This window comes from Shewanella sp. Arc9-LZ (assembly GCF_010092445.1).
Lineage (GTDB): Bacteria > Pseudomonadota > Gammaproteobacteria > Enterobacterales > Shewanellaceae > Shewanella.
In genome coordinates this window covers 2,018,500-2,076,170 of sequence record NZ_CP048031.1, presented here as the reverse complement: position 1 = coordinate 2,076,170, position 57,671 = coordinate 2,018,500, and the positions used below count along the sequence as shown (strand labels likewise).

Sequence of the window (57,671 nt, the reverse complement as noted above, 5' to 3'; positions counted from 1 at the left end):
GCGCCGCGCCCAAACCCACCCCAATGATGACCCATTTCCACACTCGGCCGAATATATCTAGCATCTCAGTTTTGGCAAATTGATGCCTTTGTAGCAATGACATAGTTTGCACTTTGCCACTATCATCAGCAGTATTGCCAACCCCCTTCTGCTGACCACGTTTTAAGGCTTCGGCCGCAAACGACTGTAGCCAACGTTCAGCCTTAATACTGTCAAGAAACAGGCCGCCTAACATTCCCACGCTCATTCCAACGGCAATATACAATAAGGTAAATTTGAGCCCCAATAAGCTCATAAGCAGTAATATTGCGACTTCGTTGATTAAAGGCGAGGTAATCAAAAAGCTCATGGTGATCCCTAATGGGATCCCGGCAGAGGTAAAACCTAAAAAAACAGGAATGCTCGAACAAGAACAGAATGGCGTTATGACACCAAAACCTGATCCCATTAAATAACCTAATCCTCGGTGTTTACCTGCTAAATAATCTCTGACACGCTCAACATTTAACGAAGCCCGGATGAGGGCAATGAAATAAATCATCACCAGCAGTAAAGCAAAAATTTTAGTGACGTCTTCAACAAAAAAATGCAGCGCATCTCCGAGTTTGGTCTCTGGCGACAACCCCAATAAACTGTATATAAGCCAAGATGCAAAATCAGAAAAAATCTGAAACATAAGTTATTGCTCTATAAAAACACTACTGTAAAGATAGCCTTATTTTTAGTCGCAATATAAGATCCAGGTCTCGATTTTGTTGATGATAAAAATAAACATAGATTATCCGAAATAATATCGGGTTAATTTTTTTCTAAGTGGAATGTCTCGTTTTTGTCAGTTTTACCTATGATGACTTATTCAAACTCAAAATTTAAATGTCGATGATAAATTAATATAAAAATTAGTCAGTTAAACTCGTTTTTATTAAATCTATTACTGAATAATTCGTTGCAATGTTAACGGCATCATAATAACGTAGCCCTAGAGATATTTGAACACAGTCAATAAGCTTAAGGAAAAGCAATAATGAAATGGTTAATTGTAGTGGTTATAAGTTGGTGTATCGGGTTTATCAGTTATCCGCTGATATGGCCTAGTGACACCCCAGACACTACCGAACATGCCGATTTATTGTCCAAAACACCACAAGGCAACACTTCAAAATTTGTCTCTGTAGGTCAAGCTAATCTTACTTCGGTAAATGATGTAACCCAGAACACTCACGACCGAGAAGCATTTAAGGCATCGTTAGGCAATGATGAAACGCCTTACATGTCGATTTTTCGCATCATGCAATTGGCCGAGCAAGACCCTCTAGAAGCATTACTCGTTGCCGAAGAAACGCAACATGAAGACTTATATGGATTAATTTTAGAAATAGCGGGGAAAATGCAATTTTCAAATGTCATTTCATGGCTAGAACAGCAAAAGTCGACTGAACAATATGAATCATTACTCGACGGTTATTTACGTGGTTTAGCGTCTGTAAATCCGCAACAAGCATTAAGCGATGTAGAGTTATTAGCAGTAGAACCAATGAAGTCGTCGATCATCATGTCGATTGTCGACTCATGGGCCAACACCGATGCAATAGCCGCATTTGAATGGTTAAAATTGCAAACAGAAACTCAATCAACGTTAAAAATGTACTTAAATACCATGTATTACTACATTGAACAGTCACCTAACGAAGCCGCCAATCTCATTTCATCACTGCCATTAAATGAGTCGACTAATTATCTTATTACATCGATGGTATATCAGTTGGTTGAAAAGAATACTCAAGATGCTGTCGATTGGTTAGATACTATTGCCGTAGAGCAACGTGCCAGCGGGATATATATTGTCTCTCGAAAAATGGCAGAAACAGATCCTGAAGCTGCTTTAGTATTTTTAAACAATCAAAAACAAGCTTACGATTTAAATCAAGATTATTTCAACAGTGCCTTAGCTGAAATAGCCAGTGTGGAACCCAATATGATGCTAGCGCGAATAGATAATTATGAAGCGAATGTTCAGCGGGATATTATCATTAACGCTAGCTACGCCCTCGCAGAAAATTCGGAAGTCGATTTTTTGCAGGTAATTAACTCGCTGTCCGATGACAACAAAGATATTGCTTTTCGTCAACGATCAGCCCAGTTGAGCCAAACAGATCCACAACAAGCGTTTAATGTAGCCGAACGCATTAATGATGCCACGACTCGATTAGAATCTATTGCCAGTACCGTCAATGTCTGGAGTGGGTTTGACAAACGAGCAGCGATGACAGCAATTGATAACTCAACCCTCTTAACAGCCAGTCAAAAAGCCGAAATAAGCAGTCAAATACAATTGCAGCTGACATCATCGAATATTATTTACCCTTGAGTAGCCATTTGATTATTTGGCTAACGAGCTTGTTCTATTGATTGCCACGGCAATTAACATCTTGTTATAGAAATAAGCAATCCACACAGATGCACACAGTCGTTAAGTTGATTATGATGATGACATTAAATAGTAAGTTAATGCCTACCAAAAAGGCCACATAATGCAACGCAGACAGTTTTTAAAAGTGGGAATGTTAGGCGCTGCGGTAGGATTAACTGGTGCCAGTGCATTATGGTTAAGCCAAGGCAATGATCCAACACAACTGAACATTGCTGTACTATTAGCCAAGTTGAATAAGTTAACGATGTTATCAACCGAACAACTTGCAGGTTTAAGCACTGGCAAGTGGAACAGTGCTGAAGTGTTTACACATTGCGCGCAAAGTGTTGAATTTTCAATGAGCGGGTTTCCAGAGCATAAATCAGCACTCTTTAAACAAACTGTCGGAGCCCTGGCATTCACCGCATTTGTCACTAAAGGTGCAATGTCTCATAACTTAGCCGAACCAATCCCTGCTGCGCCAGAGTTAGACCGCAGTGTTGATGTTAATCAAGCACTCGCTAGGCTGATACAATCTTTAAAAGATTTTCAACAATATAAAACTGATTTGGCACCACATTTTGCTTATGGTGAATTAAACAAAGCAGATTACGAGCTTGCCCATGTACTGCATTTTTATAATCACCAACAGAACTTTAATCTAATGAGTTAACGGTTAAAAAATTAACATTAAATATCAAGAGCTTAAACAAAATCCCAATACAACGTTAGTGCAGCTTAGATAGCCCGTTTTTATCGATACTACTGGCATTATGTAATCGCGACGCCCAATTACCATGATGTTGCTGATCACAAGCAGTTTCAGTATCAAAGCTAACATGTTGATTAATATCTTTGAGATCAATCTGGTATTGAGCAAGGGTGCGTTGAATTAGTGTTAACAGTAGCGCTTTATGACCACTTTGATTAAATTGCGTTAGTTGTGTTTCAGTATCAAATATACAAATAATTCGTAAGCTCTTGGGGAATGTCGTGTAATCAACGACGTGCGTAATCCATGCAAAACCAGGATAGCTATCCAGTGCATGTTCGCATACGACGGTTAACCCCTCTCTTAATTTATTATCGATTTTTTTATCGGTTTTTCGCATACTAAAATGTTCTTCCTAATCTGTACAACTAGATGAATACATCATCATATTAAAAGCTATCGAGTACATTATGTTTTTATGCGCAGAACATATCGTTAACCATAGTTCTGGTTACCATTAATGATGAACGGCTATTTCGTTACATAACTCTTGTTACAGTTTGAGCTAATGTCTAAGGCCTGTTGATCTTTGCAAAAACAGCCTTGAAAGATCAACAGGCCCTAAACCGTAACCCTACTTAAGATGGTCTACACCAGTATCGATCCGGTTCCCTCCAGCATTTTTTGCTCTATACATAGCTTGATCTGCATATTGAATTAATTGCTGCTCATCAGCACCATTATCGGGATAACGAGCGACACCAATACTCGGTGAAAGTTGCAAATTAAGGCTATCAAATTGATAAGTTTTCTCCAGTTCAAGTCGAATATTCTCTGCAATAAACAACACACTATCAACTGAATCAATACCGTTTAGTACAACGACAAATTCATCGCCACCAAAACGTCCAACCGTATCTGATTTACGAACGCAATCACGCAAACGCTGAGCGATATTCTTAAGTAGCTTGTCACCAACAAGATGCCCATAGCTGTCATTAACATGTTTAAACCCATCAATGTCGATAAATAACAAAGAAAGATGAGAGCCTTCGCGACGCGCCAGTCCAAGCGATGTTTGTAAACGCCCAAACAACAATGCTCTATTAGGTAATTCTGTTAATGGATCATGTCCTGCAATGTAATGAAGTTGCTGCTCCATTAATTTTCGTTCAGTAATATCATGAGCAACTGCAATTCTAAACTGGTGATCTTCAGACCATCGTGCCGACCAAAGAATATCAATTATTTTGCCATCTTTACGAACCCAACGATTTTCAAAACGAGGTAGTTTTTTGCCACTCAGCAATGATTCAACGACTTTAAGTGTCTTTATACCGTCTTCAGGATAAACATGGTCAAGCATAGGTTTGCCTATCACTTCGTCAGGAGAGTATCCAAAAATATCTTCAAATGCAGCACTAACAAACACAAAATTTCCTGCTTTATCAACCACACATACTGCATCGAGCATTAAGTCCATAACATCTCTAAGCGCCACTACATCAATGGTCTTCATACTGTGCGTACCTCGAGAAGTTAGCTAAATTAATAAAGCGTAATACACGCCAGCTTATAAGTAGCGTCCAATAAACTCAATGGCTTATAACGATATGATTTAAACATTGCGATTCATAAAGACTAAAGGAACAAGTTTCATCACACTAAAACATCGTTTGTCCCTTGAATAATCGACTAGCACACGGCTCTTGTTGCATAAGAATCAAGCCATTAAACGGTATCATTAACCTAAGCGATGTAGAGTGCCAAATGGGAGGCGTCATTACGCTAACGGTCTACCCTTTGTATTTATTGAGTTCTCAAAGTCATTTATCGACAAACAACAAGTAGAGGTTAATCCCCAAGGGCATCGATAGCTAAAATATTAAGCAGTTGTGTTGTTAACGCTTTACTTAATCGGCTCTAATGATCACAAACAGACAAGAAAGCATATCTTATGCAAAAAATATGGTAATTAAATAACATTAATGCTTTATCCGCTCTTGCAAACAAGCATAAATGCGGTTAAGTTAACTGCAAGTCGATATACACGACATCAGATGAGTGCATAATCCCTCATTTGAACTGATTTACTAATAGCAAATAAAGAGTACTGAAATGAACATCCAAGTGACTACAATCCACCATCATCACCATATGCGGTAGCCTTCGGATGCTAACTGCCGAAGGACGATATCCTTCTGGTGGTGAACAATTATTCACATAAACCCCTGGAAGGAATTTCAGGGGCTTTTTGTTTTCTAAATTTTTATTTTTATTTAAGCAGTTAAATTTACACATTTTATATTTAATACATAAGGAATTATCACATGAGTGAGTCAAAGCGTTTACGTATAGCCATCCAGAAATCAGGCCGTTTATCTAAAGAATCTCAACAATTGCTGAAAAGCTGTGGCGTTAAATTTAACGTTAATGAGCAACGCTTGATTGCACACGCAGACAACATGCCAATCGACTTATTACGCGTTCGTGATGATGATATTCCAGGCTTAGTAATGGATGGAGTTGTCGACCTAGGTATTATCGGTGAAAACGTTCTAGAAGAAGAACAAATAGAGCGCCAACTAGCAGGTAAACCGGCTGAATGCACTAAATTACGTGAATTAGATTTTGGTTCATGTCGTTTATCACTCGCGGTACCTAATGAGTTTGAATATAAAGATGCCAACTCACTAGAAGGTCTGCGCATCGCGACATCTTACCCGAACTTACTGCGTCGTTTTATGCTAGAAAAAGGCATTAACTACAGCGACTGTATGCTTAAAGGTTCTGTTGAAGTCGCGCCACGGGCAGGATTGTCAGATGGCATTTGTGATTTAGTCTCGACCGGTGCAACCCTTGAAGCGAACGGCTTGTATGAAACCGAAGTCATTTACCGCTCAATGGCTTGCATTATTCAATCAAACAAAACTCAATCTACTGAAAAACAAGCTCTAATCAACAAAATCTTATCGCGTATTAATGGCGTTATCCGTGCCCGTGAAAGTAAGTACATCTTATTGCACGCTCCAATTGAAACGTTAGATCAAATTGTTGCCCTACTCCCAGGCGCTGAAAACCCAACCGTATTACCACTTAATGACGACACTAATCGTGTGGCAATTCACGTAGTAAGCACAGAAGATTTATTCTGGGACACTATGGAAGAATTAACCGCACTAGGTGCAAGCTCAATTCTGGTCATGCCTATTGAAAAAATGATGGGGTAACACAAATGCAAATTCTCGATTGGGCTTCTTTATCTACTGAACAACAACGACAAACGTTAGCGCGTTCGCCATTAATTGGTGATGCAAGTGTAGAGCAACGTGTTCGTGACATTATTGAGCAAGTCAACGCTCAAGGTGATAGCGCATTACGGGCTTATAACAAGCAATTTGACGGTGTTGAACTGACTGAGCTCGCATTATCAACTGACGCCATTGCGGCAGCATGTGCACGTGTAGGTGACGACGTCAAACAAGCTGTTGCGCAAGCGGTGAACAACATTGAAACCTTTCACAAGGCGCAGGTGTTTCAGGGTGTTGATATAGAAACTCAAGCGGGAATTCGTTGTGAATTGCGCAGTGAACCCATCGAGCGAGTCGGCTTATATATTCCCGGTGGTACAGCTCCATTAATATCCACAGTAATGATGTTGGCGTTACCAGCAAGAATTGCCGGTTGCGAAAAGCGTGTGTTAGTCAGTCCACCGCCGATTAATGATGCGATTATTTATGCCGCCAATGTCTGTGGTATTACTGATATTTTCCAGGTGGGTGGTGCCCAAGCCATTGCGGCATTAGCATTTGGGACAGAGTCGGTGCCGAACGTAGATAAAATATTTGGTCCGGGTAATCGTTATGTGACTGAAGCAAAACGATTAGTGTCACAGGACAGCCGTATTAGTGTGTCAATAGACATGCCTGCAGGTCCGTCTGAAGTGTTAGTGATTGCCGACAAAGATGCAAATCCTGGTTTTGTTGCGGCCGATTTATTATCCCAAGCAGAACATGGTGTTGACTCGCAAGTAATGTTAGTGACTGACTCATTAACACTGGCAGAGCAAGTCAACCAAGCGTTAACTGAACAATTAGCACAGTTGAGCCGTAAAGACATCGCCGCACAAGCGCTAGAATGCAGCCGCAGTATTATTGTTAGCGATATGGTGCAAGCTGCAAAAGTGTCTAATTTGTATGGCCCAGAACATTTAATTATTCAAACTACTGCCCCACGTGACGTGCTTAGACAAGTTCGCGGTGCCGGCTCCGTCTTTTTAGGCGCTTATACCCCAGAGTCTGTGGGCGATTATGCTAGTGGTACTAACCATGTTTTACCGACTTATGGTTATAGCCGTTCAGTTTCAAGTTTGTCATTAGCCGATTTTAGTCGACGTTTTACAGTGCAAGAGCTCAGCCAACAAGGGCTTAAAACTTTAGGTAACACTGTGATGGTGTTGGCAGAAAATGAATTATTAGATGCACATAAAAATGCTATCGCCATTCGTTTAGCCAGTTTTGAGTAGTGAGTAGTGAGTCATTCATATTGTCAGCACTATCGCTAAGCGCTAGTTAGCACCCTATTAGAGTAGAAAGTAGAGAACACCGCCATGAGCCAAACCTTAGCTGCGCCTTTTGATCCAAAAACGTTGGCCAGACCCGAATTATTGACATTGACCCCGTACCAGAGTGCCAGACGAATTGGTGGTCGCGGTGATATTTGGATTAACGCCAATGAATCGCCATTCAATAATAGCCCGCTTGATAAAGTGAATCGTTACCCAGAATGCCAACCTGCTGAACTCATCAATGCTTACAGCCGTTACTCAGGCGTTAAGGCAAGTAATATTATTGCCAGTCGCGGTGCCGACGAAGCGATCGAATTACTTATTCGTACATTTTGTATCCCTGCTGTCGACAGTATTGCTTGTTTTGGTCCAACTTATGGAATGTATTCAATTAGTGCTGCAACCTTTAATGTAGCTGTCACAGCGTTAAGTTTAACAGATGAATATCAGTTACCGGATGCGTGGCCAACACAAATCGGCAATGCCAAAATTGTATTTATTTGTAACCCAAATAACCCAACCGGCACCGTGATTGCAAAAGACAAAATTGAACAAGCTATTAACGCAGCACCTAAAGCTATTGTGGTGGTAGACGAAGCCTACATTGAGTTTTGCCCAGACTACAGCGTGGCAGATTTACTTGGCACCTACCCTAACCTTGTGGTGTTGCGCACATTATCAAAAGCATTTGCTTTAGCAGGTGCACGTTGTGGCTTTATGCTCGCCAGTGATGACATTATTGACTTAGTCATGCGAGTCATCGCCCCTTACCCGGTGCCATTACCGGTGTCAGACCTTGCGGTAAAAGCGTTAAGTCCTGCTGGCATTGACACTATGCGAACTCAAGTCGCCAGTTTAATTGAACAAGGCAAACGCTTAAGCGTTGCATTAACAGCCTATGGCGCTAAGGTGTTACCTGCCAACGGTAACTATGTTTTAGCCCAATTTGACGATGTACAAGCAGCCGCTAAACGATTAAGCGATTCCGGCGTGGTTGCTCGAGCATACAAAGACCCACGCCTTGCTGATGCGATTCGTTTTAGCTTTACATCAGCCAAACAAACCGATGTGATTATTCAGTTATTTGGTTAATGCGTTAGTGCGTTAGTGCGTTAGTGCGTTAGTGCGTTAGTGCACGTTGCATATCGGTCAATACCCTATACATCATAAATAAGAATTAGATATCACCATTAAGGTAGTTAGCATGAAACAGAAAATCCTTTTTATCGACCGCGACGGTACATTAGTTGAAGAGCCAGCCATCGATAAACAACTCGATAGTTTGGCTAAATTAGTGTTTGAACCACAAGTGATCCCAGCGTTACTTAAATTGCAGAAAGCCGGTTTCCGTTTAGTCATGGTCAGCAATCAAGACGGTTTGGGCACACCTTCGTTTCCAAAAGCAGACTTTGATGCCCCGCACGACATGATGATGCAAATTTTTTCAAGCCAAGGTGTCGTTTTTGACGATGTGGTTATCTGTCCACACTTTAATGATGAAAACTGCAGCTGTCGTAAGCCTAAACTTGGCTTAGTAAAAGACTACTTAACCCAAGGTAAAGTAGATTTTACTGAATCCGCGGTAATTGGCGATCGTGAAACTGACGTTGAGCTCGCTAATGCCATGGGCATTAAAAGCTTTAAATATAATCGTCAAACACTCGACTGGGATGCTATAACCAGCGCTTTATTAAGTAAAGGTCGCGTGGCAACGGTAGTGCGTACCACCAAAGAAACCGACATCAAAGTCACCATCGACTTAGACAACCAAAGCAAAGGTAAGATTGAAACCGGGATTGGCTTTTTTGACCATATGCTGGATCAAATTCAAACCCACGGTAATTTTAAAATGGACGTGCATGTTGACGGCGACCTAGAAATTGACGACCACCACAGCGTAGAAGACACGGCCCTCGCTATTGGCGATGCCATTCGCCAGGCATTAGGCGACAAACGCGGTATCGCTCGTTTTGGTTTTAGCTTACCTATGGATGAAGCCAGTGGCGAATGTTTAATGGACATTTCTGGTCGTCCATTCATAAAATTCAATGCTGACTTTGATCGTGAAATGGTCGGTGAAATGGCCATCGAAATGGTGCCTCACTTCTTCCGCTCATTCGCTGATGGCCTACGTTGCACTTTGCACATTGGATCGAAAGGCGATAACGATCACCACAAAGTAGAAGCACTGTTTAAAGTGTTAGGCCGTACGCTTCGCCAAGCGGTGAAAGTCGAAGGTGACATACTGCCATCAAGCAAAGGTGTGCTGTAAGGAGTTCATGTGACACAAGTATCGAATACTTCAAACGCTACCAATGATCTTACCGTGATTATTGATACCGGCTGTGCCAATTTAAGCTCTGTACGGTTCGCTTTTGAGCGTCTGAATGCCAATGTCTTAGTCAGTGCTGACTTTGATGTCATCCGCAGCGCCGCAAGAGTGGTACTACCGGGTGTTGGCACCGCTGGTGCGGCCATGGATGCCCTAAAACAAAAGAACCTTATCGAGCTAATTAAAAGCTTAACGCAACCTGTTATGGGCGTGTGTTTAGGCATGCAAATGCTGGCATCATTGTCTAATGAACATGGCGGCCGCAGCGAGCAAAATATCACCTGTCTAGGATTAGTGCCGACAGACATTGGCGACCTAGACAGTAAAGGCTTACCGCTGCCACACATGGGCTGGAATCAAATAGAGGTGAGCGATCACCCATTATTTGTTGGCATTGAAAATGGCAGCTACGTGTATTTTGTTCACAGCTACCGTGCGCCAATCAGTGAGTACACCCTAGCCAGCAGCACTTATGGCGAGTCATTCAGTGCCGCCATTGGTAAAGGAAACTTTTTTGGGGTGCAATTCCACCCAGAAAAAAGTGCCAAAGTAGGCGCACAAATTTTACAGAACTTCTTAAACATGGGGACACCACAGTGATTATTCCTGCCATTGATTTAATTGACGGCCAAGTGGTGCGCTTGTACCAAGGTGACTATGACAAACAGACCACCTTTGACTTAAGTCCACTGGTACAATTGCAGTCTTATCAAGCCCAAGGGGCAAAATTGCTGCATATCGTTGACTTAACGGGTGCTAAAGATCCGAATAAACGCCAAACTCAATTAATTGCTGAACTTGCTGCGGGACTTGATGTTGATATTCAAGTCGGCGGCGGTATTCGCAGCGAAGAGCAAGTCGCGGAATTATTAGCCATTGGTGTTAAACGTGTGGTGATAGGCTCTCTTGCAGTCAAAGAGCCTAAACTGGTCAAAAGTTGGTTTGTAAAATACGGCAGCGATGCCATTTGTTTGGCTCTTGATGTCAATATTAACGATAACGGCGACAAAATTGTCGCGGTATCGGGCTGGCAATCGGGTGGCGGTAAGTCATTAGAGTCGTTAGTGGCTGAATTTGAAACCGTCGGTCTTAAGCATGCTTTAGTGACTGATATCAGCCGTGATGGCACCTTAACAGGCGCCAATACCGAGCTCTACACGGAACTTGCCGCAACGTATCCCCATATCCTTTGGCAAGCCTCTGGTGGCATTGCAACACTTGACAATGTTGCCGCTGTACGCGACAGCAAAGCATCGGGCATTATTATCGGTAAAGCTTTACTGATTAACCAATTTACCGTTAAGGAGGCAATACAATGCTGGCCAAACGCATAGTTCCGTGTCTTGATGTACGCGAAGGTAAAGTGGTTAAAGGGGTGCAGTTTCGCAATCACGAGATTGTTGGAGACATCGTTCCCCTCGCCGCCCGTTATGCAGAAGAAGGCGCTGATGAGTTAGTGTTTTATGACATTACCGCCAGCGCGCACGACCGGGTTATCGATAAATCTTGGGTAAGCCGCGTTGCTGAACAAATTGATATTCCGTTTTGTGTCGCCGGGGGCATTAAAACCATCGAGCAAGCACGCGAAAAACTCGCCTTTGGTGCTGATAAAATATCGATTAACTCGCCTGCATTAAGCGACCCGAGTTTAATATCACGCCTACAAGATGAGTTTGGCCGCCAGTGTATCGTTATCGGCATTGACTCATTTTATGATGCTGCAACTGACAGTTACAAAGTAAAACAGTTTACCGGGGATGAAGCCGCTACCAAAGACACTCAATGGTATACTCAGGATTGGGTTGAAGAAGTGCAAAAACGCGGTTGTGGCGAGATTGTATTGAACGTCATGAACCAAGACGGCGTGCGCGGTGGTTATGACATCAAACAACTCAGCATAGTACGCGCCATTTGCGATGTACCGTTAATTGCTTCTGGCGGTGCGGGCACCATGGAGCACTTTAAAGAAGTGTTTGAACTTGCCAAGGTTGATGCCGCATTAGCAGCAAGCGTGTTTCATAAAGGCATCATTGATATTGGTGAGTTAAAACAATACTTGCACGCCAATAACATCGCGATTCGTTTATAGGCTTAGACTTTTACGAAACTAGAAAATAGCCTTACCAAAAAGAGATTACAGATGACAGACCTCAAATTTGATAGCGCAGGCGTAGATTGGGACAAGCAACAAGGCTTGATCCCAGCGGTTATACAGCACCACCTAACGGGCAAAGTCCTCATGCTAGGTTACATGGACCAAGCTGCATTAGAGAAAACCTTAGCCACCAAACAAGTCACTTTTTTTAGTCGTTCTAAACAACGTCTATGGACCAAAGGCGAAACCTCAGGCAACACGCTTGATCTCATTGCTATCGACAAAGACTGCGACAACGACAGTTTTCTAGTTCAAGTTATTCCTAACGGCCCAACGTGTCACACTGGGACAGAAAGCTGCTGGAAAGATGGTAACGCGCATCCTTTTATCGATAATATAACCAAGTTGATTATTTCACGTAAAGGCCAAAGTGCTGAGTCAAGCTATACTGCCTCGCTATTTGAACGTGGTACTAAGCGTATCGCCCAAAAAGTCGGTGAGGAAGGTTTAGAAACTGCACTTGCTGCTGCGACTCATGATAAAGAGGAGCTTGTGAATGAAGCCTCTGATTTGATGTATCACTTAATCGTGTTACTTGAAGACCAAGGCTTATCAATGGCTGATATTAATAAAAACTTATTAGATCGCCACAATAAAGCCAAGTAGTTTTCGAGTCCTTCTGCATTAAATAGAAAAAGACGCTACGGCGTCTTTTTTGTTGATATACATTGATATAAAAATGGTTTTATTTACATTTTATGACTTTGAGTTATCGTCAAATTACCATTAACATGCAAATCACGTTGTGGGTATGCTATCACCACATTATTCTCGTTAAATAGTTCATACATTCTAAAGCGAATTTCGCTACGACGGCGGCGGATATCCGTTTCTGACACTGCACTGACCCAGAATATTAAGTCGAAAATCAATGCGTTGTCGCCAAAGTCCTCAAATAAGACAGAAGGTTTAGGTTGCGGCAGAATATCATCCCGTTCAGCAATAACTTGATAAATCAGCTCACGCACTTTAATCACATCCGAACCGTAAGCGACACCAACACGAACAAATGTACGTGCATTTTTATCGATCAAGGTCCAATTAGTTACGGTATTTTCCAGTAACTGACTGTTAGGCACTAGCATGTGCACCCCGTCATTTCGGCGTATCAAGGTTGAGCGAGTATTAATACACTCCACTACTCCACGGGCTTCACCGACTTCTAAAAAATCACCGATACGGATTGGCCGTTCCCACATTAAAATCCAACCACTGATAAAGTTATTGATAATGTTTTGTGCACCAAAACCGACCCCAATGGCTATCGCACCAGACACAAACGCAAATGCCGTTAATGGAATATTTAAAATTTCCATACTGGTAAACACCAGCACCGCAATACTGATAATAAAATACATGCGAGTGAACAAGTGAATGGCATCTGCGCCCACTTTACGACGTTTTAGTGCTTTAACAATCAATCGCCCAACACGAGTGATAATAAACCACGCTAAAAATATGTAGAGAGGCACTTGCAACAGCTGCAATAAGGTGATGTGATGATTATCATAAGTGAATACCACAAACGATAAAGCCGCTAATAACTCATTAAAATCCATATAAACCTCTTATTATTATTGTGTTCATATCATGGTAGTCGTTATATTTTAGTAAAATTCTTGCTCGCCCGGAGGACGAGTTTTAAGTAATTTCAAAAACCACATATATTGCTCTGGATAAGCATTAATGACTTGTTCAACCACTTTGTTTAATGCGATAGCTTCGTTTTCTTTGCCAATCATTTCATCAGGATTCACCGCTGGCATCACTGTCATAATAAATTGTTTAGCTTGTTGATCGTATCCTATTTTAACAGGCATAACTTGTGCATTGCCGGCTTGAGCTAAGCGCCCTACCACGGGTAACGTCGCTTTAACAGTACCCATAAAAGGTGCAAACACACTCTGTTCAGGGCCTAAGTCTTCATCTGGTAAATAGAAAAAACTGTTATCATTTTTTAACTCTGCTAACAATGCTCTGATGCCTGCTTCACGCATATACACGCGACCATTTTGACTGCTGCGCATCCGGTTACTAAACCAATTAAATAACCCATTGCGATGAGCCTTAGCCATAGTCACTAAAGGTATTTCCATGTTAATACGAAGACCTGCGTACTCCATCGGCCATACATGCGGCATGATGAAAATAATCGGCTGCTTAGCATCGCGAGCTGCTTTAACATGCTCAAAACCGTTAAGTTGAATACGTCGTTTAAGGTGCGCGGTAGAACGAATAAGCAGCTCTGCTTGCGATAATAAAGTAATGACAAATGTCTCAACATTTTTTTTGATTAATTCATCGACTTGTTCAGCTGATTTTTCTGGAAAACAATGGGTAATGTTCACCTTTGCTATTCGCAATGGTTTTTTGGCCACTTTCATCACGACTCGAGCCAATAGTCTCGCAATGGGATCTCTTACGCTTGCGGGAAGTACGCCAAATAGAAACAACACAGCGATAGCTAGCCATGTTCCCCAGTAACGAGGATGCAATAGTGATTTATTAAAGCGAGTATCAAAATATTTTGCTTGTCGTGCCAAAAGAAACTCCAAATAAACTGACCGTGACCCACGGTAAAAAATCATATTATAACGAAGGCATTATACTAGTGATTAATGAGTGTGAAACAGAAATTATACCAGACAATAGCAAACGTCTTTGTTGCACAGCTTACTCACACCTACTTTAGAACAGCCTGGGCAAGATGTATCGAATACACTGGTTACCATGCCAATATCAAGCTGATGCAGCAAACGGTGGGTTACATTCACCAAATTCAAAAACAAAAGAGCCACTCAATTAAGAGTGGCTCTTCGTAATACAGATCCGTTCGGATTGGCGTATTAACTAGTGAACTATTTTTTACCCGAGTTTGCCGCTTCGACACGTGATTTTAACTTCTGTCCAGGACGGAAGGTAACAACACGGCGTGCAGAAATCGGAATATCTTCACCAGTTTTCGGGTTCCTTCCCGGTCTTTGATTCTTGTCCCTAAGGTCAAAGTTGCCAAAGCCAGATAACTTGACCTGCTCACCACTTTCGAGTGCTTCACGAATTTCTTCAAAAAAAGACTCAACCATCTCTTTAGCCACACGTTTGTTAATGCCCAATGTTTCAAAAAGATGTTCTGCCATTTCGGCTTTGGTAAGTGCCATACTTTAATCCCTCAACGATGCGTTGAACTCGGTCTTTAGAGCCGATACCACTGATTCCATAGTCTCAGTAATATCTTTATCTTCAAGTGTACGAGTAGTGTCTTGTAACGTAAGTGCGATGGCTAGGCTCTTTTTGCCTGGCTCAACACCTTTACCTTGGTATACATCGAACAAGTTTAAGCCAACCAACTGATTTTCGCCAACTTTTCTTATCAAATTCATAACATCAGTTGCAGAAACTGTTTCATCTACTACTACCGCGATGTCGCGACGATTGGCAGGAAACTTAGATACAGCTTGGGCTAGCGGCAAACGGGCGTGCAATAATGCATCCAGTTCTAACTCAAAAACAATTGTTTTTCCATTGAGTCCAAACGGCTTTTCCAAACTAGGATGGATAGCACCGATGTAACCAATGACTCGATTATTTCGTAATATTTCAGCACATTGACCTGGATGCAGCGCAGGATGTGTTGCCCCTCTAAAGCTAAATTCTGTAGAGGCAACTGTCAAGCCGATTATTGCTTCTAAATCACCTTTTAAATCAAAGAAGTCGACAGTTTTCGATTCCATTGACCAATGTTCTTCGTTTTGAACACCGGAAATAACCGCGCCCAGCATAGCTTGTTGACGAACTCCAGAATCTGCTTGTGCATCAGGAACAAAGCGTAAACCGGTCTCAAATAAACGTACTCTATTTTGCTGACGGCTCTGGTTATAGCCTACTGCGGTCAATAATCCAGTAAACATTGATAAGCGCATTGCTGACATTTCGACAGAAATCGGGTTAGGCAATACCATGGCTTCTTCGCCAGGATGAACAATGTTCTGCATCTTAGGGTCGACAAAGCTGTAGGTCACCGCTTCTTGGAAACCACGAGCCACAAATATACTGCGCACACGTTTTAACGAAATATCCGCTTCTTTGTGATCTGGCATGCTTAACGCCGCTTGAGGGGCGATATTAGGAATGTTGTTGTAGCCGTAGATGCGGGCGACTTCTTCGATTAAATCTTCTTCAATCGCCATATCAAAGCGATAGGTAGCCGTTGTCACATGCCATACATCACCGCTAGTCTGCACGCTAAAACCTAAACGTTCTAGAATTTCAACCACGTCAGAATCTGGAATAAAGTGGCCTAAGCTTTTATCTAACTTGCTACGACGCAAAGTGATATTAGCGGCTGCGGGCAAATGCTCAGTAGACACGGCTTCAATCACCTGCCCGGCTTCACCACCACAAATATCTAATACAAGGCGTGTAGCGCGGTCCATAACCTTATGTTGCAACTCAGGGTCTACACCACGTTCAAAACGGTGTGACGCGTCTGTGTGTAAGCCTAAGCGACGAGATTTACCCATGATGGCTAATGGTGCAAAGAAAGCGCACTCTAAAAGAATGTCTTGGGTGTTTTCATTCACACCGGTACTTTCGCCGCCAAACACACCCGCAAGCGCAACCGCTTGTTTGTCGTCTGCAATCACTAAGGTATCGCTTGGAACGGTAATTTCGTTGCTATCCAGTAAGGTTAGCTTTTCAACACCATCAGCTAAACGCACGGTAATACCGCCGTTTAAAGCATTTAAATCAAACGCATGCATTGGCTGACCAAATTCGATCAACACATAGTTGGTGATATCAACGATGGGATCGATTGAGCGAATACCACTACGACGCAATTTTTCTTGCATCCATAATGGCGTAGTAGCCTTAACATTGATGTTTTTAACCACACGGCCTAAGTAACGTGGGCACAAATCTGGTGCAACAACATTTATGCTAAACGGCGCGTCGATAGTGGCCGTTACCGCTTCCCAGGAAGGCTCTGTCACTGCTTGGCGATTTAATACACCCACTTCGCGTGCAAGCCCTGCCATGCCTAAACAATCAGCGCGGTTAGCCGTTAAATCAACATCAATAATGGCGTCATCTAATTGCAAGTATTCACGCACATTGACGCCTAAAGGCGCATCTTGTGGTAATTCGATAATGCCATCACTTTCGATGTCCATACCTAACTCGCCATACGAGCACAACATGCCCATTGACGGTTGACCACGTAACTTGGCTTTTTTAATTTTAAAATCGCCAGGTAATACAGCGCCAACCATCGCTACAGCCACTTTTAAGCCTAAACGGCAGTTTGGTGCTCCACAAACAATGTCAATAAGCTCATCGCCGCCAACATTGATTTTGGTGACGCGTAATTTGTCTGCATCTGGGTGTTGGCCACATTCAACCACTTCACCAATAATAACACCGCTAAAATCGGCAGCTACGGCATCAATACCGTCAACTTCAAGACCGGCCATGGTGATTTGGTGTGATAATGCGTCACGACTTACTGATGGGTTAACCCACTCACGAAGCCAAGATTCACTGAATTTCATCTACTTTTTGCTCCGTTATTTGAATTGCTTAAGAAAACGTAAATCGTTTTCGAAGAAGGCACGTAAATCATTTACGCCGTAGCGCAACATGGTTAAACGCTCAACACCCATACCAAAAGCAAAACCAGAGTATTTTTCAGGGTCAATACCCACACTGCGCAATACATTTGGATGTACCATGCCACAGCCTAATACTTCTAACCACTTACCGTTTTTTCCCATCACGTCTACTTCGGCTGAAGGTTCTGTAAATGGAAAGTAAGATGGGCGGAAACGTACTTCTAAGTCTTCTTCAAAGAAGTTACGTAAAAAATCATGCAAAATGCCCTTAAGCTCGGCAAAGTTAACGTTTTCAGCAACCATTAACCCTTCAACTTGGTGGAACATTGGCGTGTGAGTTTGGTCGTAATCATTACGATAAACACGGCCTGGAGAAATGATCCGAAGTGGCGGCTTTTCATGTTCCATCGTGCGAATTTGTACGCCCGATGTTTGGGTGCGTAACATCACTTTAGGATTAAAGTAAAAAGTGTCATGATCAGCACGAGCAGGATGATGCTCAGAAATATTTAACGCATCGAAATTATGGAAATCATCTTCGATTTCAGGACCTTGCTTAACAACAAAGCCTAACTCACCAAAGAAGGTTTCAATACGTTCGATAGTACGCGTAACCGGATGTAAACCACCGATATCTAAGGTACGACCAGGTAAAGTCACATCAATATTTTCAGCAATTAATTTGGCTTCTAACTCAGATGCTTTTAATCCGTCAATACGCTCAGTCAACTGCTGTTGAACGGCTTGTTTAGCTTGATTGACTGCGGCACCAAAGGCAGGTTTTTCTTCTGCACTTAATGATCCCATCATTTTCATCATGTCAGTGATTTTACCTTTTTTACCAAGGTAATCGACACGGATATCATCCAATGTCTTTAGATCACTGGCCTTATCAATGACTTCTAAGGCTTGTTCTACGATCTCGGTTAACTGCTGCATGTTATCATCCACTGCATTTTTGCATTTAAATGCGATTGGGCGTCTTGTCGGCTATGCGAGTACACAAAAGTGATAACTCGGTAGTGAGTGACGACGCGGTAGTTTGACGCTTATTATGACAAATAAACCATCAAAACTGGGGTTAAAATAAAAGAGTGAAATTTTACGTTAGCGAGTCTAAATTTACTAGTCATTATTGGTATATTTAATGGCAAATAGTTGTATTTAACTACAATTACCCCTCTTAGTGTGTATCGGTGACGACAAGTAATAAGCTAACAGTCTTGCTAAGCAAAATCGTCGGTCTGCTGATGGTGAGAATAGATGAATGTCTATTGAGCTTGCATGCAACAATTTAGTGCCGTTGAACAGTCATCATAAAGGTCGGTTTACGCGGATAAAACACAATAAAAAAGGCGCATGTTGCGCCTTCCTCATTATTTTTCGTGAATATTTATTCACATATCGACAATATTTACCTATCTAAAATTGAGTGTTGCAGTGTCTTTTTCATCGTCATTATCGACTACCGTCAGTGACACAGCTTTATCGCGACGACTGAAACTAAACGCGATTGGCCCATGTGCTTTTCGACCATTATTAAATAGCCAGTTTTGACGTTTAATAAAACCGTCTTGGTCATAGCTCGTTGAAATAAATAATTTCATAAACCATAAGTTAACCAAGTGTATTTGTGCAGTTGGCGCTATATTAGCCGGTTCAACAAGCACATTTATGGTTTTCACGGTTGTCACAACCTCACCTTTATTGTCAGTAACAGTAAGCTGAACTTGATAATTACCTGATTGCAGATATTGATGTGAAGCCGTTTCTCCATTAGCAACAGTACCATTAACGATAGTACCATCACCAAAATCCCATTCTAATGACGTAATATCACCATCATTATCAACAGAGGTAGACTGAACCTGTAGTTGGCTACCATTGATTTGATGATCAAAACTGGCGATTGGGAGCTCATTTTTCACCTCAAATTGCAGTGAAACAATCACAGGATCATGGTCTGAAGAGCGGAAGCCATCAGCTTGATACAAATCTTGTATCTGAGCAGCAGATTTAAACTCTTGGTTATAATCAAGGATCCTTGGCTCGTCAGCATTGATGTGCCATTCCGTTATGGCTAATACATTATCCAATAACGCTTGGTTTGCTAATGCATGGTCTAATTGGCCTGACTCACCCGAGAACACATAGGAGTATGAATTAACACTGCCAAGATGCTCATTTAATTCGCTATAGCCATGGCTGGCAAGTTGAGTGAGTGGATTTTCTTTGGCATAAGCATTTAAATCACCCATTACCAAGATTTTTTGCTCTGGATACTGCTCCATTAACCATTGCCCAATAGCATCTGTTGCCCGGGTACGGGTTAAATTACAGTTACCTTGGCCATCCAATAAATCAGGATCATTGTTACTGTCGCAACTACTTCCTTTTGATTTTAAATGGTTTACGGCGACAACAATGCTGCCCTCACGGCCATTGAGCATAAATGATTGCGTTAACATCGGACGGTTTTTACCGTCATCAAACAATGCCGCGCCATTTCCATCAACAGGCGAATTAGCTGAAGATAATATTTGAGCATCACCTGTTGGAGTGATTTTATCAGCACGGTAGATCATTCCCACAGCAATGGCATCGGTACCTATTTGTGCCACTGAAGGCACAACATAAGCGTATACCTCCGCTCCCATAGCTTGGTTTAATCCGCTGACTAAGTCGTTAATGGCTGAATCACTACCATAGCCGTCATTTTCAATTTCCATTAAACCAAATACATCAGCGTTAATGGCATGCATTGCACTGATAATTTTCACGCGTTGACGCTCAAATTCAGATAATGTGTCGGCGCCGCGATCAGTCGGAAATCCATTGCCGTTGCCATCACCGTTGAAATAATTAAGCACATTGAAACTGGCGACACGAAGATCTGCGCCAAGCGCTAACTCTGGAGTAGATTGTCGCGGGTTACTTTGCACTACATTGACCACTTGAGTTGGCATCACACGATATTGGCTAAAGCCATAATGCATAATACCCTCGAGCCCGGTAACAGAATCGCCTACCCGTAAGGTATTTGAGGCTGATAACCCAGGAGCTGGATAAGGTATCTGTTCAGGATTTTGGCTGGTTAAGCCATCATCCAACAAGATACTATCTCTGGCATTCGCTTCAGTCACTGCCAGCGCTGCTGCACCAGGTAAAGCAACTTGAGTACCGATAAAATGGCGACTACTGCCTAATGATACTTCACCATAACGGCCCAAGTTATACACTTCATTGACCACCAGAGATTGATCGAATAATACCCGCATGCCTTCAACACGCTCAAGTTGTTGATTGTCGGCTAACGGCAATGTGACAGTAGCAACCACAGGCAATGGTAGGTTAGTACCACATAACGCAAATTGAGTCACATTAGACAACTGAGTTGTGCCTTGATATTCGGCGACAGAAGCTTGTAAACGAATTCTATCACCGGCATTCACGTCAAGTGATTGATTACCGCTGTAAACAAAAATACCTTCTGAGGTGTTAATGTCAGCATCGACTTCGCTGTCGGCCATTTGGATAAATATACCCTTTAGCCCAGCTTGTTGATTACTCGTCACAATCGCTTCAACCACCACGTCTGAACCCACTAGAGGGCTTGTGTCATCCATCCCTTGAATGTCATGGATTGCGACTGCGCTTTGTGAACAGACAAATTCTATTGGGTCAGTTGGATCTACTGGGTCTACCGGATCTGTTGGACCTGAATCATTACCCGCGAAAACACCTAAATCGCTGATGTCATCTTGAGCAAAACCTTGCCAGCCAGTAAATGTGACTTCGTCGTCAATGATGGTATCGGCAATTAATTGAGTGGCGTCACGACGAAGAGTATTGTTTTGGGTCGATAAATCACCTGCTCCCCATTGTGAACCGGGGTCTGTACCCACTTGTCCTAAAGAGTCGATCACTACGCTATTGTGACTGAGTACAATGGCATCATCACCATTAAAAAAGCTCGCTGTACTCGTCTGTTGAGCAAGCGCAAGGATCTCTGCAGATGCGTCATTATCGGCGATAACAAACGTTGAGTTGGCTGCAATATTGCCATTCAATGCAATATTGGTTGTCGCTGCGGTATTGCCATTAAAATAAAACGACAACACATAATTACTCAAATCTATCGCTGTCGAACTTGGATTGTACAATTCAATTGCTTTGTTATTACTGCTGCCTTCTATGTACTCTGAAATAAGCACATCTTGAGCAGCAACATTGAATACCATTAAAGATGATATCGATATCGCGAGCAACGACTTTTGAACTAACATAGTGAACCCCTATTCATTATCCATAAATCCAATGAGTTAATTTAATTATTCAATTGATATTTTATTGCTTGGTATAACCTCAGCTCGGAATAACCGTTGTAATAAACAGATAAAGATCCGTTTATGTTCAAATCATCAATATCAAGCTTGCCATTGTTTTGCTAACAAACCGTATTGACGAATCAATAGTGTACGAGTTGTAAGTTGATACAACAGAGATAGCGAAATAAGCGCATGTTTGATAAGCATTTATGATCCCGCGTTGAGGCTACATAGCTCAATCAGCGCTTACTATAACGATTACGGATGACAATAAGGTTGCAAAGATGTTGCAGTGAATACAAAAGCAATTTCAGTCAACAACCGCGCCTAACTACCGCTTATTCACACACCTCTTTCTACGATCTTTTTTGGTTACCTAGGCGTGAAAAACAGCCAAAAAAATACCGCTCATATTGAGCGGTATTGTTAGCTGATGTTATTGAACGATGTTATTGACTGATGTTATTGACCAATAATAAGCAATTAATGCTTTTTAGACACATCAACCATATAGTGACCTTGTAACCAATTTCGGCCAATTAATAATTTATAACCCATTTTGGTACGGTCTTTAAGATTCACATCGACTATAAATTCATGACGAGGTTCACCAACACTTAACCTCACCATATAACGCCTTTCTGTACCTTGTGCATTACGAATTAACGATGTGCCCCGAATTTTGGTGCGAACATCAGCTTTTTCGCCTTTTTCATTCGCTGTGGTGAACGTAATCATCTTACCGATGTTATTTTCAATGTTCACTTTGTCTTCATTCTCGACTCGAATATTAACTGCATGTAATGAGTTTTCAACGGCGCCGGTATCTATACGCGTATTGTACATTAAGCCAGTTTGCTTAATGCTCAGCTCAGCTAAAGGACCAATGGTCTTTTTGTCAGAAACATCCACAATGTAGTTATGTTTTAAAAAGTTACGCCCAATAAGTAATTTGTAATTCATGTGGCTACGATCGCGTAAGTTAACATGAATATTATGCAATTGATCAGGAAAACCTATATCAAGCTTCACCATGTAACGAGTTTCAATACCTTGAGAGTTTTTCACCCTTGAAGTACTGACAATTTCGGCTTGAATGCGTTTTTTATCACCACGTTCATTTTCAGTAGTGAATTCAACAATTTTACCAACATTGCTTTTCATTTTTTTGGATGCACCGCCAAGGATTTCTAAATTGACAGCGTGCAGTGAAGTGTTCACGGCACCTGTATCAATGCGAGCATTATATTGTAGTCCTGACTTAGCTACGGTCATGGTTTCAACTTGACTTAAAACGGTTTTATCACTCGCAAAAACAGATATAGAAAGCAAACACAGCAGAGTCGAAATCACAATTCTTTTAAACATGATCAATCCCAAAAAATCCACAAATCGCTTTAGTAGCGGCTAATTTTATGTACGTTTATTGCAATAAATGATCAACTTCTTGATCGAATAAATTTTTAATCAGTCCTGAAAACTCAGTAATAAAAATGCTTTGTTCAGGGGTGGCTTGTTGATTGGCTACAGAGGCTAAAATCTCTTCTAAGTCATATACAATCGCGTCAATTTCGCGGATCACCATATTACGTTGTGCAAATGATAATTGCGGGTTTTGCCCACATACCATAATGATCTGAGCAGATAACTGCTCTTCAAACAATTCCATGACAGTTTCCGTTGCAGCGGCATTACTCTCAGACGACTCAAATAGCCCTAAATGTTCAGTTAAATACTGAATTAAATGCATGTATCCGTCTTTGTCAGTAACCATTTCATACCACCTTTCTTAAAAACGACTTAACAGGAAATGGCTCTCAACCTGATGATTGAAAACCATTGATAACCACATATAACTATTGCGCTAAGGTTAGCACAAATGACACTGGCACCGCTAAGCTGATACTCGGCAATCCCGCCATTTCTTTAAGTTTTTCGACACCGGACACTAAACCAAATTCACTTGCTTGAACAATCACTGGCGCTAAGCTTGAAATCACCATTTTCTTATCCGACAATTTAGCGACTAACACATCAAAGCTCTTCTGTTGTTTCTGACCATGTAGCTTAATGGTTGCTTCAACTTGCGTCGTTAGCGTGTCACCGACTTTTAATCCGGCTAGCAATTTAGGGTTAACCACTGCATCCAAGGTTAACTTAGGAAACTGTGCCACTTCAAATAACACTGCTTGCATTCGTTGATCACGAATTTCTATTCCGGTATCAACACTGGTTAAATCAATCGATAAAGAAAATGCACCAGCATCCGTTAATGAACCTGCAACTTGTTTAAAATGATGCACTTCAGCAACATCGGCTTTCTTAATCGAAATGAAGCTCACCCGAGAATGATCTTGATTGACTTGCCAATCGCCTGCCATCACTGATGTACTCAGCAAGCTCGCGGCTAATAATGGTAACCATTTTTTCATCGTAAAGTCCTTTGTATAGAAAGTAAGATTAACAATAAATAAGTATAGAGTAATCTTTGGTTATATCTTGCTGGGGATCAATCTAGCCAGCCATTTGTCTAACGCTTGTGCAAAAGCATGTTTATCCGTTTGCGAAAAACTGTTCGGACCACCAGTATGGATGCCACTGCTGCGCATTTCTTCCATAAAATCGCGCATCGTCAGAATCTGTTTAATATTTTCAGCTGTATACACGGTACCACGAGGGTTTAATACTAGTGCGCCTTTATCAACCGCATCAGATGCCAGAGGAATATCAGCAGTGACGACTAAGTCCCCTTTGACGACTTGTTCCACAATGTAGTTATCTGCTTCATCAAAACCCGAACTCACCCGTATCATGCTAACTAAGGGCGAAATAGGCACTTTAATCATTTGATTGGCCACTAACACTAATCGAACCGATTTACGCTCAGATGCCCTAAACAACATTTCTTTAACTGGGTTGGGGCAAGCATCAGCATCAACCCAGATTTTATTGGTTATCACCGCAAAATGCTCCACTTCATTAACACTCATTAAGGTGCCAACCGATCAATATTCCAATCCGCATCGGTTTTAGTGTAAATAAATCGGTCGTGTAACCGATGTTCACCACCCTGCCAAAACTCAATGCTAGCTGGTCGCACCAAATATCCACCCCAAAACTTAGGTAATGGAACCTCACCTTGGGCAAATTTAGCTTTCATTTCAGCAAATTTACCTTCTAACGCCTGTCGTGCGCTAATCTTGCTTGATTGTTTAGATACCCAGGCAGCAATTTGGCTGTCTTTTGGTCTAGACATAAAATATTTCGCCACGTCCAACATCGATAATGGCTCCGCTTGCCCTAATACAGCCACTTGACGTTCAAGTGGATGCCAAGGAAACAGTAAACTGACTTTACTGTTAATCGCAATTTGTTTTGCTTTGCGGCTTTCTAAATTAGTAAAAAACACAAAACCGTTATCATCAAACTTTTTTAATAACACAATACGTTGAAATGGCTGGCCATCTTCGTCTACCGTCGCGACACACATGGCCGTTGGGTCAGTAAGTTGGGCATCTTTTGCCTGTTGCATCCATTGTTCGAATAGATCCATTGGGTTAACAGGCAAATTCGCTCGTCTTAATCCGCCCTGGGTATATTCACGGCGAATATCACTTAAATCACTCATATTGGTTCCTCATTAAACCTTGCTGAACCTATTCTACGCTGAGCAGACACAAAAAAGCCAACGTCAACTCGTTGGCTAATGTGTTTAATTACAAAGTTGAAATTACTTTTTAATTAAGCCTTTACCTTCAGCCCACACCTGTAGCATTTCAAGGCCCAGTGTTGCTGCAGCTAGCGGGGTAACATCTGTATAATCATAAAAGAGTGCTAGTTCTACAACATCCATGCCGACAATATTTAAACCACGTAAGCCACGAATGATCTCGCTAGTGAACTTACCACAAACGGGCGTAGCTGTAGCGGTTGCAAAAGCTGGGTCTAAACATAAACAGTCAATGTCGAATGTCGAATGTCGAATGCGACGTATAACGGCATATCGCCAACACGCATAATTAACTGTTCAACCATTTGTTGAGCCGTTAAGTTATTCACGGTAGCGGCATCAATCACTTCAAAGCCATGACCTTTTTTGTGCTATTCAGTACAAATAGCAATTTGCATTGAATGCTCAACATCAATAAACCCCTCACGCAGTGCATAGTAAAACATTGTCCCGTAGTCGTACCGTACTTACGGCCTTGGCGGTATCTGTGTGGGCATCAAAAGGTAAACCAATAACAACGTCTGCGTCAGACTCTGCGGGTTTGAAATCAAGCGGTTGGCGTAAATAGTCACATGGGTTTGAATAATACGAATAATCAAATTTTTCTACGAAAGTAGTTATAAACGACCAAAAGATGGCAACTGTTGATAATTATAATAGTGTAGGGCTCAGCAGTTCTGAGCAATCTTGCTGATAGTGGTTAAAGTGTATAGTGAAACCTTGCTCGATTGGCATCGCGCAATGGCTTAAACACAAATAATTTAAAAAGGGTTTATTGGCAATATGACTATTAAAGCCAATAATGTCACAGCTACTAGGCTGCAATAATCTTACCAGTTCAGCAAAAACATCAACCGGCGTTGAGCTAAGATCAATGTTAGTTTCAACACTCACATATGAGCTATTTTCTTGTGGTGTAATGTGTATTGTAAAATATTCAGCACCGCGAATACCGTTTATTGAATAACCTAACGGACTGAATAAATACTGATCAATACTAAAACCATTAAATAATTGTTCCAGTTGCAGCATCTGACTAATTTGAACAGTTGATTGCTGCTCACCACGTAAATAATCAGCTACTGCACCAGAAATATGGTACATCAGCAGTTCATTGGTAGTATCGAGCTGGCTAGCTTGATAGTCTTTGTTGGTCGAAAATATATAGTGATGATGGCTATCTAAATGACCCATTCGATAGGCCTGCCCAGCAATAAACTGCCTTAATCTAAACACATCATCGATAAAGGAAGTTGCTTGTAAATGGGCATAGTATTCATTTTTGCGTTGATAACAAATGTACGCAATCGCCTGTTCACTTAAATGTTCAATGCAGTAGCATGCAGATTCTACCAACGTGCTAGCCCCGCAAGTGAGCATAACGATACGATCATCCCAAACAAATAAACTCGATTCACTCAGCAAATAAGCATCACAATATTCATTACTTATGGAAGATAAAATGTCTGCATTTGAGGCAGCAACGAGCCCCAGCCAAAATGTTCGATCTAAGGATCGTAATTTAGGCGCTGATTCATTAACAATAATCTCTAACTTTTTCTCTGAACCTTCAAAAAACATGTGTAACTACTCAGCACTTATTCTAATTAGAGATGTTTGTATAAAAATGTAATGTCTCATGGTTAAGCCATATATGCGCAGTTAAAAGAGAAAAAAGCGTAGTTTAGCGGTTTAAATAAGCATTTCCCAACGATAAAATAGGCTTAAATAGAACTGCCTGAATAATTACAAATATGTTAGCAACTTAAAAGCCTAGCGACCTGAGATCGCTAGGCTTTTTTAATAACAAGCTAACATCACTTAGTCGATAAGATTAAAAATCTTCTAAGTAAGTGTAACCCTTAAGCCCTAACTGTAACTCTTCTAGAATACTGGCACGCTCTTCTTCAACAATATGCTGATTTACAAGCTCTTCATAAGTGCGCATAAAGTCAACCGCATCTAAGTTTACATAACGTAAAACGTCAGCTACCGTATCGCCTTCTAAAACAGATTCAATCTGGCTTAATCCACGCTCATCAATGCGAACAACAGCAGAGTTAGTATCACCAAACAAGTTATGCATATCACCCAAAATTTCTTGGTATGCACCCACCATAAAGAAACCAATCAAATATGGGCTGTCGGCACTCCATGCTGGGACGGGCAATGTGGTTTCAATTCCCTGACCGTCTACGTATTGGTCAACAATACCGTCTGAGTCACAGGTAATATCTAACATAACCGCACGGCGCTCAGGTGCTTTATCTAAACCCGATAACGGCAACACTGGGAACACTTGATCAATACCCCATGCATCAGGTAATGACTGGAATAAAGAGAAGTTAACGAAAAACTTATCAGCTAACTTTTCATTTAATTCGTCAATCACTGGACGGTGATAGCGGTTATTGTTGCTTAATAGTCCCTTCACTTCATGGCAAACACGTAAATTAGCTTGTTCTGCCCAAGCTCGGTCAGCCAAACTTAATTGACCCACAGCAAACAATGAGTGTGCTTCAGAAATATCACTTTGACTATCATGGTAAATTTCAATAATTGCACGTTGATCATATCGACCGCTGATTTCTAACCAAGATTGCCACATATTGTGGAGCAATTGCGGCGCCTCTTCACTTGGTTCCTGAATATTTTCTGGTTGATACGCTTCAGTACCAATAACATCAGTAATTAACACCGCATGATGCGCCGTTAAATGGCGACCAGATTCAGAAATAATACGCGGCATTGGTTGCTCGTACTCATTACATAAATCAGTTAATACGTTGACGATATTGTTAGCATACTCATTTAAACCATAGTTCATTGAGTTATTGCTCTGACTACGAGTACCATCGTAGTCAACCGCTAACCCGCCGCCCACATCGAAACAATCAATGCTGGCACCAAGTTGGCGCAATTCACAGTAAAAACGGCCAGCTTCACTTACGCCTTGGCGAATGTCGCGAATATTGGCAATTTGCGAACCTAAATGGAAGTGCAATAGCTGCAGAGAATCAAGCATATTAGCACTTTTTAATTCAGCTATAACTTTCAACACTTGTGCTGCAGACAAACCAAATTTAGACTTTTCACCACCGCTGGCTTGCCATTTGCCTTTGCCCTGGAAAGCCAAACGCACACGTAAACCTAAACGAGGTGTAATACCAAGCTTTTCAGCTTCAATTAATACCATTTTAAGTTCTGACATTTTTTCCAGAACGATATACACCTTATGGCCAAGCTTTTCGCCGATAAGTGCTAAACGAATATATTCTTTATCTTTGTAACCATTACATACAATGACCGAACTGGCTTTTTGTGCCATAGCAAGTACAGCCATTAACTCTGGCTTACTACCGGCTTCAAGTCCTAACTGAGGGACTTCTTTAGATTTTTGGCTAGCTAAAATTTCTTCAACTACCGTTTTCTGTTGGTTTACTTTAATGGGGTAAACTAACAAGTAATCATTTTGATAATCGTACTTCTTAATAGCATCATTAAATGCTTCGCATAAACTTTCCACTCTATGGTGTAAGATTTGCGGGAAACGGACTAATACCGGTAACGAGACGCCTGCTTCGACCATACTTTTGGCTAGTTCATTTAAGCCGACTTTATGATCAGGATTTTGTGGGTTAGGTGACACTGTCACTTCGCCATCTTCACGAATACCATAAAAACCTTGGCTCCAGTGAGTCACGTTATAACCCGAGCGAGCATCTTCGATAGACCAATCAGACATAATTATTTTCCGTATTTGTATCAAAGTTAGCAGTTGACCAAAAGTGGCTTCTGCTTGTTAAAAATCCAGATAACACAACAATGCTATCCAAGAAATAAAAATGGTTTATTCAGCACTATGATTATGGCTGTAAAACCTGTGACAGACAAAATGAAGGCCCTATAAATTGGCTCGAGATCATATCGTCATTGTTATCATGTTTCGCATCTGCTTATATAGAACATCTTACGCAGAAATCCACAAAGCATGCAAATTTTGGCTGCTGAACATCAGTTCGCTGCTGTAACAAGTATTTTACTGATTAAGCCTGCAGTTAGTTCACTTTTTAATTGCTAACCAACCACATTTTTAGCCTTTATAAAAACGGCGCAATTAAAACCTGCAATGATGTGTAATGCAAGTTAATTACCGATTAATTACTATAAAAAAACATCTACAATTGTTGTCATAAACCTCAACAAACAAGGCGATAAGCCTAAATGATTTTCGATAGCGCTTAATTGGCACAACGTGAGCTTAATTTACGTGTATAATTACGTGTTTTTCTTAAGTTCATCTTTTTCATTTTTAATTAAAGTAGAGTCATTCATGATACAAATCGGTAAACGTTATTCATTAGAAGTTGTTAAACAAGTTAATTTTGGGGTTTATCTAAATGCTCAAGAGCTTGGACAAGTCTTGCTTCCTAATAAATTTGTCCCTACCGGTTGTAATGTCGGTGATATGGTAGATGTGTTTCTTTACCTAGACTCTGAAGACATTGTGATTGCTACTACCCAAAAGTCGTTAGCTCAAGTGGGTGAATATGCTTATTTAAAAGTAATCGCCACGGGCCCATTCGGCGCATTTTTAGATTGGGGCTTAGACAAAGATTTACTACTCCCTTTTGGCGAGCAACATAAACCGGCAGAAGAAGGCCACTCATATTTAGTTTATGTCCATGCTAACCATGCCGACGAACGTATTATGGCATCGTCAAAACTGGATAAGTTTGTCGATAAAACAGAAGCGCATTATACCGAAGGTGAACAGGTTAATTTAATCATCGGTGGCACTACAGAGCTAGGTTACAAAGCCATTATTAACAACCTGCATTGGGGCGTAATTTACACTAATGAAGTTTTCCAAAAATTGCGATTTGGTCAAAAAGTGACTGGTTATATCAAAACGATTCGCAGTGATGGCAAAATTGATCTTGTACTGCAAAAAGGTGATAAAGACGAGCTAGACAAAAATGCCCGGTTGATCATTAATAAATTGCGTAGCGCTAATGGTTTTTTACCACTACATGACAAAACTGATGCTGATGTCATTTATGACAAACTCGGCATGAGTAAAAAAGCCTTTAAGAAATCAATTGGTGGTTTATTTAAAGCAGGTGAAATCACAATCGAAAGTGAAGGTATTCGCCTAACTGTGTGAACAATAATCGATTAGCCTCGGTAAACTAGTCCAATCCTTTGAGAAAAAGCATGCCTCTGTTATAAAAGTAATAGAATCATGCTTTTTATTAAAAGGATACTGTGTATGGAATTAACCTCACTAGAAGCTAGAGTTATCGGATGTTTACTCGAAAAAGAACTCACGACTCCTGATCAATATCCTCTGTCATTAAATTCACTCGCCTTAGCATGTAATCAAAAAAGCAGCCGCGAACCTGTGCTGTCACTGAGCGAATCTCAAGTAAAAACAGTATTAGACGATCTTACCAAAAAACGCTTACTCAGCGAGCAATCTGGTTTCGGTAGTCGAGTCGTAAAATATAAGCATCGCTTTTGTAATACTGAATTCAGTGAATTGCAGTTAAGCAGTGCGGAAGTCGCTATAATTTGTGTGTTGTTATTGCGGGGACCGCAAACACCAGGCGAACTCAAAACTCGTACCAATCGACTCCATGAATTCACTGATCTCTCACAGGTTGAAACAGCATTACTGGCATTAAGCCAACGTGAAAAGCCTTTAGTAGTTCAACTTGCTCGAGAAGCGAATAAACGTGATTGTCGCTTCCTTGAGTGCTTTAGTGGCAACGTTGATGATTATGATGTAAACAGCTGTGATGCCATTGTCGTGTCGACTCACACTCAACAAACTGTACAGCAAGATTCTCGGATTGTAGAACTAGAACAAAGAGTTGAGTTGCTAGAACAAAAGCTAGCCCAATTAGAGTCGCTTTTAAACTAATTAACGCTTTACGAAACAACTAAGCAAGGAAAAAGTATATGGACCGTACCGCATCTCCATCGTCATTAACTCATATTTGGTTATTAGCCAAATATGAGTTAACCAAACGTTTTACTAACAAAAGCGGTATGATTTCATTAATCGCCTTTATGCTAATTTGGGCAATTTTATTGCTGTACCCTATCAAGAGTGCATCTGAATTTATTATGCAGCCTAACTTCAAAGACTTTACTGAAGCCCTCTTTGGGCCAGGGAGTTTACGCCATCTATTTGAATGGCCCGTCGAAGAGTTTGCTGTGTTTTGGTTAGCTGCACTGTACCTTTTCCCCATGTTCAGTATTTTTATTGCCGCAGACCAATTTAGTTCAGATAAACAACGTGGTAGTTTGCGATTTCTAACCTTAAGAGTCAGTCGTTCCAGTTTGTTTTTTGGTCGTTTCTTAGGGCAAATGTTTATCCAATTGATGTTGATCATCTTAACGTTATTGGCAACCATCGCATTAGCATTGTCACGTGATATATCTTTGTTATTGCCATCAATAACAACTAGCTTAATCGTCATGGTTAATCTAGTGATCGTATTATTACCCTACACTGCTGCTATGGCGGTGCTGTCATTACATGCAAACTCAGCAAGACAAGCCAGTATATTTGCGGTTATCTTGTGGGCTGTAGTATCAATATTTATTGCATTAATTAATATGAATTTCCCACAATTAAGCTGGTTAAACTGGATACTGCCTGGTTCGCAAATAGGTAATTTGATCAATACTCAAGGATTAGGTTCATTCGTATACGCTCCCATTCCTTTACTGCAAACTGCGGTTATTTTATTTGCTGGTAAAGTCTTAATGAGTAGGAGTGCGCTATGAGTATCATTCAATGTGACAACCTTTCTAAACAATACGGTAATAAACTTGCGCTCGACACTGTATCGTTAACGCTTACACAAGGTGCTCCCATTGCATTAGTGGGTCCAAATGGTGCCGGTAAAACAACGCTATTTAGTTTACTATGCGGTTTTATTCAACCCACCAATGGCAGTATTAGCATTTTAGGCCATAAACCCGGTAGCAAAGCGTTACAAGGACTATTGTCGGCATTGCCACAAGATGCAGCATTGGATCCTAATTTTAGTATTGTGTCGCAACTCCAGTTTTTTGCCCAATTACAAGGCATGACAGCAGCGGCAGCAAAACAAGAAGCATTAAGAGTTCTCGCCCTTGTCGACTTAAGTGACTCAGCAGAGGCGAAACCTAAAAGTTTAAGTCATGGCATGAGTAAACGAGTCTCTATTGCCCAAGCCCTCATGGGTTCTCCTAAGATTGTGTTACTCGACGAACCGACAGCGGGACTTGATCCTGCCAATGCGAAAAAAATTCGTCAAATTGTGAAAGATTTATCCGACCATACGACTTTTGTGATCAGCTCACATAACCTTGATGAACTTGAAAAGTTATGCGACCAAGTTGTCTATCTCGAACATGGCAAATTGCAGCAATCGGTATCAATTAAAGCCAGCCAAGCGACAGACTTTATCACGCTGACAATGAAGCAATGTGACATGGACAGCCTCCATCAGCAGTTATTAGGCCTTAACGATATCATTGAAGTAAGGCGTATCGGTGATGAGCAATATGTTATCGAGTACCAAAAGCAATCCGGCTTTGCCATTGAAATGCAGTTGTTTGAGCTGTTTACTGCTCACCAGTGGCAATATAAAGCATTACTTAAAGGCCGAACCTTAGAAGAAACCTTGTTTTCTTAACTCACCGCCAATGGTTAAATGAACCTTTAATGCTGACTAAAATCGGTTTGCGTAAAAAGGCTTAACAACAAACGTCATAAGCATCAGTCTCTAATGCCATCGTTTATTAATTAGTGATAACTCACCATATTAATAAACCATGGCATTTTTTAATATATTGTTTACGTATCAGGTCGATATAATAAAAATTTAATTGCTTAAAAAACCACATCAAATGAGGTATGTTAAAGTGTCTTCAATCGCTCACCCCTCCTCTACAGCGACTCTAAAACAGCAAATACTCTACATTCAAAATAACGACTAAATGCTAAGAAATCAGTCTAAATGACTAGACCCTTAAGTAAAGAAGCCTTCCCAGCAACCTCAATGCAATGCAATTAACTCAGCGTCCTTCAGTTAGTGAGCTCAACGCTAAAATCTGTTAAAGGGTTCTAAAATAGACAACATAAATAGGCAAAATTGATAATAATAATGATTTTATAAGCTTAGACTTAAACACACCAATTGCTGACGTGTATTTTAATGCGTTAATAACCTGTCGTTACGACTAATACAATCCAGATATTCAATAAGCAACGGCTGAATGAGCGTTTATAACGATGAATTCGTTGTGTATTAGTTCTGAATCTGTTCTGTATTGTCACTAAATGGCAAACAAGCTATTGCTGTTATTGTGCTTATAATACTCAACACTTTTGGCTGTTAATGTATTTACATAACAAAGACGAACTAATAAACCTCAATTCTAGTCATCTTATTAAGTTGGCTTTATGTGATGACCGTTTATGAGTGAGCCACCTTGTTCTTTAGAAAAGCTAAATCTTAAGTGACGGTATAGGATATAGGGATACGCGGGTCGACCGTATAGCGTCGACAGAAGAACGGTTTTTATTATCTTTGAATGAGTTTCTGGAGTCATTTTGAACTGATAAATGATTTTATGCGCATAACAATATTTCTATGTGTATTAATGATATGAGAGAGAGATAAATAGATTAATGATATACAACATATGATTAGACGATTAGACGATTAGACGATTAGACGATTAGACGATTAGACGATTAGACGATTAGACGATTAGACGATTAGACGATTAGACGATTAGACGATTAGACGATTAGACGATTAGACGATTAGACGATTAGACGATTAGACGATTAGACGATTAGACGATTAGACGATTAGACGATTAGACGATTAGACGATTAGACGATTAGCATGATGACAATACACAATAAAAAAGCAAAAAAAACTGCAGCAATAAATTGCTACAGTTTTAAATCTTTTAACACTTAGCCGAAGCTAAATACTAAACGATTGAAACGTTCTCAGCTTGAGGACCTTTCTGACCTTGAGTCACAGTGAAAGAAACTTTCTGACCTTCGTCAAGAGTTTTGAAACCGTCTGAGTTGATAGCACGGAAATGAACGAATACGTCTGGACCAGACTCTTGCTCAATAAATCCGAAACCTTTATCAGAGTTAAACCACTTAACAACACCAGTAACTTGAGACATAATATAAATCCTGTAAAAAAAAATAGTTAAAGCCTTAACGGCAGTAAAGCTGGAAAATGCCGGTATTACTTATGTTTACAGGACGAAACTGTTCGTATTGATAAATATAAGCCCAACCTTCAAGCTGAGTAAACTATAAACCATTTTCAGGATAAGTCAACAAACATCAACCAAACAATGGTATTTAATTAGTCTCATTTCAAAAAGGTTTATCTTTGAGCATCAAATAGTTATTTATATCAATTATCTGATTGTTTATTGTTCTCGTTGATGAATTTCGATTTTAAAATCTATCTCACACTCGAGCCCTTGCTCTATTATCTGAGACTTCTGTGAATCACTCAACTTCCATGCGTAAGGAGTCATGTTAAGAAAGTGATCAATGTCTTCCGCACGAGTTAATGTTAATGAATAAGCTAACGCTTGGTGTGCTAAGTAAGTAAAGCCATCTAACACCATAGGTTCTTGTGGATGTTGTTTGGGTTCACTATAAATTTTCTTTTTTAACGCATAGTGATGCATCGGCCCGGGAGAAACGGTTATGAGTATTCCGGTCGGTTTTATCACCCGCTGTAACTCTTCAACTTTAGACGGCGCATAAATACGTATCGCTAAATCAAAACTGTCATCAGCAAAAGGCATTTCAAATGCACTCGCCACACAAAAATGTAATCCACTATAGCGTTTGGCAGCATAACGAATTGCAGACTTAGAAATATCTAAACCATAAAACTCACAATGGGGTTTAACCACAGACTGCAACGTTTCAAATAACCGATGACTGTAATACCCTTCGCCACACCCTATATCGAGCACCTTAGTGGCATCTCCTCCAGCAAACTCTAGCGCTAACTGATTTACTTTGTCGCTTAAAGGTTGATAAAAGCCTTGATTAAGAAACTCTCGTCTGGCAATCATCATTTCTTTGTTATCACCAGGATCTTTTGTTTTCTTTTTTTGTACAGGCAATAAATTAACGTAACCTTCTTTAGCACAATCAAATTGATGGCGCAGTTCACATTGCCAAGAATTTTGTTGTTGTACTAATGGCGCGCTACAAATAGGGCAAATATAAGACATGGGTGGGCTCTAGAGTTACTGAAAAGTTAAAGATCGTCATCACACAGCTTATTGACCATTTCCGACACGTCTTTAGGGGCTAAAAGTTCAAAACAATCCAATTTACGCTGTAATTGTTCATGATTATAAAATTGTTCATTAGACGAGCGGCCGAAGTTGGAACGCTCTAATGACTGATGATAGGTCCGTAACAACCATTGATGCTTATTTTGCAATAAATGATCGAGTTTTAGTAGCTCAGTTGAGACACCTGGGTGGATTTTGCCCGACTCGCCTCGGAGGTAATCACGTAATTCTCGTCGAACTTGCTCTAATTCACTTATATGAACCGCAAGCATGGTAGAAGGCTCATCATAATCAAACTTACGTCCTAATATCGCTTTAGCCATAACTAGAGCTTGAGGTTCACTCAAAATCCGTAAGTCATTCTCTAACGTCACTAGTTCAAAACGAGCTTCGGCCGCTACACTAAAGTGCACATCTTCATCAGCGTGAATATTAATCGTCACCCCATTTCTGAGTTGTTCAATACACACACGTGGAGCTACCCCCATTGAAGGATACAACTTAATCCCCTGCCCTACGAGCCTTGGCTGAGTAGGCGTTTCAATCATTGTTTGTGTATGTTCAAAAGCAAAAGTCAAAAAAGGTTGAATACGTAAAATGAGTGTCGTTTGTTTATGCTCAACTTGGCTAACCACAAACTCAACTAAAGGATTACTCATCGTTGAAAGTACTAATAAATCACTCACACTATCCGGTAAACGAAGTGTCAACGCAGTCGGTTGAGTTATTTCACTGACGCATGGTTGAGTAAATACATGATGATGCATACAATATTCCTTTACTACTTCACTAAATTGTAACCAGCAAATCCACATTAGTCACCAGTAAACAAGGTTATATTAGAAAAATCATATTGAAGGTTACCTCATTATCATTTTTTTATGCTGATAAATGTTAACATGGTTTTAATCGCGAAAAGGATCTTATACTTACTATGGCTAACGCAATTCAACCCACCTTATTCTGGCACGATTATATGACTAAACAACCTAAGCCATTAATTTAAAAAGCTTAAATATAAAGCCAATCCATATTCTGTACGCAGAGGTGTACACACATCAATTTGAATAGCATTTTTTGACTAAATCCATAGATGGTAAATTGATATTACAGGTATGTGTTTATCCTGAGTGCGGGGTCATGTTGCAAGACAATCAATTTAGGACAATACCTATATCATCAAGGCAAAATGTGTTGTGGAAGAACTCCGTTTGAAATGGGTAACAGTCAGCTAGTACGAGTTACATAGCAAATAACTACAATAAAAATAATTACCCCTAAACCTCTATCTCAAAAAACGCCAAAGCAGGTGCTGTCCCTAGCACCCTGCCGTCTTGAACGTAGATGTGATCGCCAACATTGCCAGAACCTATTACCCGTTGAGTGTGGTTGCTGGCAGTGCTGGCGGTGACGGTGCCGTCGGTATTTACCACGTTAATCGTCATGATGGTACGCGGGGCGCTTAGGCTTTGTTGTAACTGCTTTAACATTACGATTCCTTATGCTGGTTTTGATGCAACAGCTTATGCAATGTGCCGAACGACGGTGATGGTTTGCTCTACATCGATGTCGCCTGTGTCGCTAACTGATGCACTGATCGTCACCGAATCGCATGTACCTTTGAACACGTCCACACCTTCACGAATACCAATCAACATACCAGGTGTTGCAGGTGGTAAGTCAGCCATAATCGGTAAACTCATATTGATATTAAGCTTATTGCCGGTGTCGGCCAGTGCGTTGGTGCCGGCTGTTCGTGCAGCTTGGTTATCAACAATCAGTTGGGCGCTGATATCATCGGCGGCGATATTGCCAGCAGTGCCAGCGCGTTTTACTTTTGCGCTAATGCCCTGCTGCTCACCCCTAAGCCAAACCACGTTGCACTCGGTACCAATTTCTTTTGACTCACTGTAACTGGTGATCACAGCATCGTGCACGGTTAAGTCTGGTATTACGCCATCCATTAACCACGGCACTGTTGGCCAACGTGGGACCACGGTTAATGCTTTAGTTTCGTCGTTAGATAACAACATGCAGCCCAATTGGGCAACGGCTTCTTGCACGGCATCGATGGGTGACTTATTGCCAACGCTAAATGCGCCTGCAGGTACGTTAAAATCAACGATGCCATTAAGCGCGATTGTCCAACCAGTAAATTGCAGTATGTCAGTGAGTAAACCTGCAAAACTGCGTGATGTTGCGTTGGTATAACTAATCGGCAATACGTATGGCGTCGCAAGTTCGGCGCTGCGGCTGCGGCCCGTTCCGCGATACGTTTCATTACCAAACACTTTGCTTACACTGGTTTGCTCAACCAAGGTAATGAACTCATAACCGTTTATACCGACTTTAAGCAATTGGTTTTCAGCACGGCTGGCATCGATGCGACTTGAAAAATCGATACTCACTGAACTGGCCCACTGGCCACGGCTGCGACTAATACTGATATTGCTGATCACAATCGGTACGTCGTCAGACACACGCACACACGTAATGGTTGGCTGCATTAAATAATACCTGCGCAGTTGGGGTTCAATTGGGGTTTCAAAATCAAGGCTGGGTAAGCTTGGGTTGGCATCAACTAAACCACCGCCATCATCAAAGTAACAATAGTTTGCTGAAGCGGTAAAACGCAGCTGCAATGGGTTGGTTGAATTAGCCCAAGGTTCGCTAAACCGAATCGTCACCTTACCCGTAGGTGGTCGATATCGGGTTGAGCAAATCCAACTGGCGGTATGCGGCCCCCAAGCAATGCTTGGTTGTATTAGTCTGACATTGCCATAGCTGTAAGCTGTGGTGATATCGTTAACTAATGCTGCACCATCACACCAATTGATATTGGCTTGCAACGTATTCAGCCTTGGTGCAACTTGCCAATCGATAGCCATTATCGTGATGTGTTGATTCGGTACCAACCAAGACAATGCAAAGCCTTGTTCAACACTAGGTGCAACAAACCATTGCCAGTTTACGGTTAACTCAGTTAACGCATTACCAGCATAATGTATTTTGATTTCACATTGAGTTAGTGGTTTATTTTGCCATTGGATTGTTACGCAGTAGTCGGTTGCAGATTGAGATAACACATTTAACTGAACTTGATTGCCGAGTGGTTTACTTGCACTTGTCAGTTGGTAATCATTTGCAGCGAGTAATGGCGGTTGCCAGGTGACGCCCAAATAAATACCCAAAGACGGTGCGCGGATTGGCGGCTCGGGCACAACCTCACCCTCAAACCGAATGGTAATTGGAGAACTGGCATTTGGCCATGGATTGCTAAAGCGAATTGTTAACAAGGTTATTCCTTATTAATTCCAACTTACGTCTACAACTTCAAGCTTCACACCATCTACAATGGCCGCGTTATAAACTAAATCATCATCAAATAAAATTACGCTTAAATTACTAGTATTGGCATATTTAATGTTTAAATGTACCTTAGCAACACTTGACTGACCGATGAATAAAATTTGCATACTGGTGCGGTCAAAAATAGCAACTCTATTACCCTCAGAATCAAGGTCTAACCCTAACTCACCCATGAATATGTTGGATTGGTCTTGCTTACTCAAGAATACGCCTAATGTATTACTCATACCAATTCTCACAACCAATCCAATTACCAGTTAGGTTTGCAAATGACCGAACTAGATATGAGTTCTGCCCTAAATGCGGTTCAAAAACATCGTAATTATCATATTTAGAGTATCTTGGGTAAGTTTCAACTATGAACGCAGGTAAATAGCCCCTAACAACTGGTGATTTCACCGACTGATTAAAATATTCACCGTCGAACCGCCTACCTGTTGATGACGTAGATACTGATGTCATCTGAATTACAATACGACCATAAAGTCCTACTTGTGTATTTTTATCAGGTGTTATATTTACTGCACTACCTAGTAATACACCTTGGGGTGAATAAAAGGAGTAATTATAGTAATTACCACTATTGTCAGTGTCATATAGTCTAATTGAGCTATAACCCCAATACCTATCCGATTCATAAACACATCTTTGAAAACCATCATTATAACCAGAGGCGTAACTTGATGTGTTGTCGCCTCCATTAACTAACGGGTTTGATATAGCTATAAACTTAGATGGGTCATTTTGTATGACAGACTCAAAATCACCCGCAAAAAACATTGAGTCGTAACGTTGGTCAGCCCCACAAGCATTTGTTAACAATCCACAAATAAAGTAGAAACCAGCGGAAGTCCCAATAAGAACCCATTTTGTAAATCTGTTATCAAATAGCTCAAAAGCATGTTTGTAATTAGGTCTAAATAGGGTGTCAATATCTGACATACTTTGTGCGGATTGTATACGCATAAGGGTACGGTCGTTATCATTACCATCACGACTGTATATTTTAAAATACCCACCTGAACCATCAGTTATTGAGTTTCTAAATGCGACCGACTGTTTGGCGACATCTTCAAATGGCATCGTCCAACCAAGGGCCGTCTTAGAACCGTATCCATCTACGAGGCATTTTTTTAGCACATTAATTATTTCTGAGGGCTTTTGATTTGCAATTTGCGGCGCGCCCACGTCATCCCAACGATAAACTGTTACTGGTAATCCCATGATTTTTCCTCACACGAAAGCGCTACCGACATTGCTGCCGGCACTCATTCGAAAATAGTTTTAATTAAAAGTAATTAAGCTTCGTTACCACGAAACGCCAATACGGCGCGGTCGGTGTTGATTTGACTGTGGCCAGCTTGCACGGTTCTAATTGGCATTACCGGTTTTGCACTGGCAATGGTGGCAAAGCGAATGGCTTCACCAGGATTCCAACCGGCACCGAACGCACCGGCACGGATCACAAAGTAAGGCTGATTGGTTAGCGAGTTAATTGGGGCAAAGTCGTTTACCGTGTCACCCGTGGCAATTTGGCCAATCCGTTTACCAACGCAACGAAACGCTGTGGTAGAGGTAAACACCAACACCCAATCTTCATTCACTGCTGCAGCGTTGGTGACTTCAATTGGGTAATCCACCGTATTTAACGTGCCTTGGGCTGCTTCACCGTCTAAGTCCCAATTGTTAGCCCAGCTGGTCATGTCGCGCACTTTGCCGACTCGCGCTTGTAAGTCACCGAGTATTTGCACACTGGCCACACTTGAACCAATAGGATATTCACGCGACAACGCAGCTGAAATCGTGACTTTATTGGTGTTCACTGCAGTCACTAACGCTAACTCGCTAATGGTGTCGCTTAAGATAAACGGCGCAGTAAAGCCGCTAAAGTCACTGTTTAAGGTAACGGTGCCGGCTGTACTGTCCACGCTAAAGTGATCACTGGTTGCGGTCCACAAACTGGCACCTGTTGCGTCGCTAATATCAACAAAGTTGCTGCCAGTGCGAATCGTAACTACTGTGCCATTACTTGGGCTAACGATGTTTTGATAGTCAGTATGCGACACAGCGATAGTGCCCCAAACGCGATAAATATCGACAATACCTGCATTGGGGATCCGCAGCGGGTTTAGGCCATAAATGTCAGCAGGCGGTAGATTGCGCACTTGCTCGGTAATGTCATACCGTAAGGTGCTTAACTTAACGTCTTGAGTAAACGACAACTGCACCAGGTTATTGACAATACTGCCGCTAATGCCTGTACCCGTTACCGTGCCGTTACTGTCGCAACTGGCACTGATTAACACATCACCCACGGTAAACACTTGCACGTAAAAGGTGTCTAACAATGCATCACTGGCATTGAGTACAAATGTGGCCACATTGGCTGATTCTGGCGCAATGACTAAGCCAACATACACAAGATTAGAGATACCATTCTCAAGTGTGATGATGCCTGTTTGATAGTCCACAATGGCGGCACGTATTTCTTCTTGAACAACAAGCGCCCCAACACTCGAAAAAACTGTGATGTATAACGCGCCATCACGCTCGGTAAATTGATATGGCGTACTTTGGCGAGTCACTTTACCCGTTAACGTGTTGGGTACCAATTCGCGATCTGCAGGGAATACATCAGCATTGTCATAGTTTTGATACGACACACCCGAGATGTACTGCAACGACACAGGGGTATTGAGGTCAGGTTTACGCGATAACGTCACACTAACCGTGTCACTGCTTACCACTACAATGGCGTCGTCACTGCCGTATTGAATGCCACCCGATGTGTAACTGGTGATTGGGGTGTAATCAACGGCGATATTGGCGCCCTGTAATACATCAACCAAGGCAAACTGATAGCTTTGTGCAGTTGTCGCATTTTGCGATACGGTTTTACGGACTATGTCACCGTCGCTAATGGCTTGGCCTGTTTTAACTTGTTCGCTTAATACCACTGGCAATAGATTTTGCTGCACCGTTTGCACGGCTAGATTCTTGTTGCTGCTAGCGGCAGTTAACTTACTCACACCATGAAACGTTAACGGGCTGGCTTCGTTGGTGAGTCGCAGCTTGGTGCAATTACTGGTGGCGTTCACGGTGACGTTATAGTCAGGTGTAGCAAAATCGATGGGTGGATCAAATACAATATTGCCTTCACTGTTACCTGGTGCATTAGTATCGGTCACCATGGCGTAATGGGTTTTACGCGGCCAGTCGGCATCTTCAATACCTGCATACTCAACGGTAATGGCAATCACTTGGCCAACACGTAAACTAGTGGTTTTGCGATACTCTTTGCCGTCAAACATATACGTAGACTGTAAATACTCGCGGCTAAAACTGTTTTGATTAGGTAAGAAGCCTGGTGCGCCCGAACGGATTAATGACCCAGCGGTAACCGACGATTCTAAAATCTCTTTCATTTCGACCATGCGGTCTTCATCGTCTAACGCATCGGCTTCAACTAGCAACATCGACACGAGCGGATCACTCGGTGGCTGACTAATAAACACATGCGCATCGAGCAAGGTGCCAGTGTCTATGGTGTCTAAAGCGGGATAACATTTAACAATGTCGAGTGACGATTGCGCGTGGTCAATGTCAGAAATCGCAGTAAACAATTCATTTAACTTACCAGACTGCACCGCATTACGAGTTCTTTGGCCGCCAGCATCATCGCTGGTACCCAGCTGTTCGGGTTTAAATATCTTTAAATCATTGCGGGTAATGCTCATGGGCCACCTGTGTTTATCAATAAGCGAGAAAGAGTTACAGCGTTAAAAATCGTAATACCACGTTTGTCAGTAACGGATACCCACCCAATTGGTCGTCAACATCATCACCAGTGATCACGCTGTTTTGAGTGCTATCCCACATCACATTAATGTCACTGCCATCGTGGTTAATCGTAAACTCGGTTAATGTGGTGGCCGCGTGGGTTTGCAGTTGTTCGAACTCACTGCGGGGCATCCAACCGTTTTTACTGCCAAGCTCTAACGCAATACCTGCAGGGATAATGGTTTGCTGAATATGCGGGGCACCGTTAAGTGCCCGCTTCATGTTGGCAGCAACCCGTTGGGTGTTATTGCGGTTTAGCCAGTGCAGTGGTTCGGTCAACACAATGGTGTCGATAGTGGTGTTAAACATAGCGCCTCTTTATGTAGTGTTACTGCAAACGAGCGGCTAACCACCCACCGACTGCAAACGCTTAATCTCGGCCACAAGTTCATTCACAATGCTGCGCTTGGTTTGTGCATCAAACGTGCGGTTACCCACTTGCAACTGCAGCACTACGGTGTCGCTACTATTCGCGGCGGACGTTGTAATGGTTGGCTGGGTTTGGGTAGTCACATTGGTTTGCACAGTACTGGCGGTAGATTGTTGTTTGGTGGTAGCAGCGTCGCTAATGGCTTGCTTTTCGCTGGCGTCTTGCTGGGCTTTTATTTCGGCGGTGCGATAAGCGTAAACCTTGTTTAGCGTTTTTTCGGCTTCTCTCAGTTGGGTGATTAATGTCTTGTCGCCCGTTGATTCAGCCTGAGCTAATTGGGTTTTAATATCGGCTAGCTCTTGCTGATAACGACGTTTTTCGATTTCATCCTGGCGGCCAAGGTAACCGTCTAGTTCGTCTTGCAACGTATCGAGGGTTGATTGAGCACTGTCACGTAATGAGTCCATGCTCGATTTGGCTGAATCAATGGCCGTGCGCAGCACACCCAAGTCTTGATCGTTCATCAAGTTCATTGAGTTAGCCGCACGTTCGGCACTATTGATTAAGCCAATGTTGCCACTTTCGGCAGCATCGAGGGCATCAACCATTTTTAACAGTTCAATGCGTTGACCATAATAGGCCGCCTGCGCTTGCTTACCGGCTATCTCGGCTTTACGGGCAAAATTACTAATGCCAGTAAAATCGATTGACTTGGCTTGCACATCAAGCAGATCACTAATCTCACCACTTAGATTTTTGTAAATCTTTATGGTTTTCTCTAGTTCACTGCTTGAGTCAGTTAATAGCGTTTGGCCATACAGTATCGACTTAAAGTAAGCCACAGCACCGGTGCTGAGTTCAGCGACTTCAGCTGTAACACTTTTTAAATAATCGGTGAAGAACTTGGCAACACTGGCTAATGCAGAACCGGCTTGCTGCGCACTTTTAACCACCACCCCCATGGTGTTTTCCATGGTAGTGCCAATGCCTTCGTTCGCATTTTTAACTTGTTTATCTGTCTCTTCGCTGTCATTGCCTAAGCCAACTTGCACATTTCTCAAGCGACTATATTGTTCTATTAGTGAATCAATATTATCGCTTAATCCAAGGTTAGCGGCTTTTATCCGAATGCTCGACTCGACTTGTTTATCACCTGCAGCAGCGGCTTTTATCGATGCTTCTGCGTATTTTAAAAATGCCTGGTTAAGTTCGTTGGTCGATGCAACACCATCTTTAGCACCCTGTTTAACTTCTTCATAGGTGGATTTAGCTGCCGCAGCTTGTTCGCGCAATACCGAAACGGTAGTAATACCCGCCTTAGACATAGCCAATTCAAACTCTTTGATTTTGGCGGTCTGTTCGTCGGTAGCATCACCTTGAGTTTTCTGGGCGTCAGCCACTTTATTAGCTGCATCTGCCTGCACTTTAGCGCTTTTAGTTGCTGCATCACCCGCAGCCTTGTAAGCGCTTGATGCTGATTGCTCAACCTCCCCCGTTATCTGTTTCCAAGCAGCATTAATGTCTTTGCTGTCTTGCTCAATTTGTTGCTTGTAGCCATTAGAAATAGCCTTTACAGCCTCCGAGACTTGACGGATAGAAGCGCCAAGTTCATCACCACCAAGCGCCTCAATCATATAGGCATAAGCATCAATAATTTTGGCAAATGATGTGGTAGCTACAAGCGCAATAGCAGATAGCCCAGCCGTAATACCGTTCCACACTAAGCGTAACGATCCGCTAATCACATTTAATGCCCGAGCAAATGCGGCGATGTTCTCAAGTGTGGCGGTAATGCTGGCGCCACCATCACGGATCATGGTGGTAAAAAAGTCGCTAATGTCTTGCGCGGCCTGTTTGATTTGGCCGTTTTTATTCAATTCATCAAACTTATCATTTAACGATTGAATAAAATCAACCGCCACCTGGTAAGCACCAGAATCAGCAATAATGGTTTTAAATTCGGTCCACTTATTGGACATCAAATTAACCTGGCCACTTAAGCGCTCGAGGCTTTTTGATGCTTGCCCATTAGCTTGATTACCCATTTCGGCAAACAGCTGCTGCATAACATCGCGGCCAAGCTGCCCCGCTTCACTCATTTTTTGCAGTTGAACTGCATTTTTACCCGTTACCTTTTCAAGCAAGTCCCAAACAGGTATACCCCGTTCAACTAACTGCAGTATTTCTTCACCCTGCAGTTTTTGTTTCGCCCATGCTTGGCCAACACCAAGAATAATGCCCTCAAGCTTTTCTTGGCTTCCACCCAACTTAGCATTGTAATCGACCATGGCTTGCAAGCTGCCATTCATAGGGTCGATACCGAATGTTTTTAACGAGGCAAAGGCTTGTTTAGCCGAATCTAACCTTGTGCCGGTATTGTTGGCAAAGTCTTTAATCCATTGGGTGGCTTGTTCACCACTGGCAATACTGCCCATCATCGCGGTCATTTGGGCGCTAAATGATGCAGCATCATCACCTGCAGTCAGTATCGACTTAAGGCTTTCCCATAACTTATCGACACCAATGTAGGCACCGGCCATGGCAACCAATGAGACAGTTGCACTTTTAATGCTGCCACCAAAATCACCGGCGTCTTTTTTAGACTCAACCAATAACTTATTATGGCGTTCAAGCTTGGTGTTTACGCCGCCTAATGCGGTTTCGGCAGCGGCTTGTTGCTGCTTTAAGTCCTTGGTGGCATCTGCAAGGTTGTCCATGCTGACGCCAGCCGTTTTTAAACTGGCGGTATTTTTGTCTAATTCAGTTTTGTTTTTGTTAATACTGCTCGCTAGCTGGTTTACCTCGGTGCGAGCGGTTTTAACCTTTAAGGTGTAATCAGCTTTATTTCGACTAGCCGCTTCGGTGGCGGTGCTCACCTCAAGCAGATCTCGGCGCTGGTTATCTAACGCAGTTGCCAGTTCGGTAGCAGCATTTTTAGCGCTGGTTTGTTCATTCGTTAATTTTTGTAAATCGGTACTGGCTTTGGTTAATGCGGTAGCTTGTTCTTTGCTGGCCGTGGCACCTTGTTGTTGTTCGGTGCTGAGCTTTGCGACTTCAACCCGGGCTTGTTGTAGCTCGGTTTCATATTTAACTAATGCTGCTTGAGCTTGATTGTATTCTTGCTCAAGTTGATTGGTTGAACCTTCAGCCGCCTTTTGAGCAGCCTCAAGTTGTTTTAATTCTTTAACTGCTGCCTTTTGTTCAGTGACTAACTTATCGAGTGCAACCGAGTTATCTTTATAGGCACGTTCGCCTTTACTGATTGATGCAGTTAAACCATCAATTGAATTGGCGGCCGCTTGTAAATCTTCTAACTCTTTTAAACGGGCATTAAGGATTTCGCTTTGTGATGCTAATTCAGCAACCGCTTTTTCAGACTTCTTGGCTTCGCTGGAAAATAGATCTTTACCCTGAATAATCAGGTTAATGACTTGGTCTTTAAAACTCATAATCAGCCTTTATAAACTTGTTTTTATGCACTAAAAATACCTCGACTATTTCTAGGTTGAGGTACAAGATGAGCTCTACTTATAGGAATCAGGGATAGATGAATGAAAATCGGATCAATAGGTTTTATGGCTTTATTACTACTAACTGCATGCTCTTCTGTTCCTAAAGAATGGCAAGCAATGGATGGAAGCAAAGCCGATGGAAAAGTAATACTTTCTTATTTGTTTAGACCAATACTTGATACCCCACCGGTAAATGATCAAGGGGCATTAAACATAGCAATGACTAAGTGCAATGCCTGGGGATATTCTTCAGCGAGTGCCTTTGGTGCTGAAACAAAATCATGTCACAGTACTTCTATGGATAAAGACGGAAATGTGGGTTGTGTAAGATTGTTAATTCAGAAAGTGTATCAATGCGAAAACTAGAATTGAGCCCTCTATTGCAGAGGGCTCAAAGACGCTTACGCTGCACTACGCACAAAGAACTTAGACTTACCTGCTGCAACGATTGCCGTATTGGCCAATACGCCACCTTCAATGTCGAACGAACCAAAGTCGTCACCGATTAAATCTAGGCCTGATGTTGGGCTAGGCTTCCAGCGGTAGAACTTAAGCGTGTAAGGTTTTCCAGTGGCATCGTTGACACCATCAACAATCACTTTGACCTCAGCGCCTGACTCAACCAGTGCTTGCAAAGCGTTACCCGCTTTACTGGTGTAACTGACTTTTAACGATTCTGCTGCAGTAATAGCACCAGTGCTTAATGCACGAATACCACCGGCACTAACCACATAATCAACATCAACGTCGTAAGTAGTTGAACCTGCCGCATTAGTGACAACTGGCGGGATAGTGGTATCAATCATTTTAGCGGTGTCGGCTAAACCATCTAATATGGCAATAATCACTTCATCGGTGACAGCACCGGCGGTTAATACTTCAACTTTACCGCGCAAGCCCAATGCTAAGTTGGCGTTACTAAAATCGTTTAATGTCATCGATAGCTTTACCGATTTCACTTTAGTGATTTCAGCGGCATTACCGCCACCGCCACGATAGTTAGGCTGCTCTTTGGTTTCTTGCTCGATGTCGATTTTTACGCCACTGGCGTTACCAACATCGCGGCCATTGACATACACAATGCCTGAGCCGATGTAACTTTCGGTTACGGTTTCGCTCATAATTTATCTCCAAATGTAACTAAATGAACAAGGGTTAAGGTAATGACCGCCAGACCATGTTTTTCATGGGCTTCGGGCATAATGTATTTACAGGGTTCAGCTTCTTTAAAGCTGATAGCACTAGTCAACCACGAGGGTTTTTCAGTGTTACGCTCGTCTTTAAAAAAGGCGCTGCGAATGTCTCGAACTAAGTTGATTAGCTCGGCGGTGGGTTCAGTTGATTTGCTTAAATTGATACCGGCTACCACTTGTAAGGCAATTTCATCACGGTATTTATCTAGCCCGTTTTTAGCACCAAACAAATCGGTATAAGGTTGCAAAAAAATAAACTGCGACTCTTTGGCTAACCCTTGGGTGTAAAACCCTTCGCGCACAGTTGCACCGTCAACCAATTTGAGTCGGTCTAAAATTGTTTGGATCATGGGTACCTCGATGCCTGGTAAAAGACTACTTAGCGTATTGGCCATATTTTTTACGCAGATGGGCAATAATGGGTGGTTCTAAATCATCACGCATAAAGCCAAAACTGCCTGCCACTGAAGGGCCGTATAACGCTTTTTGTCCGTTAAGTTCACGCCAAGAGTTATCACCCTTTTTGCGACTAAACATAAGTTGATTACCGTTGCGGCCAATGACAGTAAACGCACCACTAAACCACACAGGCTTATTGCGAAGAACGTTTATGCTAAAGCCACCGGCGACCCTTGCCGCCCGCTTACCCACTTTATAACGTGGGCTGGCAAAACGGGTTAAGGTGCTGGGGCGCATCCTTGCGCTGATGTAAGACCTAAGGGTTTTGGGGTTAATGCTGACACTGAAATGCTGCTCCACATACGACTTCGACTTAAAGCCGTACTTTGTGAATATTTCATCTACAGCTAGCTGGTTACCAAACTTGGCCGCATCGTCTATGGCCTTTTCAATGGCTGGCGACTGCGCATCACGCATGCGTTTAAGCTCGCGATTTACTGCGTCAAAGCCTGTCATTGTTAACGCCATAATGTCGCCTTAAAGTTGAATATAAATATAAGTCACACATACCGAGTCGGTGCTAACCCGTTGCGTTAACCGGCACTCAGTACCGTTAATGGTGAACACATCACCTGAGTTAACATCACCCTCGGTGAGTAAGAACTCAGCACGCATGATTAACTCGGGCACATACTCATTAGACGATGCGGCAATTTCGCTGCCGTTATCATCTAACGATACCAAACGGTTATAAGGTGTTGCCCCATCCACTGGGGCAAACTCACACGGGTCAGCCAAGCGCTGAAACACCCGCACTATTTTGGCATTTACTCGGTCAGCAAATACCGATGCCAAGCTAGGCATTCACTTTTACCCAAACACTATCACTCGGGTTAGCCGCATCGGCCCAAGCTTTACCGGCTAAGGTATTGCCAGATGCAACACTAGTGATCATGCCATCAGCCTTGATATACACCTGCCCACCTTGGGTAATGTCATCAGCGGTCACTTTTGGCAACTCGTATACGCCTTCGGTTGCACCGACGCCCGCTTCACCAATAGCAACATTGCCAAGCGACACGGCAACCACTTTACCTACTAATACTGGGTCACCACTAGCAACTGCTGCCGTGGCGATAAAGTCGATGGTAGTGCCATCTGCTACACAATTTTTCATAAGGTTTTTCCCAATTACGTTAAAAATTTGCCATTAAAAAGGCCGCTTACTCATGGCGAGTTCGCGGCCCTGTTGTTGTAAAAGGCTTTAGGTTTAACAATGCCTTACACACCCGTTGATTTAACCAATCCACGGTGATCAAGTGGTGAAACACCGGCATCAATACGCACTTTGGTTGCAACACCATCAACGGTGAAACCTTGTTGCTGTTCAATGTATGGCGTGTCGATGCCATCAAGGTAAGCCACTTCAATTGTGTCTTCACCTTGAGCGGCTGATAAATACCACTCTTTATCGCTTTTCGCTTTTAAACGTGGCTCAGATAACACTTCAACAAAGTCGCGGATTGGGTTAGCAATACCTGAGTTTGCATCGGTGCCTTTAACCGACGTTGATTGAATGATTTGCAACACTGCACGTTTAAGGTTTGGCGGTACCAATGCAAATGCTGGCATGATGTTTAATGGTGACTCGCCAATCATTTGCGATTCCATTAACTCAGCAGCAATACTGAACGCTTCAACGCTTGGCGCACCCGATGCTAAGTTACCGTGATCGGCATGGAACAAAGCTTTGCCGTCGTTCATTTTGGCGTTTTTGGTTAACACAGCCCAAAACAAATCACCAATAGTGCGCTTAGCCGCTTTACCCATTTTCATCGGTACGCCCATTAACATGTCCATGTCATCGTTGATAACCGTTTGGCGTGTTAACGTGAAAATACCGCCGTAGGTTGCTAAGGCAATTTTTTCAGCGTGGTCGCCAACAGTGATGTACTTGTACTCTGCTCCGTCCTTCACTTCTGGTAAGCTTTTAAACTCACCCATGCCAACACGATGCGCGACTTTAAAGTCACTTAACTGACCTTTTTTAGCGATACGTTCAAAGGTTTCAGCCGCTTCAGCCCAACCTTTTAATACTGACTTATTGGCTACATCTAACATGATGTTACCGAAATCAGATGAAGTATGAGTAAACGCTAACCCCACCATTTGCATCACGTTCATACCGGCACAACCGATACCACGGTCAGCTAACGATGCACGGGCAAGTTCACGTAAGTTATAGCTACCATAGCCATTGTCTTTTTGTGCCGCTTCATGACCAGCTCGTGCCATTAATTGTGCACGAATTGAGTCACCAACAATGTTACCGTTGCTGGCATGAATAATGACACTTTTAGGCTGCGTAGCGCATGGCGTGACACCTTCGCCAAGCTTAGCCAAGATAAGGTCTTTCGACTTTTCGGCATTGATGTTGGCATCAGCAATACAACTGTTTTTAAGTTCAGCTAATTGCGGGAACGTAGCAAACGCGGCATTAATACCGGTAATACGTTCTGCATTAAAGGTAATGGCAGCAGCTTGAATATCAGCTTGCGACGGTGCAGCTGGTGCTGGTACCGATGCGACTGGGGTTGTAGTGGCTGCTGGCGCAGTTGGGGTGGTAGCACCGATATTGCCCTGTTGTGCTAGCAGGGTTTGTAATGCTTTAGGCATATTATTAAAGTCCTTCAGTCGTTTAAAATTAATTGATGCAGCCATTTGCATCGGTTCTATCACTTCATCTGCTAGCCCAAGATCAACCGCTTCTTGTGCAGACAACCAAGTGTCTTCTTTAAAAAATTGTCCTAGCTGTTCATCACTTAACTTGCCGCCGGCTTTATCTTGATAAGCCTTGCCCATACTTGAGCGCCACTTATCGAGCAAGTCTGCGTATTCACGTAAATCATCAGCGGTACCAACAGCACCGCCCCAATTGCTATGGATCATCAAAAAGGCATTTGACGGCATAATCACGGTGTCAAAAGCCATACAAATAACACTGGCCATAGAAGCAGCAACCGACTCAATACAAATCGACTTTTGGCAAGGCCAGCGAGCGAGAATGTTATAAATGGCCATGCCGTCCATCACATCGCCGCCACCCGATTGAATGTAAGCGTTAATCTGCGACACTTTGCCCATTGCGCGTAGGTCGGTGGCGATTTGTTTGGCGGTAAAATCCCAGCCAACATCGCCATATAAAATCAATTCGACCACGCCATTGGCAGCACCTTTCATGCTGTAGATACCGCGTTTTTCTTTACTCTCGGTCAAGCTCACTGATGCGCTTGGCATTAGCATCATGGCGGCCACGGCTAGACTTATTTTTGTCTTTTTCACTTGGGGTTTCTCCGTTTTGTGGCTCTGGGTCGTTACCCGTAACCATGTCGTTTTCGCGGTTAAACTTCAGCTCACGTTGACGTTGTCGTTTAACTTCGCTTGGGTTACGGCCACGAGCTCGCGCCCAGTCAGCCTCGGTTGCGGCATTACCGGCTATCATCATTTCCCAGCCTTGGGATTCTTTGCGGGGGTCAATCCATGGCATGGTTGGCCCGTAATACACAGCATCAAACAAGGTGCGGGTGTCTAGGTCTGGCGGCAGGGTTATAGGGTCTTGCTTGTTCATTAACTCCATTTCCAACCAGTTACGAAACGCAGGCCGTGCCCAACCGGCACAAAACCATTGCTGCATAATGCGGTTCGACTCGTCTTGCTCAACCAGCTCTTGGCGTTGGCTTGAATAACTGCCTTGATAGTCACGGGCAATGCTCGAGTAACTGCCACGAGTACCCGCAGCACAAGCTTTTAACTGGCCATTACGAAAATCGACTAAATGCACGTTGGGGCGATTGGACTCAATCATGCCGACGTCTTCACCAACAGCGAGATCATCAAAGGTCATGCCTGGTGCAATGTTTATTTCGCGGTCAGCCTTAGCATCACCATCTAGGCCAAACATACTGGCGTCACCGCGTTTGATGTAAAACGCTAACGCGGCAGCAATACGCGCTGCTACCCGTTCAGACTCTTCATAGTCTTTAATGTCGCCAAGGCGGGTTAAAATGCCATGAAAAATACTGATACCGCGCAGCTGGTGCAAACGCTTAAACATACCAAGGTGCAGCATGTTACTTGCGGGTACGGCTTTAGTTTTGTAGCGAAAGCCAATTTGGTCAGACGGGTGATCAAACAACACATGGTAATTAACCACCTGCCCCCAACCATTAACCTCTAACCCTTGTCGAACGCGGGTTGATACATCGTTAAGTTCAAACGGAATGTAATCAGGCTCTAACGCTTCAATACTGTATTGCGTGCCTTGCGGGTTGGGATGACCAAACTTAGCCACCTTGCCACGCACTTGATGGCCGAATACTTCACCGTCGCGCAATGCGGTACGTAACACTAAGCGTTCAAGCTCTGGCCGTGTGTAGCGCCCTGTTACATCAGGCTTTAATGACCATGCAGCAAAACGACGCTGAATATCATTGGCCAGTTCGTCGAGTATTTCACCACTAATACTGCGGGGCTGTGGCTCAACCACAATACCTTGGGCACCAATTACCCGTTCTTCCATGCGGTCTAAAATACCAATACTGAGGTCGTGGTTTTCGTCTAACCATCGCGCCTGTTCGCGCAAGCTTTTACCTGCAGCAAATACCGCTTGGTTTGCGCCGCGCCCCTCTTTATTGGCTTTGTGGGTTCGGCTTGGGCTGGCAGCTTCGTAACCTTTAAGGTTGCGATAACTCATTGCAGCCGCCTGTCGTTTTAACGCCCAGCCAGGGGATAAATACGATAGTGCATCGTTAATAATGCTCATATTGATTCCTAGTTAAATCGGGCGAGTGTGGTACCCCGTGGGCGGGTGTACATGCTTAAGGTGCGCTGCCATTCCATGCGGCCTTTGCGAATTTGTTCCAGGTCTTCTGTACTCATCATCTTGCCGTTGATGCTGACGGACTTACCCGCCAGTACATCTTTTTCGGCTTCGATATACAGCGCGACCATGTCTGCCGCTTCTTGCTTTGACATTACAGCCAGCCTCCTGATTTAACCGAACCACCATTTAGCCAGTTATTGGCTTGGCTCTTTTTCGGTTTTTTAGGTTTGGGGGATTCATCGGTTGATGCTTCGTTTTGAGTGTCGGTTGTTATCACTTTACTGAGCGAGTCGAGATTAATGCCAAAGCGATCAATGGCGATATACAGCGCAGCCAAGGCATACACAAAACAGTCGAGCGCTTCGTTACGTCTGCCGCCAGCTTCCCAGCGGTAAACAATGCGACCGTCGCGGCGTGTCGGCAATTTGCGTTCAGACGTTAACTGTTGCAGTTCGGTGTCATCACAAATGCTGTCGTTCAGTGGCAAATGAATTGCACCAGGTGTACGCGTATCAACACTGGGTTGAGTGCGCATCATGGCCATGATCAACTCTTTGGCGTTGTCGGTACCCACCTCGGTTAAATACACACCTTTGTTACTTCGCTTACGCGGGAAATTGGCAATCGGCTTGCCGTACATATTGGCGCCTTTAATGGGTACCACGCGGAACAAACCTAGCTTTTTACTCATTGAGTAAACGGTATCGGAGTAATGGCCGCCCGAATCCCAACACGTTGTGCCAATGCTCAACACAATGCCGTCGTTACGGGGGTAACTTTGGTTTAAGCGCAGCGCGACTTTATCCAGTAACACTTGGCTGGCTGGGTCGCCATACAAAATAAACCTATCGATTAAGGCGCACTCTTTACCTGCACCCCACCCCCAAACACGGCCTTCGTAGCGGTCGTCTTGGGTATCAACACCCGCGGTGACATACACAACCCAATCGGGCATTTTGCCGTTGGGGTACATTTCACGCCTGCGGCCTAAGTCTTCCCACTCAATGCGTTCGCCGTTGTCGTTGTCCCATGGCTGGCCCAATTTGGTGTTAACAAAGGTTTGTAACTTTTCTTTGTCGCCTTTGGCTTTGTAAAATTCGGTGACTAACTTGGCCCAACTGTTAAGCGTGTTATAAGCCGACCAGATATAAATCGAGATATTTTCGGGCGTTAAAAAGTCGTCGCCGTCTTTATCAAAAAACGAAATAAAGTCTGTGGTGTAAACGCCCGTTTTGTCGCAAATCCATAACGCGCTTGGGTGTTCTTCCATGTCGTGCAGTTGATTGTTTTCAATGCAGCAACCGCAGTGCTCGCACACGTAATAGGCGGTTTTTGGCTCGCTGCCTTGCCACTTAATACCAAAGGGTTCAGTTTTACCGCCCCACTTTAAATGCTGCAGCTCATCGCAATGTGGGCATGGCAAGTTGAATCTAAATTGGTACTGGCTTTCGCTACAGGCCTTTTCAATTTGGCAGGTACCTAATACTTTAGGCGTTGAACCCCGTATCGATTTAGGAAACAACGACAGTTCAACACGGGTGTCACCTAACGATGTGGCATTACCTTCGTGTTCGATTGACTCATCAAAACCGGCTAACTCATCGTAAATAACATCATCGGTTGATATTTCACGGTAGTTAGCCGCGGCGGTACCACCACGCACCATTAAGGTTTTACCGTTGGTAAAAATTTTATCTTCTAAGGTACTGTCTTTATGCTTGCGACCAATCCACGGCGCTAAGGCTTTCCAAATCGGCATGTCGCGTATGGCCGTTTCAACGTGCTTTTTCATGAACGTTTTGGCGGCACCGTCACGCGGCTGGTATATCAACACGTTACGTTTTTTGTGTTCTATCTTGTAGCCAGCATTGGCCATCAACATTTTGGTGTAACCCACACGCGCAGACTTCATAATGTTCAGCGTGGTAATTTGGTCGTTACCCATGGCATTTAATATGCCGATTTGAAACGGTAAGCTTTCCCATTTACCTTCGGTGTACGACGATTCAGACGACATATAAAAATGGGTGTCGGCGTATTCACTACAGGTCAACATTGGTGGACGATAAAACGATTTAAGGCCAGCAGCGACAGCAGCTTTCAAATTTTTAATCTGTGCTTCTGATATATTCATCTAATAAATCCTCAATGCCGTTGGCCAGTTCAGCGGCGGTGTTTTGGCTTTTAATCACTTCGGCGCGAATAGCGTCTATGGTGCGTTCTGGCATATCGGGGAATTTACGTTTTACCCGAATGTGTATTTGGTCCAGCACTGGCGATATTTGCGCGGCAATGCGACTCAGCACAAACGAGCAAAACGTCACCTCGACCACTTCTTTGCCGTCTTTTTCGTTTTTAAGCTCTTGGCCGTAGGCTTGCGCTTTGATTAAACGCCAACGCTCAAACTCGATGTTGGGCTTGTCGTTATCTTCGGGCGTTGGATTGCTTACATGTTTTTTACGCTCATTAGCCACGCGGTTACCCACCACATCGCTCATGGTGTACAAGCACTCACGACCTTTTTTGCTGTGTATCGGCACATCCCACTTATCGAACGCTTGGGTACTAATACCCAAACTTTTGCACAGGTCGGTTTTGTTCAGTAGCACTGGCTCGGCGTCGGGTGTTTGAATACGTGCCATTAGCTAGTCCTTGTGAATATCGTCTAACACATGGCTACATCGCTCTTGTTCAATATGCTGCAATTGTTTAAGCAACACCTGCTCTTGCAGCGCTTGTATTCTGGCTTCACGCTCACTTTTTAATGTCGCACGCTGGCGCTGGCGGTCTTTATAAAACCAGTTAATAAACGCGGTAAACACAGCACACAACACGCCGACTACAACACCAATATCCATATCGTTCACATAGCTGCCAGCTGCGGTAAAAAACGAGGCGATGTAAGACAATAACGAGGTGAGTTTTGCACTTAGGTCAGTCGTTATGCTCATATTGCTGCCGCCATTGTTGTAGGCGCAGCATGTTTGCATTACAAGTTGCTAGCGCGTTGGTTTGAGTAAGGGAATGATTCAGTAAATCCAGATTTGAGAACCCAATAAAATGTGGGTTATCACAAAGCTCAAGCCAATCAGGGGGCGGTAACACATAAACCGTTTTGGTCTGTGTCACCACTTTGACAATCGGTTTGCTTGAGCAGCTGCACAGCATCACTAGGCAAATCAGTATTAGCCCAAGTTTTAGTTGGCTCATGGTTTGATGTCCTTAGCTGATTAGCACGTTCTAGTTTGTGATCTAACGTCGATTGGAGATCGGCTACTTGCTTGCGGTGCGAGGTGTTTAGCTCGGTGATAATGCGGTAATCACGTTCAAGCGTTTTGATGCGTTCATCTTTGTTAGCGTTGCTGCTCAGTAACGCATCCACGCTAACTTGCGATAGCAACAAGTCATGGCTTAATGTGCCGTTCTTAGCTTTGAGTGAGGTAATGCTTAACGCCCCAACGGCAATAACCGTCGCCATAACCAGCACTGCACATAACAGCACTGTGGTTTTAAAATCATTAAACATTACAAGTCCCTCAAACAATAACGCCGCTCATTTGAGCGGCGTTTAACTAAGCCAGGTAACTTTTTCTTTTTAGCATAAACCCACCTCGGCAACTCATTACATGCACCAACGCGGTCACCGGCCCACAACTTTTTACGCAGCGTAGATGCCCCAAAAGCCTCGGCCCCAATGTTGTAAATAAAACTCAGGTAAGCAATGTGTTCACCCTCGCTTAATGGCGGGGTAAGTTTAACCAATTCACGGTCAAAGCTTTTAAGGCTGGTTGCCAGCATGTCTAGGCACTGCTGGTGAGTGAACACCATGCCCTGTTTAATGTTATGGCCGGTTTGGCCAAAGCAGGCCGTTTCAATACCGGCAGGGTCAACATAGGTGCGTAAT

The 57,671-nt window shown here is 42.7% G+C and carries 56 protein-coding genes (2 of these 56 only partly in view); 15 read left to right on the top strand and 41 right to left on the bottom strand.

What is annotated here, in order from left to right:
• Positions 1-676, bottom strand: the 5' portion of a protein-coding gene (locus tag GUY17_RS08990; RefSeq protein WP_162022926.1) for a permease. The gene continues 338 nt to the left of window position 1, outside the view; 676 of the gene's 1,014 nt are visible here — the first part of the coding sequence; its start codon is at positions 674-676; the stop codon falls past the left edge of the window.
• A 348-nt stretch (positions 677-1,024) separates the two neighbouring features.
• Here GUY17_RS08990 and GUY17_RS08985 point away from each other — a divergent pair, with 348 nt between their 5' ends.
• Both GUY17_RS08985 and GUY17_RS08980 read left to right on the top strand, forming a co-directional pair.
• On the top strand, positions 1,025-2,368 hold the full coding sequence (locus tag GUY17_RS08985) for a hypothetical protein (protein ID WP_162022925.1): 1,344 nt from the start codon (positions 1,025-1,027) through the stop codon (positions 2,366-2,368).
• Between the two features lie 163 nt (positions 2,369-2,531).
• Positions 2,532-3,083 (top strand): DUF1569 domain-containing protein, encoded by a 552-nt coding sequence (locus GUY17_RS08980; RefSeq protein ID WP_162022924.1) that lies wholly within the window; start codon positions 2,532-2,534, stop codon positions 3,081-3,083.
• Between the two features lie 55 nt (positions 3,084-3,138).
• Here GUY17_RS08980 and GUY17_RS08975 read toward each other — a convergent pair whose 3' ends face one another.
• Complete coding sequence (locus GUY17_RS08975) at positions 3,139-3,522, bottom strand: Fis family transcriptional regulator (RefSeq protein ID WP_162022923.1); 384 nt, start codon at positions 3,520-3,522, stop codon at positions 3,139-3,141.
• A gap of 234 nt (positions 3,523-3,756) precedes the next feature.
• Positions 3,757-4,641: a diguanylate cyclase gene (locus GUY17_RS08970; RefSeq protein ID WP_101087565.1), complete on the bottom strand. Its 885-nt coding sequence runs from the start codon at positions 4,639-4,641 to the stop codon at positions 3,757-3,759.
• 811 nt (positions 4,642-5,452) lie between these two features.
• On the opposite strand from GUY17_RS08970, the gene hisG reads away from it, so the two are divergent.
• The 8 genes from hisG to hisIE all read left to right on the top strand — a co-directional run bounded on the left by hisG (position 5,453) and on the right by hisIE (position 12,782).
• Positions 5,453-6,352, top strand: a complete 900-nt coding sequence (gene hisG / locus GUY17_RS08965) for an ATP phosphoribosyltransferase (protein ID WP_101087564.1) — start codon at positions 5,453-5,455, stop codon at positions 6,350-6,352.
• A 5-nt stretch (positions 6,353-6,357) separates the two neighbouring features.
• Complete coding sequence (gene hisD / locus GUY17_RS08960) at positions 6,358-7,647, top strand: histidinol dehydrogenase (RefSeq protein WP_162022922.1); 1,290 nt, start codon at positions 6,358-6,360, stop codon at positions 7,645-7,647.
• An 84-nt stretch (positions 7,648-7,731) separates the two neighbouring features.
• Complete coding sequence (gene hisC, locus GUY17_RS08955; protein ID WP_162022921.1) at positions 7,732-8,781, top strand: histidinol-phosphate transaminase; 1,050 nt, start codon at positions 7,732-7,734, stop codon at positions 8,779-8,781.
• Between the two features lie 112 nt (positions 8,782-8,893).
• Positions 8,894-9,961 carry a bifunctional histidinol-phosphatase/imidazoleglycerol-phosphate dehydratase HisB gene (gene hisB, locus GUY17_RS08950; protein ID WP_101087561.1) on the top strand — a complete coding sequence of 356 codons (1,068 nt, stop codon included), beginning with the start codon at positions 8,894-8,896 and terminating at the stop codon, positions 9,959-9,961.
• Between the two features lie 9 nt (positions 9,962-9,970).
• A complete protein-coding gene (gene hisH / locus GUY17_RS08945; protein ID WP_162022920.1) occupies positions 9,971-10,621 on the top strand; it encodes an imidazole glycerol phosphate synthase subunit HisH in 651 nt (216 codons plus the stop codon).
• Positions 10,618-11,355, top strand: coding sequence for a 1-(5-phosphoribosyl)-5-[(5-phosphoribosylamino)methylideneamino]imidazole-4-carboxamide isomerase (hisA, locus tag GUY17_RS08940; protein ID WP_101087559.1), 738 nt, complete (start codon positions 10,618-10,620; stop codon positions 11,353-11,355). Before hisH ends, hisA begins: the two co-directional genes overlap by 4 nt.
• Entirely contained in the window at positions 11,337-12,110 is a 774-nt protein-coding gene (hisF, locus tag GUY17_RS08935; protein ID WP_162022919.1) for an imidazole glycerol phosphate synthase subunit HisF, read from the top strand. The genes hisA and hisF overlap by 19 nt, the downstream gene beginning before the upstream one ends.
• 51 nt (positions 12,111-12,161) lie before the next feature.
• Positions 12,162-12,782: a bifunctional phosphoribosyl-AMP cyclohydrolase/phosphoribosyl-ATP diphosphatase HisIE gene (hisIE, locus tag GUY17_RS08930; RefSeq protein WP_162022918.1), complete on the top strand. Its 621-nt coding sequence runs from the start codon at positions 12,162-12,164 to the stop codon at positions 12,780-12,782.
• 83 nt (positions 12,783-12,865) lie between these two features.
• Here the strand turns inward: hisIE and GUY17_RS08925 are convergent, their stop codons facing one another.
• From GUY17_RS08925 to speA, 15 genes are all read right to left on the bottom strand, one after another.
• Positions 12,866-13,735: a mechanosensitive ion channel family protein gene (locus GUY17_RS08925; protein WP_101087556.1), complete on the bottom strand. Its 870-nt coding sequence runs from the start codon at positions 13,733-13,735 to the stop codon at positions 12,866-12,868.
• A gap of 48 nt (positions 13,736-13,783) precedes the next feature.
• Positions 13,784-14,719 (bottom strand): lauroyl-Kdo(2)-lipid IV(A) myristoyltransferase, encoded by a 936-nt coding sequence (gene lpxM, locus GUY17_RS08920; RefSeq protein WP_101087555.1) that lies wholly within the window; start codon positions 14,717-14,719, stop codon positions 13,784-13,786.
• A 315-nt stretch (positions 14,720-15,034) separates the two neighbouring features.
• Positions 15,035-15,334 (bottom strand): integration host factor subunit alpha, encoded by a 300-nt coding sequence (gene ihfA / locus GUY17_RS08915; RefSeq protein ID WP_011637176.1) that lies wholly within the window; start codon positions 15,332-15,334, stop codon positions 15,035-15,037.
• A gap of 3 nt (positions 15,335-15,337) precedes the next feature.
• Positions 15,338-17,725, bottom strand: coding sequence for a phenylalanine--tRNA ligase subunit beta (gene pheT, locus GUY17_RS08910; protein ID WP_162022917.1), 2,388 nt, complete (start codon positions 17,723-17,725; stop codon positions 15,338-15,340).
• A 15-nt stretch (positions 17,726-17,740) separates the two neighbouring features.
• Positions 17,741-18,724: a phenylalanine--tRNA ligase subunit alpha gene (gene pheS, locus GUY17_RS08905; RefSeq protein ID WP_059745381.1), complete on the bottom strand. Its 984-nt coding sequence runs from the start codon at positions 18,722-18,724 to the stop codon at positions 17,741-17,743.
• A gap of 479 nt (positions 18,725-19,203) precedes the next feature.
• The gene (locus GUY17_RS08900) at positions 19,204-22,071 is read right to left on the bottom strand and encodes an ExeM/NucH family extracellular endonuclease (protein WP_162022916.1); all 2,868 of its coding nucleotides are present in this window, start codon (positions 22,069-22,071) and stop codon (positions 19,204-19,206) included.
• Positions 22,072-22,596: 525 nt separating this feature from the next.
• On the bottom strand, positions 22,597-23,481 hold the full coding sequence (locus tag GUY17_RS08895; RefSeq protein ID WP_162022915.1) for a RimK/LysX family protein: 885 nt from the start codon (positions 23,479-23,481) through the stop codon (positions 22,597-22,599).
• Between the two features lie 55 nt (positions 23,482-23,536).
• A complete protein-coding gene (locus GUY17_RS08890; RefSeq protein ID WP_101087551.1) occupies positions 23,537-23,887 on the bottom strand; it encodes a DUF3802 family protein in 351 nt (116 codons plus the stop codon).
• A gap of 82 nt (positions 23,888-23,969) precedes the next feature.
• A complete protein-coding gene (locus GUY17_RS08885; protein ID WP_101087550.1) occupies positions 23,970-24,545 on the bottom strand; it encodes a YceI family protein in 576 nt (191 codons plus the stop codon).
• A 60-nt stretch (positions 24,546-24,605) separates the two neighbouring features.
• Entirely contained in the window at positions 24,606-25,073 is a 468-nt protein-coding gene (locus GUY17_RS08880; RefSeq protein WP_162024328.1) for a YaiI/YqxD family protein, read from the bottom strand.
• A 29-nt stretch (positions 25,074-25,102) separates the two neighbouring features.
• Positions 25,103-25,741: a pyridoxamine 5'-phosphate oxidase gene (gene pdxH / locus GUY17_RS08875; protein ID WP_101087548.1), complete on the bottom strand. Its 639-nt coding sequence runs from the start codon at positions 25,739-25,741 to the stop codon at positions 25,103-25,105.
• 102 nt (positions 25,742-25,843) lie between these two features.
• Positions 25,844-26,077: an arginase family protein gene (locus GUY17_RS21330; protein WP_368039263.1), complete on the bottom strand. Its 234-nt coding sequence runs from the start codon at positions 26,075-26,077 to the stop codon at positions 25,844-25,846.
• Positions 26,059-26,190, bottom strand: a complete 132-nt coding sequence (locus tag GUY17_RS21325; protein WP_368039262.1) for a hypothetical protein — start codon at positions 26,188-26,190, stop codon at positions 26,059-26,061. The genes GUY17_RS21330 and GUY17_RS21325 overlap by 19 nt, the downstream gene beginning before the upstream one ends.
• Positions 26,191-26,494: 304 nt before the next feature.
• A complete protein-coding gene (locus GUY17_RS08865; protein WP_162022914.1) occupies positions 26,495-27,424 on the bottom strand; it encodes an adenosylmethionine decarboxylase in 930 nt (309 codons plus the stop codon).
• A 253-nt stretch (positions 27,425-27,677) separates the two neighbouring features.
• Positions 27,678-29,588, bottom strand: a complete 1,911-nt coding sequence (gene speA / locus GUY17_RS08860) for a biosynthetic arginine decarboxylase (protein ID WP_101087546.1) — start codon at positions 29,586-29,588, stop codon at positions 27,678-27,680.
• Positions 29,589-30,176: 588 nt separating this feature from the next.
• Here speA and GUY17_RS08855 point away from each other — a divergent pair.
• From GUY17_RS08855 to GUY17_RS08840, 4 genes are all read left to right on the top strand, one after another.
• Entirely contained in the window at positions 30,177-31,010 is an 834-nt protein-coding gene (locus GUY17_RS08855) for a S1 RNA-binding domain-containing protein (RefSeq protein WP_101087545.1), read from the top strand.
• A 105-nt stretch (positions 31,011-31,115) separates the two neighbouring features.
• Complete coding sequence (locus tag GUY17_RS08850; RefSeq protein WP_162022913.1) at positions 31,116-31,769, top strand: YceH family protein; 654 nt, start codon at positions 31,116-31,118, stop codon at positions 31,767-31,769.
• 38 nt (positions 31,770-31,807) lie between these two features.
• Complete coding sequence (locus GUY17_RS08845; protein WP_162022912.1) at positions 31,808-32,641, top strand: ABC transporter permease; 834 nt, start codon at positions 31,808-31,810, stop codon at positions 32,639-32,641.
• The gene (locus GUY17_RS08840) at positions 32,638-33,537 is read left to right on the top strand and encodes an ABC transporter ATP-binding protein (protein WP_101087542.1); all 900 of its coding nucleotides are present in this window, start codon (positions 32,638-32,640) and stop codon (positions 33,535-33,537) included. Before GUY17_RS08845 ends, GUY17_RS08840 begins: the two co-directional genes overlap by 4 nt.
• Positions 33,538-34,849: 1,312 nt before the next feature.
• On the opposite strand, the gene GUY17_RS08835 is transcribed toward GUY17_RS08840, so the two are convergent.
• From GUY17_RS08835 to GUY17_RS08790, 10 genes are all read right to left on the bottom strand, one after another.
• On the bottom strand, positions 34,850-35,056 hold the full coding sequence (locus GUY17_RS08835) for a cold-shock protein (protein WP_011637160.1): 207 nt from the start codon (positions 35,054-35,056) through the stop codon (positions 34,850-34,852).
• Positions 35,057-35,311: 255 nt separating this feature from the next.
• Positions 35,312-36,136 (bottom strand): 23S rRNA (guanine(745)-N(1))-methyltransferase, encoded by an 825-nt coding sequence (gene rlmA / locus GUY17_RS08830; RefSeq protein ID WP_162022911.1) that lies wholly within the window; start codon positions 36,134-36,136, stop codon positions 35,312-35,314.
• Between the two features lie 26 nt (positions 36,137-36,162).
• Positions 36,163-36,969 (bottom strand): hypothetical protein, encoded by an 807-nt coding sequence (locus GUY17_RS08825; protein WP_162022910.1) that lies wholly within the window; start codon positions 36,967-36,969, stop codon positions 36,163-36,165.
• 510 nt (positions 36,970-37,479) lie between these two features.
• Positions 37,480-37,692, bottom strand: coding sequence for a hypothetical protein (locus tag GUY17_RS08820; protein WP_162022909.1), 213 nt, complete (start codon positions 37,690-37,692; stop codon positions 37,480-37,482).
• A gap of 33 nt (positions 37,693-37,725) precedes the next feature.
• Positions 37,726-39,498 (bottom strand): hypothetical protein, encoded by a 1,773-nt coding sequence (locus GUY17_RS08815; protein ID WP_254439891.1) that lies wholly within the window; start codon positions 39,496-39,498, stop codon positions 37,726-37,728.
• Positions 39,499-39,510: 12 nt separating this feature from the next.
• On the bottom strand, positions 39,511-39,798 hold the full coding sequence (locus tag GUY17_RS08810) for a hypothetical protein (protein WP_162022908.1): 288 nt from the start codon (positions 39,796-39,798) through the stop codon (positions 39,511-39,513).
• Positions 39,791-40,795 (bottom strand): hypothetical protein, encoded by a 1,005-nt coding sequence (locus GUY17_RS08805; protein ID WP_162022907.1) that lies wholly within the window; start codon positions 40,793-40,795, stop codon positions 39,791-39,793. The genes GUY17_RS08810 and GUY17_RS08805 overlap by 8 nt, the downstream gene beginning before the upstream one ends.
• A gap of 74 nt (positions 40,796-40,869) precedes the next feature.
• The gene (locus GUY17_RS08800; protein WP_162022906.1) at positions 40,870-43,308 is read right to left on the bottom strand and encodes a hypothetical protein; all 2,439 of its coding nucleotides are present in this window, start codon (positions 43,306-43,308) and stop codon (positions 40,870-40,872) included.
• 34 nt (positions 43,309-43,342) lie between these two features.
• On the bottom strand, positions 43,343-43,720 hold the full coding sequence (locus GUY17_RS08795) for a hypothetical protein (RefSeq protein WP_123778876.1): 378 nt from the start codon (positions 43,718-43,720) through the stop codon (positions 43,343-43,345).
• A 36-nt stretch (positions 43,721-43,756) separates the two neighbouring features.
• Entirely contained in the window at positions 43,757-47,230 is a 3,474-nt protein-coding gene (locus tag GUY17_RS08790; protein WP_162022905.1) for a tape measure protein, read from the bottom strand.
• Positions 47,231-47,332: 102 nt separating this feature from the next.
• On the opposite strand from GUY17_RS08790, the gene yecR reads away from it, so the two are divergent.
• A complete protein-coding gene (yecR, locus tag GUY17_RS08785) occupies positions 47,333-47,659 on the top strand; it encodes a YecR family lipoprotein (RefSeq protein WP_162022904.1) in 327 nt (108 codons plus the stop codon).
• A 35-nt stretch (positions 47,660-47,694) separates the two neighbouring features.
• Here yecR and GUY17_RS08780 read toward each other — a convergent pair whose 3' ends face one another.
• The 13 genes from GUY17_RS08780 to GUY17_RS08720 all read right to left on the bottom strand — a co-directional run.
• Positions 47,695-48,414 carry a hypothetical protein gene (locus tag GUY17_RS08780; protein WP_162022903.1) on the bottom strand — a complete coding sequence of 240 codons (720 nt, stop codon included), beginning with the start codon at positions 48,412-48,414 and terminating at the stop codon, positions 47,695-47,697.
• Positions 48,411-48,836, bottom strand: a complete 426-nt coding sequence (locus GUY17_RS08775) for a hypothetical protein (protein WP_162022902.1) — start codon at positions 48,834-48,836, stop codon at positions 48,411-48,413. The genes GUY17_RS08780 and GUY17_RS08775 overlap by 4 nt, the downstream gene beginning before the upstream one ends.
• Before the next feature lie 25 nt (positions 48,837-48,861).
• Positions 48,862-49,413, bottom strand: a complete 552-nt coding sequence (locus GUY17_RS08770) for a hypothetical protein (RefSeq protein ID WP_162022901.1) — start codon at positions 49,411-49,413, stop codon at positions 48,862-48,864.
• 9 nt (positions 49,414-49,422) lie between these two features.
• A complete protein-coding gene (locus GUY17_RS08765; RefSeq protein WP_162022900.1) occupies positions 49,423-49,749 on the bottom strand; it encodes a hypothetical protein in 327 nt (108 codons plus the stop codon).
• Entirely contained in the window at positions 49,742-50,062 is a 321-nt protein-coding gene (locus GUY17_RS08760; protein WP_162022899.1) for a DUF2190 family protein, read from the bottom strand. Before GUY17_RS08760 ends, GUY17_RS08765 begins: the two co-directional genes overlap by 8 nt.
• A 104-nt stretch (positions 50,063-50,166) precedes the next feature.
• On the bottom strand, positions 50,167-52,227 hold the full coding sequence (locus GUY17_RS08755) for a ClpP-like prohead protease/major capsid protein fusion protein (protein WP_254439890.1): 2,061 nt from the start codon (positions 52,225-52,227) through the stop codon (positions 50,167-50,169).
• Positions 52,148-53,707, bottom strand: coding sequence for a phage portal protein (locus GUY17_RS08750; protein ID WP_162022898.1), 1,560 nt, complete (start codon positions 53,705-53,707; stop codon positions 52,148-52,150). Before GUY17_RS08750 ends, GUY17_RS08755 begins: the two co-directional genes overlap by 80 nt.
• A gap of 8 nt (positions 53,708-53,715) precedes the next feature.
• On the bottom strand, positions 53,716-53,919 hold the full coding sequence (locus GUY17_RS08745; protein WP_011637143.1) for a hypothetical protein: 204 nt from the start codon (positions 53,917-53,919) through the stop codon (positions 53,716-53,718).
• A complete protein-coding gene (locus GUY17_RS08740) occupies positions 53,919-55,901 on the bottom strand; it encodes a phage terminase large subunit family protein (protein WP_162022897.1) in 1,983 nt (660 codons plus the stop codon). The genes GUY17_RS08745 and GUY17_RS08740 overlap by 1 nt, the downstream gene beginning before the upstream one ends.
• On the bottom strand, positions 55,876-56,409 hold the full coding sequence (locus GUY17_RS08735; protein ID WP_140235028.1) for a terminase small subunit: 534 nt from the start codon (positions 56,407-56,409) through the stop codon (positions 55,876-55,878). The genes GUY17_RS08740 and GUY17_RS08735 overlap by 26 nt, the downstream gene beginning before the upstream one ends.
• 3 nt (positions 56,410-56,412) lie before the next feature.
• Positions 56,413-56,718: an HP1 family phage holin gene (locus GUY17_RS08730; RefSeq protein ID WP_167526092.1), complete on the bottom strand. Its 306-nt coding sequence runs from the start codon at positions 56,716-56,718 to the stop codon at positions 56,413-56,415.
• Between the two features lie 137 nt (positions 56,719-56,855).
• Positions 56,856-57,293 (bottom strand): hypothetical protein, encoded by a 438-nt coding sequence (locus tag GUY17_RS08725; protein WP_162022895.1) that lies wholly within the window; start codon positions 57,291-57,293, stop codon positions 56,856-56,858.
• Positions 57,293-57,671: the 3' portion of a lysozyme gene (locus tag GUY17_RS08720; protein ID WP_162022894.1), read on the bottom strand. It continues 89 nt past the right edge of the window; the window shows 379 of its 468 coding nt (coding positions 90-468); its start codon lies beyond the right edge, outside the window; the stop codon is at positions 57,293-57,295. The genes GUY17_RS08725 and GUY17_RS08720 overlap by 1 nt, the downstream gene beginning before the upstream one ends.

Coding starts and splice junctions, on each gene's coding strand:
- GUY17_RS08985 (WP_162022925.1), top strand. CDS start 1,025: ATGAAATGGTTAATTGTAGTGGTTATAAGTTGGTGTATCGGGTTTATC.
- GUY17_RS08980 (WP_162022924.1), top strand. CDS start 2,532: ATGCAACGCAGACAGTTTTTAAAAGTGGGAATGTTAGGCGCTGCGGTA.
- GUY17_RS08975 (WP_162022923.1), bottom strand. CDS start 3,522: ATGCGAAAAACCGATAAAAAAATCGATAATAAATTAAGAGAGGGGTTA.
- GUY17_RS08970 (WP_101087565.1), bottom strand. CDS start 4,641: ATGAAGACCATTGATGTAGTGGCGCTTAGAGATGTTATGGACTTAATG.
- hisG (WP_101087564.1), top strand. CDS start 5,453: ATGAGTGAGTCAAAGCGTTTACGTATAGCCATCCAGAAATCAGGCCGT.
- hisD (WP_162022922.1), top strand. CDS start 6,358: ATGCAAATTCTCGATTGGGCTTCTTTATCTACTGAACAACAACGACAA.
- hisC (WP_162022921.1), top strand. CDS start 7,732: ATGAGCCAAACCTTAGCTGCGCCTTTTGATCCAAAAACGTTGGCCAGA.
- hisB (WP_101087561.1), top strand. CDS start 8,894: ATGAAACAGAAAATCCTTTTTATCGACCGCGACGGTACATTAGTTGAA.
- hisF (WP_162022919.1), top strand. CDS start 11,337: ATGCTGGCCAAACGCATAGTTCCGTGTCTTGATGTACGCGAAGGTAAA.
- hisIE (WP_162022918.1), top strand. CDS start 12,162: ATGACAGACCTCAAATTTGATAGCGCAGGCGTAGATTGGGACAAGCAA.
- GUY17_RS08925 (WP_101087556.1), bottom strand. CDS start 13,735: ATGGATTTTAATGAGTTATTAGCGGCTTTATCGTTTGTGGTATTCACT.
- ihfA (WP_011637176.1), bottom strand. CDS start 15,334: ATGGCACTTACCAAAGCCGAAATGGCAGAACATCTTTTTGAAACATTG.
- pheT (WP_162022917.1), bottom strand. CDS start 17,725: ATGAAATTCAGTGAATCTTGGCTTCGTGAGTGGGTTAACCCATCAGTA.
- pheS (WP_059745381.1), bottom strand. CDS start 18,724: ATGCAGCAGTTAACCGAGATCGTAGAACAAGCCTTAGAAGTCATTGAT.
- GUY17_RS08900 (WP_162022916.1), bottom strand. CDS start 22,071: ATGTTAGTTCAAAAGTCGTTGCTCGCGATATCGATATCATCTTTAATG.
- GUY17_RS08895 (WP_162022915.1), bottom strand. CDS start 23,481: ATGTTTAAAAGAATTGTGATTTCGACTCTGCTGTGTTTGCTTTCTATA.
- GUY17_RS08890 (WP_101087551.1), bottom strand. CDS start 23,887: ATGGTTACTGACAAAGACGGATACATGCATTTAATTCAGTATTTAACT.
- GUY17_RS08885 (WP_101087550.1), bottom strand. CDS start 24,545: ATGAAAAAATGGTTACCATTATTAGCCGCGAGCTTGCTGAGTACATCA.
- pdxH (WP_101087548.1), bottom strand. CDS start 25,741: ATGAGTGATTTAAGTGATATTCGCCGTGAATATACCCAGGGCGGATTA.
- GUY17_RS08865 (WP_162022914.1), bottom strand. CDS start 27,424: ATGTTTTTTGAAGGTTCAGAGAAAAAGTTAGAGATTATTGTTAATGAA.
- speA (WP_101087546.1), bottom strand. CDS start 29,588: ATGTCTGATTGGTCTATCGAAGATGCTCGCTCGGGTTATAACGTGACT.
- GUY17_RS08855 (WP_101087545.1), top strand. CDS start 30,177: ATGATACAAATCGGTAAACGTTATTCATTAGAAGTTGTTAAACAAGTT.
- GUY17_RS08850 (WP_162022913.1), top strand. CDS start 31,116: ATGGAATTAACCTCACTAGAAGCTAGAGTTATCGGATGTTTACTCGAA.
- GUY17_RS08845 (WP_162022912.1), top strand. CDS start 31,808: ATGGACCGTACCGCATCTCCATCGTCATTAACTCATATTTGGTTATTA.
- GUY17_RS08840 (WP_101087542.1), top strand. CDS start 32,638: ATGAGTATCATTCAATGTGACAACCTTTCTAAACAATACGGTAATAAA.
- GUY17_RS08835 (WP_011637160.1), bottom strand. CDS start 35,056: ATGTCTCAAGTTACTGGTGTTGTTAAGTGGTTTAACTCTGATAAAGGT.
- rlmA (WP_162022911.1), bottom strand. CDS start 36,136: ATGTCTTATATTTGCCCTATTTGTAGCGCGCCATTAGTACAACAACAA.
- GUY17_RS08825 (WP_162022910.1), bottom strand. CDS start 36,969: ATGCATCATCATGTATTTACTCAACCATGCGTCAGTGAAATAACTCAA.
- GUY17_RS08820 (WP_162022909.1), bottom strand. CDS start 37,692: ATGTTAAAGCAGTTACAACAAAGCCTAAGCGCCCCGCGTACCATCATG.
- GUY17_RS08810 (WP_162022908.1), bottom strand. CDS start 39,798: ATGAGTAATACATTAGGCGTATTCTTGAGTAAGCAAGACCAATCCAAC.
- GUY17_RS08805 (WP_162022907.1), bottom strand. CDS start 40,795: ATGGGATTACCAGTAACAGTTTATCGTTGGGATGACGTGGGCGCGCCG.
- GUY17_RS08800 (WP_162022906.1), bottom strand. CDS start 43,308: ATGAGCATTACCCGCAATGATTTAAAGATATTTAAACCCGAACAGCTG.
- GUY17_RS08795 (WP_123778876.1), bottom strand. CDS start 43,720: ATGTTTAACACCACTATCGACACCATTGTGTTGACCGAACCACTGCAC.
- GUY17_RS08790 (WP_162022905.1), bottom strand. CDS start 47,230: ATGAGTTTTAAAGACCAAGTCATTAACCTGATTATTCAGGGTAAAGAT.
- yecR (WP_162022904.1), top strand. CDS start 47,333: ATGAAAATCGGATCAATAGGTTTTATGGCTTTATTACTACTAACTGCA.
- GUY17_RS08780 (WP_162022903.1), bottom strand. CDS start 48,414: ATGAGCGAAACCGTAACCGAAAGTTACATCGGCTCAGGCATTGTGTAT.
- GUY17_RS08775 (WP_162022902.1), bottom strand. CDS start 48,836: ATGATCCAAACAATTTTAGACCGACTCAAATTGGTTGACGGTGCAACT.
- GUY17_RS08770 (WP_162022901.1), bottom strand. CDS start 49,413: ATGGCGTTAACAATGACAGGCTTTGACGCAGTAAATCGCGAGCTTAAA.
- GUY17_RS08765 (WP_162022900.1), bottom strand. CDS start 49,749: ATGCCTAGCTTGGCATCGGTATTTGCTGACCGAGTAAATGCCAAAATA.
- GUY17_RS08760 (WP_162022899.1), bottom strand. CDS start 50,062: ATGAAAAATTGTGTAGCAGATGGCACTACCATCGACTTTATCGCCACG.
- GUY17_RS08750 (WP_162022898.1), bottom strand. CDS start 53,707: ATGAGCATTATTAACGATGCACTATCGTATTTATCCCCTGGCTGGGCG.
- GUY17_RS08745 (WP_011637143.1), bottom strand. CDS start 53,919: ATGTCAAAGCAAGAAGCGGCAGACATGGTCGCGCTGTATATCGAAGCC.
- GUY17_RS08740 (WP_162022897.1), bottom strand. CDS start 55,901: ATGAATATATCAGAAGCACAGATTAAAAATTTGAAAGCTGCTGTCGCT.
- GUY17_RS08735 (WP_140235028.1), bottom strand. CDS start 56,409: ATGGCACGTATTCAAACACCCGACGCCGAGCCAGTGCTACTGAACAAA.
- GUY17_RS08730 (WP_167526092.1), bottom strand. CDS start 56,718: ATGAGCATAACGACTGACCTAAGTGCAAAACTCACCTCGTTATTGTCT.
- GUY17_RS08725 (WP_162022895.1), bottom strand. CDS start 57,293: ATGTTTAATGATTTTAAAACCACAGTGCTGTTATGTGCAGTGCTGGTT.